The 55,680-nt window shown below is 67.0% G+C and carries 54 protein-coding genes and 1 tRNA gene (2 of these 55 running past the window's edge); 29 read left to right on the top strand and 26 right to left on the bottom strand.

The window, feature by feature from the left end:
* From msrP to ACN0SE_RS13915, 3 genes are all read right to left on the bottom strand, one after another.
* On the bottom strand, positions 1-15 hold the start of the coding sequence (gene msrP / locus ACN0SE_RS13925) for a protein-methionine-sulfoxide reductase catalytic subunit MsrP (protein ID WP_417525132.1). 891 nt of this gene lie to the left of the window's left edge; the window shows 15 of its 906 coding nt (coding positions 1-15); its start codon is at positions 13-15; the stop codon falls past the left edge of the window.
* Positions 16-584: 569 nt separating this feature from the next.
* A complete protein-coding gene (gene pyrF, locus ACN0SE_RS13920; RefSeq protein WP_417525131.1) occupies positions 585-1,289 on the bottom strand; it encodes an orotidine-5'-phosphate decarboxylase in 705 nt (234 codons plus the stop codon).
* 185 nt (positions 1,290-1,474) lie between these two features.
* The gene (locus ACN0SE_RS13915; RefSeq protein WP_417525130.1) at positions 1,475-1,786 is read right to left on the bottom strand and encodes a hypothetical protein; all 312 of its coding nucleotides are present in this window, start codon (positions 1,784-1,786) and stop codon (positions 1,475-1,477) included.
* 308 nt (positions 1,787-2,094) lie between these two features.
* Between ACN0SE_RS13915 and clpB the strand changes: the two genes are divergently transcribed.
* Positions 2,095-4,713 (top strand): ATP-dependent chaperone ClpB, encoded by a 2,619-nt coding sequence (clpB, locus tag ACN0SE_RS13910; RefSeq protein ID WP_417525129.1) that lies wholly within the window; start codon positions 2,095-2,097, stop codon positions 4,711-4,713.
* Between the two features lie 57 nt (positions 4,714-4,770).
* On the opposite strand, the gene ACN0SE_RS13905 is transcribed toward clpB, so the two are convergent.
* Positions 4,771-5,958 carry a calcium-binding protein gene (locus tag ACN0SE_RS13905; RefSeq protein ID WP_417525128.1) on the bottom strand — a complete coding sequence of 396 codons (1,188 nt, stop codon included), beginning with the start codon at positions 5,956-5,958 and terminating at the stop codon, positions 4,771-4,773.
* A gap of 190 nt (positions 5,959-6,148) precedes the next feature.
* Here ACN0SE_RS13905 and ACN0SE_RS13900 point away from each other — a divergent pair, with 190 nt between their 5' ends.
* From ACN0SE_RS13900 to ACN0SE_RS13835, 14 genes are all read left to right on the top strand, one after another.
* Complete coding sequence (locus ACN0SE_RS13900; protein ID WP_417525127.1) at positions 6,149-7,012, top strand: branched-chain amino acid aminotransferase; 864 nt, start codon at positions 6,149-6,151, stop codon at positions 7,010-7,012.
* A 53-nt stretch (positions 7,013-7,065) separates the two neighbouring features.
* Positions 7,066-7,521: a universal stress protein gene (locus ACN0SE_RS13895; protein WP_417525126.1), complete on the top strand. Its 456-nt coding sequence runs from the start codon at positions 7,066-7,068 to the stop codon at positions 7,519-7,521.
* A gap of 11 nt (positions 7,522-7,532) precedes the next feature.
* The gene (locus ACN0SE_RS13890; protein ID WP_417525125.1) at positions 7,533-8,069 is read left to right on the top strand and encodes an alpha/beta fold hydrolase; all 537 of its coding nucleotides are present in this window, start codon (positions 7,533-7,535) and stop codon (positions 8,067-8,069) included.
* The gene (locus tag ACN0SE_RS13885) at positions 8,069-8,290 is read left to right on the top strand and encodes an alpha/beta fold hydrolase (RefSeq protein WP_417525124.1); all 222 of its coding nucleotides are present in this window, start codon (positions 8,069-8,071) and stop codon (positions 8,288-8,290) included. The genes ACN0SE_RS13890 and ACN0SE_RS13885 overlap by 1 nt, the downstream gene beginning before the upstream one ends.
* A 90-nt stretch (positions 8,291-8,380) precedes the next feature.
* Complete coding sequence (locus ACN0SE_RS13880; protein ID WP_417525123.1) at positions 8,381-8,944, top strand: NifU family protein; 564 nt, start codon at positions 8,381-8,383, stop codon at positions 8,942-8,944.
* Positions 8,945-8,966: 22 nt separating this feature from the next.
* Positions 8,967-9,590 (top strand): tRNA (adenosine(37)-N6)-threonylcarbamoyltransferase complex dimerization subunit type 1 TsaB, encoded by a 624-nt coding sequence (gene tsaB / locus ACN0SE_RS13875; RefSeq protein ID WP_417525122.1) that lies wholly within the window; start codon positions 8,967-8,969, stop codon positions 9,588-9,590.
* Positions 9,580-9,993: a ribosomal protein S18-alanine N-acetyltransferase gene (gene rimI, locus ACN0SE_RS13870; protein ID WP_417525121.1), complete on the top strand. Its 414-nt coding sequence runs from the start codon at positions 9,580-9,582 to the stop codon at positions 9,991-9,993. The genes tsaB and rimI overlap by 11 nt, the downstream gene beginning before the upstream one ends.
* A 145-nt stretch (positions 9,994-10,138) precedes the next feature.
* Positions 10,139-11,134: a BMP family lipoprotein gene (locus tag ACN0SE_RS13865; RefSeq protein WP_417525120.1), complete on the top strand. Its 996-nt coding sequence runs from the start codon at positions 10,139-10,141 to the stop codon at positions 11,132-11,134.
* 175 nt (positions 11,135-11,309) lie between these two features.
* Complete coding sequence (locus ACN0SE_RS13860) at positions 11,310-12,911, top strand: ABC transporter ATP-binding protein (RefSeq protein ID WP_417525119.1); 1,602 nt, start codon at positions 11,310-11,312, stop codon at positions 12,909-12,911.
* Between the two features lie 263 nt (positions 12,912-13,174).
* Positions 13,175-14,269, top strand: a complete 1,095-nt coding sequence (locus ACN0SE_RS13855; protein WP_417525118.1) for an ABC transporter permease — start codon at positions 13,175-13,177, stop codon at positions 14,267-14,269.
* Positions 14,270-14,272: 3 nt separating this feature from the next.
* Positions 14,273-15,238: an ABC transporter permease gene (locus ACN0SE_RS13850; RefSeq protein ID WP_417525117.1), complete on the top strand. Its 966-nt coding sequence runs from the start codon at positions 14,273-14,275 to the stop codon at positions 15,236-15,238.
* 272 nt (positions 15,239-15,510) lie between these two features.
* Positions 15,511-16,434: a sulfite exporter TauE/SafE family protein gene (locus ACN0SE_RS13845; protein ID WP_417525116.1), complete on the top strand. Its 924-nt coding sequence runs from the start codon at positions 15,511-15,513 to the stop codon at positions 16,432-16,434.
* Positions 16,434-17,195, top strand: a complete 762-nt coding sequence (locus ACN0SE_RS13840) for a TIGR02186 family protein (RefSeq protein WP_417525115.1) — start codon at positions 16,434-16,436, stop codon at positions 17,193-17,195. Before ACN0SE_RS13845 ends, ACN0SE_RS13840 begins: the two co-directional genes overlap by 1 nt.
* Positions 17,192-17,611 carry an acyl-CoA thioesterase gene (locus ACN0SE_RS13835; RefSeq protein WP_417525114.1) on the top strand — a complete coding sequence of 140 codons (420 nt, stop codon included), beginning with the start codon at positions 17,192-17,194 and terminating at the stop codon, positions 17,609-17,611. Before ACN0SE_RS13840 ends, ACN0SE_RS13835 begins: the two co-directional genes overlap by 4 nt.
* Here ACN0SE_RS13835 and ACN0SE_RS13830 read toward each other — a convergent pair.
* The 4 genes from ACN0SE_RS13830 to ACN0SE_RS13815 all read right to left on the bottom strand — a co-directional run bounded on the left by ACN0SE_RS13830 (position 17,608) and on the right by ACN0SE_RS13815 (position 22,015).
* Positions 17,608-18,018, bottom strand: a complete 411-nt coding sequence (locus tag ACN0SE_RS13830; protein ID WP_417525113.1) for a PaaI family thioesterase — start codon at positions 18,016-18,018, stop codon at positions 17,608-17,610. The two genes, ACN0SE_RS13835 and ACN0SE_RS13830, sit on opposite strands and share 4 nt — an antisense overlap.
* Positions 18,008-19,027 carry a phosphotransferase family protein gene (locus ACN0SE_RS13825; protein WP_417525112.1) on the bottom strand — a complete coding sequence of 340 codons (1,020 nt, stop codon included), beginning with the start codon at positions 19,025-19,027 and terminating at the stop codon, positions 18,008-18,010. Before ACN0SE_RS13825 ends, ACN0SE_RS13830 begins: the two co-directional genes overlap by 11 nt.
* 117 nt (positions 19,028-19,144) lie before the next feature.
* Positions 19,145-20,374 carry an acyl-CoA dehydrogenase family protein gene (locus tag ACN0SE_RS13820; RefSeq protein WP_417525111.1) on the bottom strand — a complete coding sequence of 410 codons (1,230 nt, stop codon included), beginning with the start codon at positions 20,372-20,374 and terminating at the stop codon, positions 19,145-19,147.
* A gap of 3 nt (positions 20,375-20,377) precedes the next feature.
* Positions 20,378-22,015 (bottom strand): long-chain fatty acid--CoA ligase, encoded by a 1,638-nt coding sequence (locus ACN0SE_RS13815; RefSeq protein WP_417525110.1) that lies wholly within the window; start codon positions 22,013-22,015, stop codon positions 20,378-20,380.
* Positions 22,016-22,119: 104 nt separating this feature from the next.
* Here ACN0SE_RS13815 and ACN0SE_RS13810 point away from each other — a divergent pair, with 104 nt between their 5' ends.
* The gene (locus ACN0SE_RS13810; protein ID WP_417525109.1) at positions 22,120-23,043 is read left to right on the top strand and encodes an NADP-dependent oxidoreductase; all 924 of its coding nucleotides are present in this window, start codon (positions 22,120-22,122) and stop codon (positions 23,041-23,043) included.
* Position 23,044: 1 nt separating this feature from the next.
* Here the strand turns inward: ACN0SE_RS13810 and ACN0SE_RS13805 are convergent, their stop codons facing one another.
* The 3 genes from ACN0SE_RS13805 to ACN0SE_RS13795 form a co-directional block, all read right to left on the bottom strand.
* Complete coding sequence (locus ACN0SE_RS13805; RefSeq protein WP_417525108.1) at positions 23,045-25,666, bottom strand: peptidoglycan -binding protein; 2,622 nt, start codon at positions 25,664-25,666, stop codon at positions 23,045-23,047.
* A 3-nt stretch (positions 25,667-25,669) separates the two neighbouring features.
* Positions 25,670-26,917, bottom strand: a complete 1,248-nt coding sequence (locus ACN0SE_RS13800; RefSeq protein WP_417525137.1) for a biopolymer transporter ExbB — start codon at positions 26,915-26,917, stop codon at positions 25,670-25,672.
* 72 nt (positions 26,918-26,989) lie between these two features.
* Positions 26,990-27,520 (bottom strand): gamma-glutamylcyclotransferase, encoded by a 531-nt coding sequence (locus ACN0SE_RS13795; protein WP_417525107.1) that lies wholly within the window; start codon positions 27,518-27,520, stop codon positions 26,990-26,992.
* A gap of 75 nt (positions 27,521-27,595) precedes the next feature.
* On the opposite strand from ACN0SE_RS13795, the gene ACN0SE_RS13790 reads away from it, so the two are divergent.
* Positions 27,596-28,579, top strand: coding sequence for a DUF2125 domain-containing protein (locus tag ACN0SE_RS13790; RefSeq protein ID WP_417525106.1), 984 nt, complete (start codon positions 27,596-27,598; stop codon positions 28,577-28,579).
* Positions 28,580-29,073: 494 nt separating this feature from the next.
* Positions 29,074-30,366: an acetylornithine deacetylase/succinyl-diaminopimelate desuccinylase family protein gene (locus tag ACN0SE_RS13785; RefSeq protein ID WP_417525105.1), complete on the top strand. Its 1,293-nt coding sequence runs from the start codon at positions 29,074-29,076 to the stop codon at positions 30,364-30,366.
* A 78-nt stretch (positions 30,367-30,444) separates the two neighbouring features.
* On the opposite strand, the gene panC is transcribed toward ACN0SE_RS13785, so the two are convergent.
* Positions 30,445-31,299: a pantoate--beta-alanine ligase gene (gene panC / locus ACN0SE_RS13780; RefSeq protein ID WP_417525104.1), complete on the bottom strand. Its 855-nt coding sequence runs from the start codon at positions 31,297-31,299 to the stop codon at positions 30,445-30,447.
* The gene (gene panB / locus ACN0SE_RS13775) at positions 31,296-32,129 is read right to left on the bottom strand and encodes a 3-methyl-2-oxobutanoate hydroxymethyltransferase (RefSeq protein WP_417525103.1); all 834 of its coding nucleotides are present in this window, start codon (positions 32,127-32,129) and stop codon (positions 31,296-31,298) included. Before panB ends, panC begins: the two co-directional genes overlap by 4 nt.
* Before the next feature lie 201 nt (positions 32,130-32,330).
* Between panB and ACN0SE_RS13770 the strand changes: the two genes are divergently transcribed.
* From ACN0SE_RS13770 to gph, 3 genes are all read left to right on the top strand, one after another.
* Positions 32,331-33,326, top strand: coding sequence for a P1 family peptidase (locus ACN0SE_RS13770; RefSeq protein ID WP_417525136.1), 996 nt, complete (start codon positions 32,331-32,333; stop codon positions 33,324-33,326).
* 70 nt (positions 33,327-33,396) lie between these two features.
* Positions 33,397-34,074, top strand: a complete 678-nt coding sequence (rpe, locus tag ACN0SE_RS13765) for a ribulose-phosphate 3-epimerase (RefSeq protein ID WP_417525102.1) — start codon at positions 33,397-33,399, stop codon at positions 34,072-34,074.
* On the top strand, positions 34,071-34,724 hold the full coding sequence (gph, locus tag ACN0SE_RS13760; protein WP_417525101.1) for a phosphoglycolate phosphatase: 654 nt from the start codon (positions 34,071-34,073) through the stop codon (positions 34,722-34,724). The genes rpe and gph overlap by 4 nt, the downstream gene beginning before the upstream one ends.
* 225 nt (positions 34,725-34,949) lie before the next feature.
* On the opposite strand, the gene uvrC is transcribed toward gph, so the two are convergent.
* The 8 genes from uvrC to hemE all read right to left on the bottom strand — a co-directional run bounded on the left by uvrC (position 34,950) and on the right by hemE (position 42,998).
* Entirely contained in the window at positions 34,950-36,824 is a 1,875-nt protein-coding gene (gene uvrC / locus ACN0SE_RS13755; protein WP_417525100.1) for an excinuclease ABC subunit UvrC, read from the bottom strand.
* A gap of 312 nt (positions 36,825-37,136) precedes the next feature.
* Complete coding sequence (locus tag ACN0SE_RS13750) at positions 37,137-37,913, bottom strand: SDR family oxidoreductase (RefSeq protein WP_417525099.1); 777 nt, start codon at positions 37,911-37,913, stop codon at positions 37,137-37,139.
* Between the two features lie 13 nt (positions 37,914-37,926).
* On the bottom strand, positions 37,927-38,880 hold the full coding sequence (locus tag ACN0SE_RS13745) for a calcium/sodium antiporter (RefSeq protein ID WP_417525098.1): 954 nt from the start codon (positions 38,878-38,880) through the stop codon (positions 37,927-37,929).
* Complete coding sequence (locus ACN0SE_RS13740) at positions 38,877-39,068, bottom strand: hypothetical protein (RefSeq protein ID WP_417525097.1); 192 nt, start codon at positions 39,066-39,068, stop codon at positions 38,877-38,879. The genes ACN0SE_RS13745 and ACN0SE_RS13740 overlap by 4 nt, the downstream gene beginning before the upstream one ends.
* Entirely contained in the window at positions 39,049-39,846 is a 798-nt protein-coding gene (locus ACN0SE_RS13735; RefSeq protein WP_417525096.1) for a S49 family peptidase, read from the bottom strand. The genes ACN0SE_RS13740 and ACN0SE_RS13735 overlap by 20 nt, the downstream gene beginning before the upstream one ends.
* Before the next feature lie 171 nt (positions 39,847-40,017).
* A complete protein-coding gene (locus tag ACN0SE_RS13730; RefSeq protein ID WP_417525095.1) occupies positions 40,018-40,779 on the bottom strand; it encodes an ABC transporter permease in 762 nt (253 codons plus the stop codon).
* Entirely contained in the window at positions 40,776-41,714 is a 939-nt protein-coding gene (locus tag ACN0SE_RS13725) for an ABC transporter ATP-binding protein (protein WP_417525094.1), read from the bottom strand. The genes ACN0SE_RS13730 and ACN0SE_RS13725 overlap by 4 nt, the downstream gene beginning before the upstream one ends.
* Positions 41,715-41,960: 246 nt before the next feature.
* Entirely contained in the window at positions 41,961-42,998 is a 1,038-nt protein-coding gene (gene hemE, locus ACN0SE_RS13720) for a uroporphyrinogen decarboxylase (protein ID WP_417525093.1), read from the bottom strand.
* Positions 42,999-43,309: 311 nt separating this feature from the next.
* Here hemE and hemC point away from each other — a divergent pair, with 311 nt between their 5' ends.
* The 5 genes from hemC (at position 43,310) to ACN0SE_RS13695 (ending at position 48,901) form a co-directional block, all read left to right on the top strand.
* A complete protein-coding gene (gene hemC, locus ACN0SE_RS13715) occupies positions 43,310-44,275 on the top strand; it encodes a hydroxymethylbilane synthase (RefSeq protein ID WP_417525092.1) in 966 nt (321 codons plus the stop codon).
* A 151-nt stretch (positions 44,276-44,426) separates the two neighbouring features.
* A complete protein-coding gene (locus ACN0SE_RS13710) occupies positions 44,427-45,185 on the top strand; it encodes an electron transfer flavoprotein subunit beta/FixA family protein (RefSeq protein ID WP_417525091.1) in 759 nt (252 codons plus the stop codon).
* Positions 45,185-46,111 (top strand): electron transfer flavoprotein subunit alpha/FixB family protein, encoded by a 927-nt coding sequence (locus tag ACN0SE_RS13705; protein ID WP_417525090.1) that lies wholly within the window; start codon positions 45,185-45,187, stop codon positions 46,109-46,111. Before ACN0SE_RS13710 ends, ACN0SE_RS13705 begins: the two co-directional genes overlap by 1 nt.
* Positions 46,112-46,310: 199 nt before the next feature.
* A complete protein-coding gene (locus ACN0SE_RS13700; RefSeq protein ID WP_417525089.1) occupies positions 46,311-47,315 on the top strand; it encodes a ligase-associated DNA damage response exonuclease in 1,005 nt (334 codons plus the stop codon).
* The gene (locus ACN0SE_RS13695) at positions 47,312-48,901 is read left to right on the top strand and encodes an ATP-dependent DNA ligase (RefSeq protein ID WP_417525088.1); all 1,590 of its coding nucleotides are present in this window, start codon (positions 47,312-47,314) and stop codon (positions 48,899-48,901) included. Before ACN0SE_RS13700 ends, ACN0SE_RS13695 begins: the two co-directional genes overlap by 4 nt.
* A gap of 404 nt (positions 48,902-49,305) precedes the next feature.
* Here ACN0SE_RS13695 and ACN0SE_RS13690 read toward each other — a convergent pair whose 3' ends face one another.
* Together ACN0SE_RS13690 and ACN0SE_RS13685 are read right to left on the bottom strand one after the other, a co-directional pair.
* Positions 49,306-50,961 carry an FAD/NAD(P)-binding protein gene (locus tag ACN0SE_RS13690; RefSeq protein WP_417525087.1) on the bottom strand — a complete coding sequence of 552 codons (1,656 nt, stop codon included), beginning with the start codon at positions 50,959-50,961 and terminating at the stop codon, positions 49,306-49,308.
* 57 nt (positions 50,962-51,018) lie between these two features.
* The gene (locus ACN0SE_RS13685) at positions 51,019-51,429 is read right to left on the bottom strand and encodes an NUDIX hydrolase (protein ID WP_417525086.1); all 411 of its coding nucleotides are present in this window, start codon (positions 51,427-51,429) and stop codon (positions 51,019-51,021) included.
* A gap of 63 nt (positions 51,430-51,492) precedes the next feature.
* Between ACN0SE_RS13685 and ACN0SE_RS13680 the strand changes: the two genes are divergently transcribed.
* Positions 51,493-52,746, top strand: coding sequence for a DNA polymerase IV (locus ACN0SE_RS13680; protein ID WP_417525085.1), 1,254 nt, complete (start codon positions 51,493-51,495; stop codon positions 52,744-52,746).
* 387 nt (positions 52,747-53,133) lie between these two features.
* Here ACN0SE_RS13680 and ACN0SE_RS13675 read toward each other — a convergent pair whose 3' ends face one another.
* Complete coding sequence (locus ACN0SE_RS13675) at positions 53,134-53,994, bottom strand: N-formylglutamate amidohydrolase (RefSeq protein WP_417525135.1); 861 nt, start codon at positions 53,992-53,994, stop codon at positions 53,134-53,136.
* A 154-nt stretch (positions 53,995-54,148) separates the two neighbouring features.
* Here ACN0SE_RS13675 and ACN0SE_RS13670 point away from each other — a divergent pair.
* A tRNA-Val gene (locus tag ACN0SE_RS13670) sits at positions 54,149-54,223 on the top strand.
* Positions 54,224-54,302: 79 nt separating this feature from the next.
* Positions 54,303-54,428 (top strand): type B 50S ribosomal protein L36, encoded by a 126-nt coding sequence (gene ykgO, locus ACN0SE_RS13665; RefSeq protein WP_008562923.1) that lies wholly within the window; start codon positions 54,303-54,305, stop codon positions 54,426-54,428.
* 73 nt (positions 54,429-54,501) lie between these two features.
* On the opposite strand, the gene ACN0SE_RS13660 is transcribed toward ykgO, so the two are convergent.
* The gene (locus ACN0SE_RS13660) at positions 54,502-55,272 is read right to left on the bottom strand and encodes a CPBP family intramembrane glutamic endopeptidase (protein ID WP_417525084.1); all 771 of its coding nucleotides are present in this window, start codon (positions 55,270-55,272) and stop codon (positions 54,502-54,504) included.
* Positions 55,269-55,680, bottom strand: the 3' portion of a protein-coding gene (locus ACN0SE_RS13655) for a TetR/AcrR family transcriptional regulator (protein ID WP_417525083.1). It continues 200 nt past the right edge of the window; the window shows 412 of its 612 coding nt (coding positions 201-612); the start codon falls outside the window, past its right edge — the gene reads right to left on this strand; the stop codon is at positions 55,269-55,271. The genes ACN0SE_RS13660 and ACN0SE_RS13655 overlap by 4 nt, the downstream gene beginning before the upstream one ends.

The raw sequence follows: 55,680 nt of genomic DNA, 5'->3' as shown, positions 1-55,680 counted from the left end.
CCAGCGATATGCCATGGTGCTTCCCTTCGTGATCGCGCGAGGGATGCGGTGAGGGGCACCCCGGTTGCCCTAGATGTAGCGGCCAAAGGGGTTTGTACAAAGCCACGGTTTCTCAACTCTGCGTGGCCGGATTGTAACTTTTGCGGGTTGCTGCGGGTTTGGGCACGTGGCGCTCCAGGCGCCGAGCTGCGTCATCGTCGGGCCGCGGTGCGGCGATGCACGCTCTGGTCTGCGCACTTTATCCCGTCACTGGCGCGCTTTGATCGAGCGACGTGCTGAGGTCACCCAATCGCCGTGCCGGGGGGGCGGCCCGGCGATGGCGCGGCGGCCTGCGGCCTTGTTCCGCGCCATTGAAGCTCAGAACAAGAGGTCGGCTGGTCTCTCGTGAAAGCCGCGTCATTGTTGGGCCGCGGGCCGGCGATCCGACCTCAGTTCGGCGCACTTTATCCCAGCCACTGGCGCGCTCGGAATGTGCGACACACTCACGTCACCCAATCGCCGGGCCGATAGGGCGGCCCAGCGATGGCGCGGCGGCCTGCGGCCTTGGTTCCGCGCCCGGGGAGCCAGTCAGCCGCCCCGAACAATCACCCGGCCAGTTCGGCCACGATCGCCTGAGCGGCCGCGCGCGGGTCCTCGGCCTGCCAGACCGGGCGCCCGACAACGATATGGTCCGCGCCATTGGCGATCGCCCGGCCCGGCGTGACGATCCGCTTCTGGTCCCCGGCGGCAGAGCCCGTCGGACGAATGCCGGGCGTCACGATCAACCGGCCCTGCGCCTCCGGCAGACCGCGGATCATCGCCGCTTCCTGCGCCGAGGCGATGACCCCGTCGGCCCCGGCCTCAAAGGCCCGGGCCGCGCGGGTGGCAACGATGTCGTGGATGTCGCCGGGCGCGATCAGGCCGTCGTCGAGGTCGGCGCGATCGAGAGAGGTCAGGATGGTCACCGCGAGGATCTTCATCTCCTTGCCGGCGGCGCCCTCCTTGGCGGCGCGTACCACATGGGGATCACCGTGCACGGTCAGGAAATCCAGATCGAACTGCGCCAACCCGCGCACAGCGGCTTCGACGGTGGCGCCGATGTCGAAGAGCTTCATGTCGAGGAAGATGCGCTTGCCCTGCTCGGACTTGAGCTCGTTGGCCAGCGCCAGCCCGCCGCCGGTCAGCATGCCCAGCCCGATCTTGTAGAACGAGACGGCATCGCCCAGTTGCGCGGCCAGTTCTAGCCCGGCAACGGCATTGGGCACGTCAAGGGCAACAATCAGGCGGTCATCGGAAGGGGAAAGGGTCATGGCGCGGCTCCGTTGGGCAAAATCGCGCCTTGGTGACGGAGGGGGCCGCCGAGGTCAAGCCTCGCGCGCCCGCGCGCGGTACCAAATGTAAGGCAAGGGTGCGAAACCTGTGATCAACGCGCGTGCCTCCCGCGCCTGCGCGCTCAGCCGCAGCGGTGTCCCGAGAAATGCAAGCCGCTCGCGCATCAATGCCGCGTCAGGATCTGTTCGAGGTAATTCGGCCGCGCGGCAAGGATGCGCTGAGCGATATCCTCGTGACGGTCGGGCATCGGCAGCGCCACGCGGCGCTTGGTCAGGGTGCATTCCGCCGGGCGGTGCTCACGGCGGGCGCGGGCGATCAGGGCGGCCTGCACCTCGTCGGCGGCGCGGTCGATGGGGGCCGGGCATTCCACTTCGTAGGTGTAGCTCTCGGTGCCGTCGATCAGGGTGACATAGGCCTCGAAACAACCGGTTTCGGCGTTGTGACGGGCGTCGGTAATACGGGTCTTGATCGGCATCTTGGTGCCTCCATCCTGTCTGCTCGCGGGGTGGTACCCCTGCGAGATGAACGTCTTCCGTGCCAAATTTGTTCCCCGCACCCGCCCGGGCCCCCGCGTGCCGCTGTCCCGGACCTGATCCGGGACCTCATGGCCAGCGCTGTCAAAGAGGCCCCGGAGCGGGGTCCGGGGCGCGAGCCACCAAGCCCCCGACACCAGTCTTGAAATGCCCGTCGGCATGCCCATTTTGCATAGCGAAGGCCCACAACGGGATGTGCCGCAATGCCGGGCATCGCCACCACCGGGCGCTTAACACGAAGGAGACAGCCATGGACTTGTCGAAGTTCACGGAACGGTCTCGCGGGTTCATTCAGGCCGCGCAGACCATCGCAATGCGGGAAAGCCACCAGCGGTTGACCCCTGAACACATTCTCAAAGCCCTGCTTGATGACGAGGAAGGCCTTGCCGCCAACCTGATCAAGCGCGCGGGCGGCGCGCCCGAGCGGGTGGTGCAGGCCAACGACCTGGCCCTGTCCAAGATCCCGCAGGTCACCGGCGACGCCGGCCAGATCTACATGGACAGCGCCACCGGCAAGGTGCTCGACGAGGCCGAAAAGGTCGCCAAGAAGGCCGGCGACAGCTTTGTCCCGGTCGAGCGCATCCTGATGGCGCTGGCGCTGGTGCGCTCCGAGGCCAAGAAGGCGCTCGAGGCCGGCGCGGTCAACGCCCAGGCGCTGAACACCGCGATCAACGACATCCGCAAGGGCCGCACCGCCGACAGCGCGAGCGCCGAAGAGGGCTACGAGGCGCTGAAGAAATACAGCCTCGACCTGACCGAGCGCGCCCGTGAAGGCAAGATCGACCCGATCATCGGCCGCGACGAGGAAATTCGCCGCGCCATGCAGGTGCTGTCGCGCCGGACCAAGAACAACCCGGTGCTGATCGGTGAACCCGGCGTCGGTAAAACCGCGATTGCCGAGGGTCTGGCCCTGCGCATCGTCAACGGCGACGTGCCCGAAAGCCTGCGCAACAAGCGGCTGCTGTCGCTCGACATGGGCGCGCTGATTGCCGGGGCGAAATACCGGGGCGAGTTCGAGGAACGGCTCAAGGCCGTGCTGGCCGAGGTCACCGCGGCCGCCGGCGAGATCATCCTCTTCATCGACGAGATGCACACCCTCGTGGGTGCGGGCAAGGCCGATGGCGCGATGGATGCCTCGAACCTGCTGAAACCCGCGCTGGCCCGCGGCGAGTTGCACTGCATCGGCGCCACCACGCTGGATGAATACCGCAAGCACGTCGAAAAGGACGCGGCGCTGGCCCGCCGGTTCCAGCCTCTGCTGGTCGAGGAGCCGACCGAAGAGGACACGATCTCGATCCTGCGCGGCATCAAGGAGAAGTACGAGCTGCACCACGGTGTGCGGATCTCGGACTCGGCGCTGGTGGCGGCGGCGACGCTGTCGCATCGCTACATCACCGACCGCTTCCTGCCGGACAAGGCGATCGACCTGATGGACGAGGCCGCCTCGCGCCTGCGCATGGCGGTGGACAGCAAGCCCGAAGAGCTCGACGCGCTCGACCGCGACATCCTGCAGAAGCAGATCGAGGTCGAGGCCCTGCGGCGCGAGGATGATCAGGCCTCCAGGGACCGGCTGGAAAAGCTCGAAAAGGAACTGGGCGACCTGCAGGACCAATCGGCACAGCTGACCGCCAAGTGGCAGGCCGAGCGCGACAAGCTAGCGTCGGCCCGCGACCTCAAGGAGCAGCTGGACCGCGCCCGCGCCGAGCTCGACATTGCCAAGCGCAATGGCGATCTGGCCAAGGCGGGCGAGCTGTCCTACGGCGTCATCCCGCAGCTGGAAAAGCAGCTGTCAGAGGCCGAAGAGCAGGAGCAGGACGGTGTCATGGTCGAAGAGGCCGTGCGCCCGGATCAGATCGCCTCGGTGGTCGAGCGCTGGACCGGCATTCCCGCCGGCAAGATGCTCGAGGGCGAGCGCGACAAGCTGCTGCGCATGGAAGAAGAGCTGCATGCCCGTGTCGTCGGCCAGAACCAGGCGGTGACCGCGGTGGCCAATGCGGTGCGCCGGGCGCGCGCCGGTCTCAATGACGAAAACCGGCCGCTGGGCTCCTTCCTGTTCCTTGGACCCACCGGCGTCGGCAAGACCGAGCTGACCAAGGCGGTGGCGGATTTCCTGTTCGACGACGACAATGCGATGGTGCGCATCGACATGTCCGAGTTCATGGAGAAACACTCCGTTGCCCGTCTGATCGGCGCGCCTCCGGGTTATGTGGGCTATGACGAAGGCGGTGTGCTGACCGAAGCGGTGCGGCGCCGGCCCTATCAGGTCGTGCTCTTCGACGAGGTCGAAAAGGCGCATCCGGACGTCTTCAACGTGTTGTTGCAGGTGCTCGACGACGGTGTGCTGACCGATGGCAAGGGCCGCCGGGTCGACTTCAAGCAGACGCTGATCGTTCTGACCTCGAACCTCGGGTCTCAGGCGCTATCGCAATTGCCCGATGGCGGAGATTCGTCGCAGGCCAAACGTGACGTGATGGACGCGGTGCGGGCGCATTTCCGCCCCGAGTTCCTCAACCGTCTGGACGAGACGATCATCTTTGACCGGCTCAAGCGCGAGGATATGGCCGGCATCGTCGACATCCAGCTGGCCCGCCTGCTCAAGCGGCTCGCGACCCGCAAGATCGCGCTCGAGCTGGACGATGCGGCGCGCAAGTGGCTCGCTGACGAAGGCTATGACCCGGTGTTCGGTGCCCGGCCGCTGAAGCGGGTGATCCAGCGCGCGCTGCAGGATCCGCTGGCCGAGATGCTGCTGGCCGGTGACGTCGCCGACGGCGATCTGGTGCCGGTGAGCGCCGGGGCCGACGGGCTGATCATCGGCGACCGGGTGGCCGCGACCAACCGGCCAAGGCCCGACGACGCCGTGGTCCACTGATAGTCGAAAACGCGCCGGGGAGACCCGGCGCGTTTTTTCATGCCCGGACCTGTAAGATCAGATCAGGATCGTGTCGGTGTCAAAGGACAGAAGCGTCGCGCCGTCGATCAGCACGCTGTCGCCCTCAGGCGCGGCGATCAGCAGTCCGGCATCCGTCTCGGCAAAGACCAGATCGGCCACGTCGTCGAGCCCCAGCGCTGTCATGTCGATCAGGTCATCACCATTGCCATAGCTCTCGATCGTGTCGGCCCCGAACCCCGGCTGAAAGACAAAGAGATCCGCGCCATAACCGCCGTGCAGCAGATCGTCGCCTGCCCCACCGATCAGCGTATCATCGCCAGAGCCGCCGCGCAGCACGTCGTCTTCGCTGCCGCCGTCCAGCCTGTCATGGCCGCTGCTGCCGTTCAGCGTATCCTGATCCGCCCCGCCGAAAAGCACATCGTTGCCGGTCCCGCCCAACAGCGCATCGCGGCCCGCATCACCCCTCAGCACATCATGCCCGGTGCCGCCTGACAGCCTGTCATTGCCCTCGCCCCCAGCCAATGTGTCATGGCCCGACCCGCCCGACAGCCGGTCGTTGCCGTCGCCGCCATCAACGCTGTCATGACCGCCATTGCCGGAAATCCGGTCTTGGCCCTCGCCGCCCAGCACGGTGTCATTGCCGCTGCCGGCATAGATCGTGTCATGGCCGCCGTCACCGCTGATCAGGTCGGCGCCGCTGCCGCCATAGGCCCGGTCGTTGCCGACACCGCCGGAAATCGTGTCATTGCCGGTGCCGCCATAGGCAATGTCATTCCCCGCCCCGCCGAACATCAGGTCGGCGCCGCTGCCGCCGTAGAACCGGTCGTTGCCGACACCGCCGTCCAGAGTGTCATCGCCGCTGCCACCGTTCAGCGTGTCGGCGCCCTCGCCACCGTCGAGCAGGTCATTGCCGCTGCCGCCGCGCAGGCCATCGGACCCCTCGCCCCCCGAGAGCACATCATTGTCACCGCCGCCGCTCAGCCGGTCGTCGCCTGCACCGCCAAAGATCGTATCGGCGCCCCAGTTGCCGTGAATGTAGTCATTGTCCGCCCCGCCTGAGATCAGGTCGTTGCCATAGCCGCCGCGCAACGTGTCGCTTCCGCCGGCCCCCATGAGGACATCATCGAGGCTGCTGCCCCGCAGGTATTCGCCAATAGGCGTGCCGGTGATCGGCGCAGAGGTAAAGAGGGCCAGGCTTTCGCCGAAGGTCAGGGTCAATGGCAACGTGTCACTCCTTACGCCGCTCGAATTGGAAACAAACCGTTTCTGTCTTCGGATTGTGACGCAATTCGGGCCAATCCCGGGCAATTCCGGATTTCTCGCAAGCCTCTGCCCGGCCCATACGCTGCACTGCCGCAGGGGCTCTGGACCTTGCCGGCGCGCCCGCCTAGTGTCCGCGCCAAGGAGGACATGCATGGCAACCGGCACCGAGATACGCACCTATTTCAACGGCCAATGGCATGACGGCGATCTGGCCGTGATGAAGGCCGCCGATCACGGCAGCTGGCTGGGCACGACCGTGTTCGACGGCGCGCGGATGGTGAACGGGCTGACGCCCGACCTCGACCGGCACTGCGCGCGGGTCAACCGCTCGGCCGAAGCGCTGATGATCACGCCGACGGTCGAGACCGAGGAGATGGTGGCCATCGTCCGCGACGGCCTCGAAGCCTATGCCCCCGACACCGCGGTCTACATCCGGCCGATGTACTGGGCGCTTGACGGCGATAGCCTCGGCATCGTGCCCAAGCCCGGCGCGACCGGCTTTGCCATCTCGCTCGAGGCCATTCCGATGGCGCCCGAAGGGGCCGCCACCACGCTGACCCGCACGCAGTTCCACCGGCCGGTGCTGGCCGATGCAGTGGTCAATGCCAAGGCCGGCTGCCTTTATCCCAACAACGCCCGGATGCTGGCCGAGGCGCGGCGCAAGGGCTTCGGCAATGCGCTGGTGGCCGATGCCTTGGGGAATGTGGCCGAGACCGCCACCGCCAATGTCTTCATGGCGCGCGACGGGGTGGTCTTTACCCCGGTCGCCAACGGCACCTTCCTCGCCGGGATCACCCGCGCCCGCCACATCGCCAACCTGCGCGCCGATGGCGTCGAGGTGACCGAGACGGTGCTGGGCTTTGACGATTTCCATGCCGCCGACGAGGTCTTTCTCTCGGGCAACATGATGAAGGTCACCCCGGTCACGGCCTTCGAGGACACCTCGTACCAGATCGGCCCCCTCACCCGCCGGGCGCGCGCGCTCTATTGGGACTGGGCCGCCTCGCAGCAATAACCAATTGTCCGAAAGGACGAAGGCGGGCATGATCCGCCGCAAGGAGTGGACAGATGCGTAAATTTCTCGTGGTGCTGGATGACAGCCGTGAATGCCTCAACGCGATGCGGTTCGCCGCGATGCGGGCCAGCCATACCGGTGGCGGCGTCGAGATCCTTTCGGTGATCCCGCCGGATGAGTTCAACCACTGGATCGGCGTCGGTGAAGTGATGCGCGAAGAGGCCCGCGAGCGCATTCATGCGCATTTCGAGGTCTTCGCCAAGTGGATGCGCGACCGGCAGAACGTCGACCCCAAGCTGGTGATCCGCGAGGGCCAGCCGGTGGACGAGATCATCGCCCAGGTCAACGAGGACCCCGAGATCGGCGTTCTGGTGCTGGGTGCCGGCACCGACAAGCAGGGCCCCGGCCCGCTGGTTACCCAGCTGACCCGCAACTCCGGCCTCCTGCCGATCCCGATCACCATCGTGCCGGGCGACCTGTCGAAGGAACGGCTGGAAGCCATCACCTAGGAGCCAGTCCAATGCCCGCAGCCACCGCACCGCACGATGTGATCCTTGTTCACTCGAGCGTTGCGGGCGCCGGTCAGTGGCGGGCGATGGTGCCGGAGTTCGACGCCCGGTTTCGGCTGCACACCCCCGATCTGATCGGCTATGGCGCGGTGCCGGCCTGGCGCGGTGACGCCCAGACCCTGGGCGATCAGGCCGACCATCTGGCCAGCGCCCTGCCCGAAAGCGGCCCCCTGTCCGTCGTCGGCCATTCGTTCGGCGGATCGGTCGCGATGGAGCTGGCCGCGCGGCACCCCGACCGAATCGCGCGACTTGTCCTGATCGAGCCCAATCCCTTTGCGCTGCTGGCCGAATCGGGCGCGACATCGCCGAGGCCACGGCGCTGCGCGATTGCATCAAGACCAACGGGGCCGTCGGCACATGGCACGCAGCAGCCGAGGTCTTTGCCGATTACTGGACCGGGCCGGGCAGCTGGAATGCCATGCCCCCCGCCCGGCAGGACAAGTTCGCCGCCGCGCTTGCGCCCAATTTCCAAGAATGGGATGCGGTGATGCTGGACACGACCGGCATTTCCGGCTGGCGGGATCGCCTGCCGATGCCCACCACGCTGATCTGGGCCGAGGATACCGTGCGCTCGACGCGCGAGCTTGCCGAGATATTGCGCGACGCCTGCCCGCAGTGGCGCACCGACGTATTGCCGCGCGGCGGACACATGGCCGCGCTGACCCGACCCGCGGAAATGGCGGCGCGACTGCAGGCTGCTCTGGCATAAGGCCGCCGCGCTCACCTTAGAACCATTCCAAACATTGACATCGCGGGCCCGGAGGGACATATCTGACCCAAGCGATAAGGAATATGTCTCATGTTCATCCAGACCGAATCCACTCCCAACCCGGCGACGCTCAAGTTCCTGCCCGGACAGACCGTGCTCGAGATGGGCACCGCCGATTTCCCCACCGCCGAGGGCGCATCGGCCTCGCCGCTGGCCGAGCGGCTGTTTGCCGTCGACGGGGTGGAAGGCGTGTTCTTCGGTCATGACTTCGTGACCGTGACCAAGGGGGAAGACCGGGACTGGGATCACCTGAAGCCCGCGCTTCTGGGCGCGATCATGGAGCATTTCCAGTCCGGCGCTCCGGTCATGGCCGGCGATGCGGCGGGCCCCTCGGGCCATGCCGAGCACAGCGGCGAGGATGGCGAGATCGTCACCCAGATCAAGGAGCTGCTCGACAGCCGGGTGCGCCCGGCGGTGGCCCAGGATGGCGGCGACATCACCTTCCACGGTTTCGAGCGCGGCGTGGTCTACCTGCACATGCAAGGCGCCTGTGCCGGCTGCCCTTCGTCGACGCTGACGCTGAAGATGGGCATCGAGAACCTGCTGCGCCACTACATCCCCGAGGTCACCGAGGTGCGCCCCGTCGCGGTCTGAGCGGCGGCGCAAGGCAAGCCTGATGACCGAGACCCTGGTTCTGGCATTCGACACATCGGCCGCGCATTGCGCGGCCGCTTTGCTCTGCGGTGACAGGGTTCTGGCCAGCCGTGTCGAAGAGATGGGCCGGGGCCAGGCCGAGCGGCTGTTTCCCCTGCTCGAAGAGGTACTGGCCGAGGGCGGCGTGACCTGGCGCGATCTGACGGCGCTTGGCGTCGGCACCGGGCCCGGCAATTTCACCGGCATCCGCATTTCCGTCGCCGCCGCGCGTGGGCTGGCGTTGTCTCTGGGCATCCCAGCAGTGGGCGTCTCGGCGCTGGAGGCCGCGGCCTTTGGCCTGCCCCTGCCGGTGACCGCCGTGATCGACGCCCGGCGCGAGCGCGCCTATGTTCAGCGCATTCCGGACGGCACACCTGAACTGGTCGAATTGGCAGACTTCCGTCCCGAGACGCCGGTCACCGGCCCCGGCGCAGCGCTGCTCTCTGACGCCCCCCTGCCCCAGACCATGCCCATCGCAGAGGCCACCGCCCGCATTGCCGCGCAGCGTTTTGCCAGCGAGACCCGGCCGCCGGCGCCGTTGTACATCCGACCGGCCGATGCCGCCCCGGCGCGCGATCTGCCGCCGGTGATCCTTGATGACGCCTGAGGCGCTGGCGGCGCTGCATGGCGCGGCCTTTGCCCCCTCGCGCGGCTGGAGCGCCAAGGAATTCGAGGCTTTCATCGCCGATCCCGCCTGCCTGCTCGTCACCCGGCCTGCAGGTTTTGCCCTCGCGCGGGTGACGCTGGACGAGGCCGAGCTTCTGACCATCGCCACCGATCCGGGCCAGCGCCGTCAGGGCACCGCGCGCGCGCTCCTAGCAGAGCTCCTCACGGCCTTGCCCGCACGCGGGGCCGAAACGCTGTTTCTCGAAGTGGCCGAGGACAATGCCGCGGCCCGGGCGCTCTATGACAGCGCAGGCTTTGCCGAGGCCGGCCGCCGCCGCGGCTATTATTCCCGACCCCAAGGGCCTGCCGCCGACGCCCTGATCCTGCGCAGGGCGCTGGGCTAACCCTCCGTTTCCGCTGCGGAACTGCACAAGAATCGGTTGACCCTCCACGCGCAACCCGGCCTTAATTGGCCATGATCCGGGGCAACCCGGGCAACAGACCTTTGCCCGGGGCACAACCCCGAGGCATACCAACGGGAGCAACCAAATGACATTCATGCATAAAATCCTTGCCACCACGGCGGCAATGGCGCTCAGCGCCGGGGCCGCGCTGGCCGAGCCGGCGCTGATTTTCGACCTCGGCGGCAAGTTCGACAAGAGCTTCAACGAGGCCGCCTTTGCCGGCGCGCAGCGTTGGGCCGAAGAAACCGGCGAAAGCTTCCGCGAGATCGAGCTGCAATCCGAAGCCCAGCGCGAGCAGGCGCTGCGCCGCTTTGCCGAGAACGGCAACAACCCGATCGTGATGACCGGTTTCGCCTTCGGCAACGTGCTGTCGGAAGTGGCGCCTGACTATCCGGACACCAAATTCGCCATCATCGACATGGTGGTGGACGAGCCCAACGTCCGCTCGGTGGTCTTCAACGAGCACGAGGGCTCCTACCTCGTGGGCATGATGGCGGCGATGGCCTCTGAATCGGGCACCGTCGGCTTCATCGGCGGCATGGACATCCCGCTGATCCGCAAGTTCGCCTGCGGCTATGCCCAGGGCGCCAAGGCGGTCAACGGTGACATCACCGTTCTGTCGAACATGACCGGCACCACGCCCGCGGCCTGGAACGACCCGGTCAAGGGCTCGGAGCTGACCAAGGCGCAGATCAGCCAGGGCGCCGACGTGATCTATGCTGCCGCCGGCGGCACCGGCGTGGGCGTGCTGCAGACCGCGGCTGACGAGGGCATCCTCTCGGTCGGCGTCGACAGCAACCAGAACTACATGCACCCCGGCAAGGTCCTGACCTCGATGCTCAAGCGGGTCGACAACGCGGTCTATGACGCGATGACTCAGGGCGAGGCGCTGGAGACCGGCATCAATGTCATGGGCGTCGGCAACGGCGGCATCGACTATGCGCTCGACGAGCACAATGCCGAGCTGGTCGCAGACGACATGAAGACCGCGGTCGACGACGCCAAGGCCAAGATCGCCGCCGGCGAGCTGAATGTGCACGATTACACCTCGGACGACAGCTGCCCCGACCTCAGCTTCTGATCCCCGAGATCAGTGACATGTGCGAAGCCGCGCCAGACCCTGGCGCGGCTTCCTTGCTTTTCAGGAGCATGCGAGCGCTGACACCCCGAGCTTCCGTTGCGCCCCGGGCGGCGATTGCCCCTTTGCAAATCCGTCCAGCTTTGCAACTCTGGCCACGATCACGAGGACAGACCGGATGACCCAAGCCCCTGCCATCGAACTCAAAGGCATTTCCAAGGCCTTCGGCCCCGTTCAGGCCAACAAGGACATTTCGATCCGGGTGATGCCGGGGACGATCCATGGCATCATCGGCGAGAACGGCGCCGGGAAATCGACGCTGATGTCGATCCTTTACGGCTTCTACAAGGCCGACGCGGGCGAGATCTTCATCCAGGGGCAGAAGACCACCATTCCCGACAGCCAGGCCGCCATCGCCGCCGGCATCGGCATGGTGTTCCAGCACTTCAAGCTGGTGCCGAACTTCACCGTTCTGGAAAACGTCATCCTCGGGGCCGAGGACGGCGAGCTGCTCAAGCCCTCGCTGGCCAAGGCGCGCAAGGCGCTGACCGAACTGGCGGCGGAATACGAGCTCAAGATCAATCCCGACGCGGTGGTCGAGACGCTGTCGGTCGGGCACCAGCAGCGGGTCGAAATTCTCAAGGCGCTCTATCGGCAGGCCGATATCCTGATCCTGGACGAGCCCACCGGCGTGCTGACCCCGGCCGAGGCCGACCAGCTGTTCCGCATCCTCAACCGGCTGCGCGAAGAGGGCAAGACGATTGTCCTGATCACCCACAAGCTGCGCGAGATCATGGACATCACCGACACCGTGAGCGTGATGCGCCGCGGCGAGATGACCGCCACCGTCAAGACATCGGAGACCAGCCCCGAAGAGCTGGCCGAGCTGATGGTCGGCCGCAAGGTGCTGCTGCGCGTCGACAAGGAACCGGCGCAGCCCGGCAAGCCGATCCTGCAGGTGCACGATCTCAGGGTCGTCGATGACGACGGGGTCGAACGGCTCAAGGGCATCGATCTCGAGGTTCGCGCCGGCGAGATCCTCGGCATCGCCGGTGTGGCCGGCAACGGCCAGTCCGAGCTGCTCGAGGTGCTGGGCGGCTATCGCAAGGCCACCGGCGAGGTGAAGCTGAATGGCGACGTGATCGACCTGACCGGCAAGAAATCCGACGGCCGCTCGCGCCGGGCGCGGGGCATCGCCCATGTGCCCGAAGACCGCCAGCGCGAGGGTCTGATCATGGACTACCACGCCTGGGAAAACGTTGCCTTCGGCTATCACCATGATCCCAAATTCCAGTCCGGCCTGTTGATGAACAACGCCGCGATCAAGGCCGACACCGAGCGCAAGATGGAAAAGTTCGACGTGCGCCCGCCCGATCCGAACCTCGCCGCCAAGAATTTCTCTGGCGGCAACCAGCAGAAGATCGTCGTGGCGCGCGAGATCGAGCGCAATCCCGAGCTGCTGCTGGTGGGCCAGCCGACGCGGGGCGTCGATATCGGCGCGATCGAGTTCATCCACAACCAGATCGTCGCCCTTCGCGACGCGGGCAAGGCGGTGCTGCTGGTGTCGGTCGAACTGGAAGAAATCCTGTCGCTGGCCGACCGGGTGGCGGTGATGTTCGACGGCATGATCATGGGCGAGCGGGTTGCGTCAGAGACCGACGAGAAGGAGCTGGGGCTGTTGATGGCCGGGATCACCGAGATGCCGGACAAGCCGATCATCGAGGCGGTCGAAGAGCAGCTGGCCGCCAAGGAAGCCCGCGAGGCCAGGCAGCATGGATGAGTATGTGGCAATTGCGCTGACAGGCGGCCGCAGTCTGGATTGCACAGCGTCGCCTGCGGTCCTTGCGTGGAATCAAGGCCGCAGCCCGCCGCGCAATCGCCGACCCGCCCCCCGGGGCGGCGATACGGTGAGGACAGCGCCTCGATCCGATCTCCTTCGGATTTGTCACCATAAACTGCCCCGAACCACCGTCGGATCGCCCCCCCGCGGGTCGGCGATTGCGCGGCTTCGTGCCAAGTCACCCAACATCGGAGAGGCCCTCCATGGATAGAATGCCCGGCTGGGCCGATGCGGTCCTCGTCCCGCTGATTTCGCTGTTTCTCGCCGCGGTTCTCTCGGCGCTGGTGATCATCGGCATCGGGGAAGACCCGGTCGCCGCCTTCAACCTTATGGTCGAAGGCGCGCTGATGCGGTCGTCCGGCTGGGGCTACACGCTCTACTACGCCACCAACTTCATCTTCACCGGCCTTGCCGTGGCGGTGGCCTTCCATGCCCGTCTGTTCAACATCGGCGGCGAAGGCCAAGCGACGCTGGGCGGGCTCGGCGTGGCGTTGGTGCTGCTCTACATCCCCTGGCCGCATTGGTCGCTGGCGCTGATCGCCGCGACGCTGGGCGCGGCGGCCTTCGGCGCGGCCTGGGCCTTCATCCCGGCCTGGCTGCAGGCCAAACGCGGCAGCCACATCGTGATCACCACGATCATGTTCAACTTCATCGCCGCGGCCGTGCTGAACTACGTGCTGGTCAACCTGCTGCGGCCGCAGGGCGCGATGGACCCGGCCACGGCGAAATTCCCGGAGCCGACGCATCTTCCGACCTTCTCCGACATGTTCTCGACCGCCCAGACGGCGATGTTCCGCGGCGCGCCGGCCAACGTCACCTTCTTCCTCGCGCTGATCGCCTGTGTCGTGGTCTGGCTGCTGCTCTGGCGCACCCGGCTGGGCTATGAAATTCGCGCCTTCGGCCATTCCGAAAGCGCCGCGAAATATGCCGGCATCTCGCCGGTGCGCATCACCGTCATCGCCATGCTGATTTCCGGCGCGCTGGCGGGGATGATGGCGCTCAACACCACCCAGGGCGAAAGCGAGCGGCTGATCCTCAACGCCACCGAGGGCGCCGGTTTCATCGGCATCGCCGTGGCGCTGATGGGGCGGTCGCATCCCTTCGGCGTCTTCCTCGCCGCGATCCTCTTCGGGTTTCTCTATCAGGGCGGCGCCGAACTGGCGCTCTGGACCAACATCCCGCGCGAGCTGATCGTGGTGATCCAGGCGCTGGTGATCCTGTTTACCGGCGCGCTCGACAACATGGTGCGGATGCCGCTGGAACGCATCTTCATGGCGTTTCGCCGCAAGGAGGGCTGACGCATGGACCTTTTCACCATCCTGCAGGTGCTCGATTCCACCGTCCGCCTCGCCACGCCGCTGCTGCTGGCCTGCCTCGCCGGGCTGTTTTCCGAACGGGCGGGCATCTTCGACATCGGGCTCGAGGGCAAGATGCTGGCCGCGGCCTTCTTTGCCGCGGCGCTGGCGGCGATCACCGGCTCGGTTTGGCTGGGCCTCCTGGCCGGCATTGCCGCTTCGCTGGTGCTCTCGGCGATCCACGGGCTGGCCTCGATCACCTTTCGCGGCAACCAGCTGATTTCGGGCGTGGCAATCAACTTCCTCGCCGCCGGCATGACGGTGCTGATCGCGCAGGACCTGTTCAGCCAGGGCGGGCGCACGCCGTCGCTGATCGGCAAGGGCCGGTTCGAGCCGATCACCCTGCCCTTTGCCAACGAGATCGTCGATATCCCGCTGCTGGGACCGATCTATTACGAGCTGATCTCGGGCCATTCGATCCTGGTCTACGTCGCCTTTCTGATGGTGCCGCTGAGCTGGTGGGTGCTGTTTCGCACCCGCTTCGGCCTGCAGCTGCGCGCGGTGGGCGAAAACCCGGCGGCAGTCGACACCGCCGGCGTCTCGGTCGTGGGCCTGCGCTATGCGGCGGTGGCGATCTGCGGCGTGCTCTGCGGCATTGCCGGGGCCTATCTGGCGACCGGTCTGCAGGCCGGCTTCGTCAAGGACATGACCGCCGGCCGCGGCTTCATCGCCCTGGCGGCACTGATCTTTGCCAAGTGGCGGCCGTGGTATGCGCTTTATGCCTGCCTGCTCTTCGGCCTGCTGCAGGCGGTGGCGCTGCGCTATCAGAACATCGACCTCGGGATCGTGGTGCTGCCGGTGCAGTTCATGGACGCCCTGCCCTATGTGCTGACCGTGGTGATCCTCGCGGGCTTTGTCGGCAAGGCGATCCCGCCCCGCGCCGGCGGCGAGCCCTACGTCAAGGAACGCTAGGCCCTGCGGCCACCCCCCTTTGCAGGCGCAGCATCGATTGCGCCTGCGAATCCTTTTTCGACAGATTCCTGCAAATCCCTCTGCTCCGGAGACATTTTCTCTTCCGTTAGCGCAATCGCGCAACCCTGAGGTGTGTCAGACTGGGTAAGCACCACCCCCAAACCGCTACGATCTGACCCGGCGTCAAAAAAATTGCCGCAATGCGGAAATTCTTGCCGTCAGGGCCCTCTGGCCCGCTTGCCAAGCCTGCGGCGTTGGGTCTAGAGAACCGCATGCAAATATACCTTCCTATAGCCGAGGTATCGGTCAACGCCTTCCTGCTTCTCGGGCTGGGCGGCATGGTGGGCGTACTTTCCGGCATGTTCGGCGTCGGCGGTGGCTTTCTGATGACACCGCTTCTGTTCTTCATCGGCATCCCCCCCGCGGTGGCCGTGGCGACCGAAGCTAACCAGATCGTGGCCTCGTCCTTCTCCGGCCTGCTGGCGCATCTCAAGCGAAAGACCGTCGATCTGAGGATGGGCGTGGTGCTTCTGGTCGGCGGCCTGATCGGCGCGGCGATCGGTGTCTTTGTCTTCAACTATCTGAAATCGCTGGGCCAGGTCGACCTGCTGGTCAAGCTCTGCTACGTGGTCTTCCTCGGCATCATCGGCGCGCTGATGTTCGTCGAGAGCCTTCGGGCGATCCGCAAGCTGCGCAAATCCGGCGGCGTTCCGCCCGCCAAGCGCAAGCACCGCGGCTGGGTCACGGCACTGCCGTTCAAGATGCGCTTCCGCACCTCGGGTCTCTATATCTCGGTGATCCCGCCGCTGATCGTCGGCGTGCTGGTCGGTATCCTGGCGGCGATCATGGGCGTCGGTGGCGGCTTCATCATGGTGCCGGCGATGATCTACATCCTGCACATGCCCACCAAGGTGGTTGTCGGGACCTCGCTGTTCCAGATCATCTTCGTCACCGCCTTCACCACCCTGCTGCATGCCACGACGAACTATACCGTCGACATGGCGCTGGCGGTCCTGCTGCTGATCGGCGGCGTGATCGGGGCGCAGATCGGCACAAGGATCGGCGTCAAGCTCAAGGCCGAGCAGCTGCGCATCCTGCTGGCGATCATGGTGCTGGCGGTCTGCGGCAAGCTGGCGCTCGACCTGCTGCTGCAACCGAGCGAACTGTATTCCATCGGCGCAGTGGAGGGCCATTGATGTTGCGACTGGCCGCCCTGATGCTCTGCCTGCTCACCCCGCTCGGGGTGACGGCGCAGACCGCCCCTGTGGAAGAGGACGTGGTGCTCGGATTGTCGCAGAAGCGCGTCCGCATCACCGCCAACTTCGACGGTTCCGAAATCCTGCTGTTCGGCGCGATCAAGCGCAATGGCCCCCAGCCCGAGGGCGAGCTTGACGTGATCATCGCCATCGCCGGCCCGTCAGAGCCGGTGGTCGTGCGCCGCAAGGAGCGCCGCTTCGGCATCTGGGTCAACACCGAGTCGGTCGACGTCTCGGCCGCGCCCAGCTTCTACGCCGTGTCATCGTCGCGCCCGCTTGAGGAGATCCTCAGCGAGAACGCCAACAACCAGTACCGGATCACCGCCGACCGGGCAATCTGGACGCTGAAATCCGAAGCCGCCTTTGCCGAGGCCGTGCTGCGTATCCGCCGCAACAACGGGCTCTATCAGCGCAACGAAGGCGCGGTCGAAGTGGCCGAACAGGCCCTGTTCCGCAGCAACGTGCAGATGCCGGCGAACCTGACCGAAGGCGCCTATATCGCCCGGGTCTTTCTGCTGCGCGATCAGAAGGTGATCTCGCGCCACGAGACGGTGATCGACGTGCGCAAGGTCGGGCTGGAACGTTTTCTGTTCAACCTGTCGCGCGAACGGCCGCTGATCTATGGCCTGCTGTCGCTGGCCATCGCCATCGCCGCCGGCTGGGGTGCTTCGACTGCCTTCCGCCTGCTCAAGCGGGGATGACCCGCGCCCGCGACGCATATCCCTGGAATACGGCCCTGCCGACGCGCTGGGCCGACAATGACCAATACGGCCATCTCAACAACGCCACCTATTTCTCGCTCTTCGACACGGCGTTGACGCTCTGGCAGATGGAGTGCGGCTTTCTCGGCGAAGGCGCCGGGGCGCCGCGGTTCCTGGTGGTCGAGAACGGCTGCCGCTATTTCGAAGAGCTGCGCTTTCCCGACATGATCCACGCCGGCCTGCGCTGCGGCCGGATCGGCAAAAGCTCTTTCACGCTGGAGCTGGCGCTGTTTCGCGGCGAGGCAAAGGAGGCCGCGACCACCGGGTTCTTTGCCCAGGTGCAGGTCGACGCCCAGAGCCACCGGCCGCTGCCGCTCGATGCCGACAGGCGCGCGCTGCTCGCAGCGATCTCCTAGGCCATCTTGCGATAGCGAAACACGCCGGTGCCGCTGGCGATCAGCATGCCCGCGTCGTCCAGCACCTTGCCCTCGGCAAAGAAGCTCGACCGCCCGCCACCGGTCTTGCGCGCCTCGGCGATCAGCCGGGTGCCCTGTGGCCGCGACAGGTAGTTGACCGAGAGGTTCAGCGTCAGGCAAAGCTGCCGCCGCTCGGGATCGCCGGTGTAGCAGCCGGCAAAGCCCATGGCAGTGTCCAGCATCGTCGCATGCACCCCGCCATGCGGCGCGCCGTGGCGATTGCGGGTGAAATCGGCCAGCGTCAGCTCGACCCGGGCGAAATCCGCCTGCCAGTCGGTGAGCTTCATCCCGATATGGCTGCCCCAGGGCGAAGGGCTTTCCCACAGGGCGGCGTTGTCATCGCGCATCGGCGGCCTCCAGTCCGAGTTCTGCAAAGCGCGGCACGAAGGTGCCGAGCCTGAGCCCCTTTTCGGGGTTCGAGGCATTGCCGTCCAGAGCGCGTTTCTTCACCCCCTGCAGGATCGCCGCCATGCGGAAGAAGGCGAAGGCAAGGTAGAAGCCGAAGCTGGTCGGCGGCGTCAACCCGCGGCGGTCGAAGTAATCAGCGATGAACTCTGCATCCGAGGGCAGCCCCAGCGCCGCACGGTCGAGCCCGGCCAGCCCCCGCCCCTCGTCGCCCGGCGGCAGTTGCCATTGCATGATGACGCCGGCGAGATCGGCATAGGGATGGCCAAGCGTCGACAGTTCCCAATCCAGCACGGCGCGGATTTCGGGGCTGTCCGGCGCAAAGAGCAGGTTGTCGATCCGGTAGTCACCATGCACCAGGCAGCGCTGGCCGTCGTCTTCGGGCAGGTGCCGCTCCAGCCAGACAATCAGCCGGTCCATCTCGGGCACCGCGCCGGTCTCGCTGGCGCGGTACTGCTTGGTCCAGCGCGCCAGTTGCCGGGCGTAGTAGTCGCCAGGCGGGCCATAGTCGGCAAGGCCGGTGGCGGCGAGGTCGACATCGTGGATCGCGGCGAGGATGCGGCTCATCTCGGCAATATGCGCGGCGCGCGCCTCGGGCGTGGCGTTGGGCATTGACGGGTCGAGGATGACCCGGCCGGGCACGTGATCCATGACATAGAACATCGCGCCGATCAGGCTGTCGTCTTCGCAAAGCGCCCGCATCCGGGCCACCGGCACATCGGTGCCGGCCAGCGCCTGCTGCACCCGGAACTCGCGGTCGACCGCATGGGCGGATTTCAGCAGCGTGCCGGGCGGTTTGCGGCGCAGCACGTAGTCGACAGAGGGGGTCGAGAGGCGGAAAGTCGGATTGGACTGGCCGCCGGCGAATTTCTGCACCTCCACCGGGCCGGAGAAGCCGGGGATGGTCTCGGCGAGCCAAGGGGTGAGGCGGGAGAGGTCAAGCGCGCTCATCCCTGCGGCTTTCGTCCGACAGAGGGATGCGACCGCCCGGGGTGGGCGCAGAATGCGCCCGCCTGGGGGGCGGGCGGGCGCATCCCGGATCGCAGGCGATCCGGGGTGAACAGTGCCTCACCCATCGCGATACTTCCGCAGTTCGGCCCGCGCCACCTGGCGCCGGTGCACCGCATCAGGACCATCGGCAAAGCGCAGCGTGCGCACATGGGTCCACATATGCGCCAAGGGCAAGTCCTGCGAGATGCCCTGCGCGCCGTGGATCTGCATCGCGGCATCCAACACGCGGCCGGCCATCAGCGGTGCCACCACCTTGATCTTGGAAATCCACGGCTGCGCCGCGCGCACCCCGGCGCTGTCCATCATCCATGCGGCCTTGAGGCACAACAGCCGCGCCATCTCGATCTCCATCCTTGCGTCGGCGATCATGTCGTAGTTGCCGCCCAGCTCGGCCAGCGGCTTGCCAAAGGCCTCTCGCGACAGGCCCCGCCGACAGATCATCTCCAGGGCCTTTTCCGCCTGGCCGATGGCGCGCATGCAATGGTGGATGCGCCCCGGCCCCAGCCGTCCCTGCGCCACCTCGAAACCGCGCCCCTCGCCCAGGATCACGCTCTCGGCCGGGATGCGCACGTCGGTGAAGCGCAGGTGCATGTGGCCATGCGGCGCATCATCCTGACCAAACACCTGCATCGGCCGCAGCACCTCGATCCCCGGTGTCTGGGCGTCCAGCGCAAACATCGTGTGGCGCTGGTGTTTCGGCGCCTCGGGGTCGGTGCAGGCCATCAGGATATAGACCTTGCAGCGCGGATCGCCGGCGCCGGAAATCCACCATTTCTCGCCGTTCAGCACATAGTCATCGCCCTCGCGCCGCGCCTCGAAGGCCAGCTGCGCAGCGTCTGACGAGGCCACGTCGGGCTCGGTCATCACATAGGCCGAGCGGATCTCGCCCTCGAGCAGTGGGGCCAGCCAGCGCTCCTTCATCCAGGGCGCGCCGTAGCGCTCGAAGACCTCCATGTTGCCGGTGTCGGGCGCATTGCAGTTGAAGACCTCGGCGGCGAGATGCACTTTGCCCATCTCCTCGGCGAGATAGGCATATTCGACAGTGCTCAGCCCCTGCCCCTTGTCGCTGCCGGTCAGCCAAAAGTTCCAAAGGCCCCGCTCGCGCGCCATGGTCTTGAGCCCTTCGAGGATCTCCAGCTGTCGTTCGGTGTGCCGGAAGCGGTCGCCGGACGGGTGCTTGCCCACCTCGGCGTGAAACTCCCGGTCGAGCGGCGCGATCTCGTCCCGGACCATGGCGCGCACGGCCTCGACCAGCGGGCGCACCCGGTCTGTCATGCCAAGATCCATGGCTTATCCCTTTCGCAGGTCGGGGTGGGTGTAATCGGCCAAGCGCGCGCGCAACTGCCGTTTCGAAACCTTGCCGGTCGCGGTCAGAGGCAGATCCTCGGCCAGCACCATATCATCCGGCAATTGCCAATCGGCGAAATGCCGACGCATCAGGTCGTGGATGTCTTTCAACTCCGGCGGGGTGTCCCCCTTGGGGACCACCACCAGAAGCGGCCGCTCGTCCCATTTCGGGTGCGGCACGGCGATCACCGCGCAGGTCGCCACGGCGGGATGCGCCATGGCGCAGTTCTCCAGGTCGATCGAGGAAATCCATTCGCCGCCGGACTTGATCAGGTCCTTGGCCCGGTCTTGGATCGACAGAAAGCCCTGCGGATCGATTGTCGCCACGTCGCCGGTGGCCAGCCAGCCCTCGGCATCAAACGCCGCCGTGCTCGCTTCGTCACTGGCGAAATAGCTCGCGATGATGGTGTTGCCGCGCACATGCAGCTCGCCCACTGCCTTGCCGTCATGCGGCAGGCGCTGGCCCGCCTCGTCGGTGATCTTCATCTCGCAGCCAAAGACCCTGCGGCCCTGCTTGGCTTGCAGGTCGATGCGCTCGTTCAAAGGCAGCGCCTGGGTCGATGCGTTGAGGATGCCATGGGTGCCCACCGGGCTCATCTCGGTCATGCCCCAGGCGTGGCAGACCGACACGCCGGATGTCTCGAAGCCTTCGATCATCGCCCGCGGCGCGGCGGAGCCGCCGACAACCACCTGGCCGAAGCCCTTGGGGTTGCTACCGCGCTTGGCGATCTCGGCCTGCAGCCCCTGCCAGACCGTGGGAACGCCCCAGGCAGAGGTCACCTCTTCGTCGTTCATCAACTCCCACAGCGCATCGCCCGCCAGCCCCGGCCCCGGCATCACCAGCGAGGCGCCTGACAGCGGCGCCGAATAGGGCAGCCCCCAGGCGTTGACGTGGAACATCGGCACCACCGGCAGCACCCGCGCGCCCTCGGTCAGCGAAGAGCGCAAAGCAAGGGTGATGGAAAAGGCGTGCAGCACGGTCGAGCGATGGGAGTAGAGCGCGCCCTTGGGGTGGCCGGTGGTGCCGGAGGTATAGCACAGGCCGATGGCGGCATTCTCGTCGGTTTCGGGCCAGTCGTAGCGCTCGGACTGGCCGTCCAGCAGCTCTTCGTAACAGATCAGGTCAAGCTTGCTCTCGGGCATATGCGCCCGGTCGGTCATGACGATCAGGCGAATGCCTTCGGGCAGTTGCGGCGCCAGTGCCTCGAGGATCGGCACGAAGGTCAGATCGGCACAGATCGCCCGGTCGCCGGCATGGCCGATCACGTAAAGCATCTGCTCGGGCGAGAGCCGCGGGTTGATGGTGTGCACCACCGCGCCCATGCCGGCGGTGGCATAGTAGATCTCGAAATGCCGATGGGTGTTCCACGCCAGTGTCGCCACCCGGTCGCCGGTGCCGATCCCCAGCGAGGCCAGCCCATGCGCCAGCTGCGCGGTGCGCGCCAGGGTCTCGGGATAGCTCTGCCGGTGCCGCCCGCCCTCACACAGCGCCGAGACGATCCCCGCCTCCGGAAACACCTCTGCGCCATAGCGCAAGAGCTCGATCACCTGCAGCGGCCGCTGCATCATCTGACCCATCATCTGACATCCTCCCTTTGGCTTGCTCTCCCGGCAGCCTAGATAGACAGTCTGGCGGCGAAGCGCGCCGCGGCGCAACCGATTTCGAATAAAGGACGGGACGTAAGATGGTCGTAGAACGGGTGGTACTGGCAGCGAGGCCCGAGGGGTCCGCTGGGCTCGAGCATTTCCGGCTGGAGCAGGTCGACCGGCCCGCCCCTGCCGAGGGCGAGGTGCTGGTCGAGGTCAGCCACCTGTCGCTCGATCCCTACATGCGCGGCCGGATGAGCGACGCCAAATCCTATGCCGAGCCGGTGGCGGTGGGCGCGGTGATGACCGGCCAGGGCGTGGGCCGCGTGCTGGAAAGCCGTACCGAGGGCTTTGCCGAGGGCGACCTGGTGACCGGCAGGACCGGCTGGCAGAGCCACGCGGTGCTGCCGGCGACGGAGCTGCGCAAGATCGACCCGTCGCTGCCGCCCTCGTCGGCGCTTGGCGTGCTGGGGATGCCGGGCTTTACCGGCTGGGTCGGACTGAACAAATACGGCCGCCCCAAGACGGGCGAGACACTGGTGGTGGCCGCCGCCACCGGCCCGGTGGGCGCCATGGTCGGCCAACTGGCGAAACGCGCCGGGATGCGCACCGTGGCCATCGCCGGCGGGGCCGAGAAATGCCGCATCGCGCAGGAGACCTTCGGTTTCGACAGTGCCATCGACCACCGCGCCTTTGACAACGTGAAGGACCTGCGCGCGGCGATTGCCGCCGCCGCGCCCGACGGCGTCGACGTTTATTTCGAGAATGTCGGCGGCGATGTGCTGCGCGCGGTGCTGCCCCTGCTCAACACTCACGCCCGGGTGCCGGTGATCGGCACCATCGCCTGGTACGAAGGTGCCAGCAACGACGGCCCGGACACCCTGCCGGCGCTCTGGCGGCAGGTGCTGGTCAAGCGGCTCAGCATCCAGGGGCTGATCATCTTCGACCACTGGAATGACTTCCCGGCCTTCCTCGACATGCTCAAGGGCGGCTACCTCGGCAAGCAGGTGGTTGCGCTCTGAGCTACTTCTCGGTCAGTTTCAGCTCGATCCGGCGATTGCGCGCGCGCGCGGTCTCGGTATTGCCCGGATCGACCGGCTGGAACTGGCCGAACCCGTTGGCCGCCAGCCGTTCCGGCGAAATGCCGAGAAAGTCGATCATGTAGCGCACGACCGAGAGCGCGCGGGCCTGGCTGAGCTCCCAGTTGTCGGCGAATTGCGACGAGCCGACGATCGGCACGTTGTCGGTATGGCCGTCGACGCGGATCACCCAGTCGATCTCGTCGGGGATGTCATCGGCCACCGATTTCAGGATGCGCGCCACCTTGGCGATCTCGCGCTGACCCTCGGCCGAGAGCCTTGCGTCGCCGGAGCCGAAGAGCACCGACGAGGAGAAAACGAAACGGTCGCCTTCGATCCGCACGCCTTCCTGGTTGCCCAGAAGGTCGCGCAGACGGCCGAAGAACTCGGATCGGTATTTCTCGAGGTCCTTCTTCTCCTCTTCCAGCAGCGCGGCATTGCGCGCCTCGGCGTCGGCGCGGCGGCGTTCTTCCAGCGCCTTCTGCGCCAGTGCGACGTTGAGGTCTGAGCCGAGGTTCTCGATCTGGATGTTCTGTGCCGCATCGCGCAGCTTGTAGTCATCGAGCAGCGCCCGCAGTTGGCCCAGCTCGCCCCGCAGCGCGGCGACCTGCTGGTTGAGCAGCGCCGCGCGGCGCTGCGCCTCGGTCGAGACCTGGGTCTGCTGTTCCAGCTCCTGCCGCGCCGCCGCCAGCAGCGCCTCGCGGTTGGCCACCTCCTGCGCCCGCGCCTGCGCTGCCGTCTCAGCCTGCTGGGCAGCCTCTTCGGCGGCAAGCTTCAGCGCCAGCGCCTCTGACAGCTGCTTGCGGATCTCCTCGCGGCTGGTCTCGGCCTTGACGGTGGCCGCCAGCGCCGCCGACAGCTGGTCGCGCAGGCTGGTCTCGCCGGTCTCGGTCTCGTTCAGGGTGGCGCGCAGGTTGGCGAGCTGGCTTTCCAGCGCCGCCACACCCTCTTGCGCCGCTTCCAGTTGCCCGCCCAGCGCCTCGGCGTTTTCCTGAGCGGCGAGCTGCGCCGCCAGCGCCTCGGCCAGTTTGGCCTCGAGCGATTTCGCCTCGCTCTGCGCTTGCGACAGCTGCGCCTCGGTGGTCTCGAGCCGCGCCGCCGCGGCGGCCCGCGCCTGTTCGGCGGCCACCCGTGCGGCCAGCGCCTCGGCCAGATCATCCTCGACCCCGGCTAGGTCGGACTGCGCCGCCAGCGCCCGGGTCAACTCCTCTTCCAGTGTCGCCTGACGTGCTTCGGCGGCCTCGGCGGCCTGACCGGCCTCGCGGGCGCCGCGCTCGGCGGTGATCTTGGCGGCCAGCGCCTCGGCCAGCTGCTGTTCCAGCGCCCCGGTCTCGGCGGCGGTGCTTTCGCGCAGGGCGCTCAGCGCCTGTTCCAGCTCGCCAATGCGGGCGGATTGATCCTGGCTGTCGAGTAGCGCCGTGGCGAGCTGTGCCTCAAGCGAAGTGAGCTTGGACGAGGTGTTCTGGTCGTCGCTGATCGCCGCCTGCAGGTCCTCGCTCAGCGCCGCATTGCGCCGCTCGGCCGCGCGCTGCGCCAGGAGCGCCGCCGCCAGTTGCTGCTTGAGCGCCTCGGTCTCCTCGGCGCTCTGTTCCAGCGTGCTGCCAATCTCGGCAATCCGCGCCTCGGCCGCCTGCTGCGACAGAAGCGCCGCGGCAAGCCGTGAATCAAGGTCCTTCTCCGCCGCCTGCGCCGCGGCCAGCATCGACAGGGTCTCTTCCGCCTCGCGCCGCTGTTCCTCGAGAGCAAGGGTCATCGCCGACAGCTCGGCATCGGCGGTCATCAGCTTTTCGCGCAGCGCCTCGGCGGCGGCGATCTCGGCCAGCCGGCGGGCCTCTTCCTCGCTCAGCCGGTTTTCCAGCTCGCTCACCTGAGCGGCAAATTCCTCGGAGCTTTCCTGCTGCTGCGCCCTCAGATCGGCAATCATCGCTTCCAGCGCATCGGCCTGCGCCGCGGCCAGCCGCGCGGCCTCGACCTCGGCGTCGATCTCGTCACGCGCCTGGGCCAGCGCCAGTTGCAGCGCCTCCTGCTGCGACATCAGCTCGACTTCGCGCCCCTCGAGGTCGTCGATCCGGGCGGTGGCCGCGGCCTGATCGGACAGGAGCCCCGCCACCTGATCCTCGTACGAGGCGATCCGCGCATTGGCCGCGCCCAGCGCGCTCTCGCGGTCGGCCACGGTCTGTTCCAGCGAGGCGATCTGCGCGCTGGCCTGCGACAGCGCCGCGTCGCGCGACTGGACGTCCTGCTGCAGCGACGCGATCAGCACCGCCTGTTCGGTGGCGCGCGCATTGGCATCGACCAGCGTCGAGACAAGGTTGCCGACCTCGTCCTCCAGATTGGCGGTCTTCTCCCGCTCCAGCCCCAGCGCCTGGGCCAGCGCCGCGATCTCGCTCGACAATTCGTTGAGCTCGCTTTCCTGACCGGTGATCGTCTCGCGCAGGGTGAACTGCACCACCATGAAGATGGTCAGCACGAACATCAGGACCAGCAGCAGGCCGGTCATCGCGTCGACGAAGCCGGGCCAGATCGAGCTTTGGAACCGTTGTCCGGTGCGGCGTGACAGGGCCATGGATCAGCCCTCCTGTTCGGGGGTTTCCAGCTTCGGCGGCCTGAGATGACGGGTCGGCCGGGCCGCCGCGGCGCTGGCGGCGCTGACCTGGCGCACCGCCATGTTGAGCGCGCGGGTCAGCTGGGCCAGATCGGTGCGAAGCTCGGCCATGCTCTCCTGCCGGCCAGCGGACATTTCCTCGAGGATGCGCAGCATCTGCACGTCGATCGAGCGCAGGCGCATGCGGCTTTCGGCATCGATGCCGCTGTCGTTATCGCCCTTGCTGCGGGTCTCGAGCGCATCGATCAGCCGCTCCTGCCCCTCGGCCAGCCGGGTCAGCGCCGTGGTCGGCGCCGATTGCCGTTCCAGCAGCTCGGTCATCCGCTCGATGCTGTCGGCAAGGGTGGCAAGCTTGTCATCCACCACCGCCCGGCTTTCGTCGGACTGGGCGAACATCTGCTGCAGATGCTCCATCTGTTCCGACATGTGATCGACCACCGCCACCAACAACTGCTGGTCGCCGCTGCCCTCACCCTCGCCCGAGCCGGCATAACCCAGCCGGGTGATCGACGAGAGCCATTCCTCGAGCTCGCGGTAAAAACGGTTCTGACCATGGCCGGCAAAGAGTTCGAGCAGCCCCACCACCAGCGATCCCGCAAGGCCCAGCAGCGACGAAGCAAAGGCGGTGCCCATACCGCCCAGCTGCGCCTGAAGGCCCTTTTGCAGCCGTTCGAAAATCTGTCCGCCGGTCTCTCCGGGGGCCGGGGTGAGCGAGCGGATGGTATCGACCAGCGCCGGCACGGTGGTGGCCAGGCCGTAGAAGGTGCCCAGAAGCCCCAGAAAGATCAGCAGGCTGACGATATAGCGGGTGATCTCGCGCGCCTCGTCGATCCGCTGCGCCACGCTGTCGAGGATCGAGCGCGACGAGGTGGCCGAGATCTGCATCCGCTTGCCCCGGGTCCGCATCAGCGCGGCGAGCGGTGCCAGGATGCGCGGCGCCTCGGCTCCGGCGTCGTTTTCCGAGACGAAGTTCTCGATCCAGCGGACCGAGCCAATCAGCGTCAGCACCTGCCAGAAGGTCGCCAGCACGCCGATCACGAAGACCAGCACGATGAAGCCGTTCAGATAGGGGTTCGACAGGAACACCGGCAGCACGCGCGGCAGCGCAAGCACCAGCCCCGCAACGACCAGCCCCAGGACGGTGACCATGAAGAACACCTGACGGACGGGCTGGGAAAATCTCGGTGCGGCCTCGCGGTCCGGCTTGTCCACCATGAGGGACGTATCCTGGGCATAGTTCAATCCGCCCGGACTCTAGGGAGGATTACGGGGCAAGCCAAGGCGTTATCGGCAAATGTCACGGACCCGGTCGGCCAACCATTGCAAATCTGCATCCTCGATCCCGAGTTCGCTCAGATGCTGCGCGGTGTTCCACAGGTATTCGGTGTTTGGCCCCCGCCCGCCGACCGCGCGCGCGATGATCCGGGCCTGTTCCTCGAGCGGCAGGTCGCGGCAATATTGCCAGTGATCGCGGTTGATCACATAGGCCAGCGCCTCGACCTTGCGGCCATCTTCCAGCCCCAGCATGACGTGCCGCTCGACATAGGCCGAGGACACCAGTTCGCGGTCGCGCAGATAGGCCAGGGTCGCGTCCTCGGTGCCGGGCTCGGCGCGCAGCGCCACCCCGTCGCAGACCGCCCCCGGCGCCTGATCGAGCGCCAGCACCAGCCCCGGCGCCTCTTCGGTGCCGCGGTGGTGGATCGAATGCATGCAGAAGCTGCGCTGATAGTCCTCGAGCGAGGCAAGGCGGGTTTCCGCCACCTCGAAGCCGGGGTTCCACAAGAGCGAGCCGTATCCGAAGACCCAGAGTGCCATGGTGCTTTTCCTTTATGCCCTGTGCAATTAAAGCATTGCGGCAAGCGGCGAAAGCCCGACTGCGGAGAAAGCCTCATGATGAAACGTCTTGTCCTGCTCATCGTCCTCGCCGCGCTGGCCTGGTCGGGCTACTGGCTCTGGGGGCGACAGACCCTGGTGGCAAGCTACGACGGGTGGTTCGCCGAGCGTCGCGCCGAGGGCTGGCAGGCGGAGTATTCCGACCAGGCGGTGCGCGGCTTTCCCAACCGGCATGACACCACCTGGACCGAGCTGCGCCTTCTCGACTCCGTAAGCGGCTATGGCTGGGAGGCGCCGTTCTTCCAGCTTTTTCTGCTGAGCTACAACCGGCACCACGCCATCACCGCCTGGCCGCGCGAGCAGGTGCTGCTGACGCCCGACGGGCCGGTCAGCGTGACCAGCGACAAGATGCAGGCGAGCCTGGTGACCGAAGGGGCAGACCATGCCCTGGCGCGCGGCAACCTGGTGGCCGATGTGCTGAACATCACCGGCAGCGACGGCGCGACCACGGCAATCTCTCAACTGCGCATCGCCGGCACGCGGGTTGACGAGGCGACCTATGATCTGGCGCTGACCGCCGAGAGTCTCGCCCTGCCCAGCGCCTGGCTTGCCGCCACCGGGGGCGCCTTGCCAGAGACCTTCTCCGAGGCGCGCATCGCCGCGCAGCTGGCGGTCGACGCGCCGTTTGCCCTCGGGACCTCCGCCGAGCCACAGCCGACCCGCCTCACGGTGAGCGAGGCGGCGCTGGAATGGGGCCCGATGGCGCTGCGGCTGAGCGGCGATCTGAAGATCGACGGCAAGGGCCGCCCCACCGGCGAGGTCGAGATCCAGGCCACCAACTGGCAGGAAATGCTCGACGTGGTGCGCGCCTCCGGTCAGCTTCCCGATGGGTTGGCCGACGGGATCGAGGCGGCACTGTCGCTGGTCTCGGGGCTCTCCGGCGGGCGGCGCACACTTGACGTGACCCTGCGGCTGGAGGACGACCGCCTCTGGCTCGGGCCGCTGCCGGTCGGCGAGGCCCCAAGCCTGCGCTTTCCCTGACGTCGGACCAGAGGCCCCGGATCAGGTCCGGGGCGGGTTCGCTCCACGCCGACAGAGCCGCGCAACGCCGGGCCGCGGTGCGGCGCCCCTGCGGAGGTTCGGCAGCGCTTTATGGCAGCCAAATCCGGAAGAGATCGGATCGGCGCGCTTGGGTCAGACCAATCGCCGCGCCGGCGGGGCGGCCCGGCGATGCGCGGCGGCTTGCAGCCGCTGTTAACGCGCAGGGTGCTTTAACGCCAATGCGTCGCGAAGAGCCGTGTATCGTCGGGCCGACGTGTGGCGAACCAAGGCCAATTCAACAACGCTTTATTCAGGCCACTACCGCAAAAGACCTAAGCGACGCGCCTACGTCAGCCAAATCGCCGCGCCGGTGGGCGGCCCGGCGATGCGCGGCGGCCTGCGGCCGCTGTTAACGCGCAGGGGCACTGCTCAATCGCAGAGCATCACACGCCATCCCTCTTGCACCCCGAGACTCCAACGGCAAGACTGCGCAAATGACCGCCATATCGCGACGCCTGAGAGACGAAATCACCGAACGGCGCGATAACCTCATCGCGCTGACACAGGACCTGATCCGCATCCCGACGCTGAACCCGCCGGGCGCAAACTACCGCGAGATCTGCGAATATCTCGCCCGGCGCCTCGCCAAACGCGGCTTCGAGACCCAGCTGATCCGCGCCACAGGCGCCCCCGGCGACAGCGACCGCTACCCACGCTGGAATGTCATCGCCCGGCGCGAGGGCGCTTTTCCCGGGGCCTGCGTGCATTTCAACTCGCACACCGACGTGGTCGAGGTTGGCCAGGGCTGGACCCAAGACCCCTTTGGCGGCGCGGTGAAAGACGGCCGCATCTACGGCCGCGGCGCCTGCGACATGAAGGGCGGGCTGGCGGCCTCGATCATCGCGGCCGAGGTCTTTGTCGACCTCTGCCCGGATTTTGCCGGTGCGATCGAGATCAGCGGCACCGCCGACGAGGAATCCGGCGGCTATGGCGGCGTCGCCTATCTGGCCGAACAGGGGTTCTTCTCGCCCGAGCGGGTGCAGCACGTCATCATCCCCGAGCCGCTCAACAAGGACCGCATCTGCCTCGGCCACCGCGGCGCATGGTGGGCCGAGATAGAGACCCGGGGCGAGATCGCCCATGGCGCCATGCCCTTTCTCGGCGACTGCGCGGTGCGCCACATGGGGGCGGTGATCGAGGCCTTCGAGACCCGGCTCTTCCCCGCCATGGCGGCCCGGCGCACCGAGATGCCGGTGGTGCCGGAAGGTGCGCGGCAATCGACGATGAACATCAACTCGATCCACGGCGGCGAGGCGGAGAAAGCCCGCGACGACACCGGCCTGCCGGCCAATTGCGTGCCGGACAGCTGCCGCATGGTGATCGACCGGCGCTACCTCGCCGAGGAAAGCCACGACAGCGTCTCCGGCGAGGTCCGGGCGCTGCTCGAGGACCTCAAGACCACCCGCGACAGGTTCGACTACCGCCTGCAGGAGCTCAACCACGTCGCACCCTCGATGACCGATCGGGACGCGCCGGTGGTGGTCACCGTGGCCCGCGCCATCGAAACGGTCATGGGCCGTGCCCCGGCCTATGTCGCCTCGCCCGGCACCTATGACCAGAAACACATCGACCGGATCGGACGGTTGAAGAACTGCATCGCCTACGGGCCGGGCGTGCTGGAACTGGCGCACAAGCCCGATGAATGGGTGGGGATCGATGACATGATCGACAGCGCCCAGGTGATGGCCCTGTCATTGGCAGCCTTGTGCCTGGACCTGCCGGAGTGAGGCGTATTTGGGAAAGAGAAGAAGCGAGGATTTTAGTAAAATTGTGCTTCTTCTCTTTTCAAATACGCGGCTCTGTCCTCAACCGATCTGCGGGACGTCGATATTGTCGATCAACCGCACGCCGGCCAGATGCGCCGCGGCCAGAAGCCGGGCCGGCTCGGTCGGGCGGTCGAGCAGAGAAAGCGTGTCGCAGCTGCGCAGCTCGAGATAGTCGACCTTGAGGAAATCGGCGTTTTCCAGGGCCTTGAGCGCCGGCGGCACCAGGGTCTGCATGCTGTCCCCGGCGGCCAGCCCCGTGGCGATGACTTCCATCACCTCGTGCAGGCGTGGGGCCTTGACCCTGGCCCGGTCCGACAACAGCAGGTTGCGCGACGACATCGCCAACCCGTCGATCTCGCGGATGGTCGGACAGCCCACCACCTCGACCCCGAGGTCGAGATCGCGCGACAACCGGCGCACCACCTGCAGCTGCTGGAAATCCTTCTCGCCGAAAAAGGCCAGATCGGCGGCGGTCTGGCGGAAGAGCTTGGTCACCACCGTCGCCACGCCGTCGAAGTGCCCCGGCCGGTGCGCGCCGCAGAGCACATCGGTCAGCCCGGCGACCGAGACATTGGTCGAGAATCCCGGCGGATACATGGTGTCACCGTCAGGCGCCCAGATCGCATCGACCTCGAAGCGCGCTAGCTTGCGGGCGTCATCCTCTTCGGTGCGGGGGTAGTTGGCCAGGTCCTCGGGGTTGTTGAACTGCTTGGGGTTGACGAAGATCGTCACGATCACCCGGTCGGCCCGCGCCTTGGCGGCGGCGACAAGGCTCAGGTGGCCGTCATGCAGCGCCCCCATCGTGGGCACCACGCCGATCACATCGCCGGCGCGGCGCCAGGTGGTGGTCATCTCACGCAGCTGGGCGAGATCGCGGATGATCGGCACGCTCACGCGGATTTCCCCGGGGCTTCGTCGGCAAAGACATGCTCGGCCGCCGGAAACTCGCGCGCCCGCACCTCGGCGGCATAGGCGGCAATCGCCGCCTCACCATCGCTGCCGAGCTGGGCATAGCGCTTGACGAACTTGGGCTTGAAGGCGGTGAACAGCCCGAGCATGTCGTCGACCACGAGGATCTGACCGTCGCAGCCCGCCGAGGCGCCGATGCCGATGGTCGGGATCGGGATCTCGCGGGTGATCCGGTCGGCCAGGGTCTCGGTCACCTTTTCCAGCACCACGGAAAACGCGCCGGCGTCGGACACCGCCTTCGCATCCGCCAGAAGCTGCTGCGCGCCGGCACCGCGGCCCTGCACCTTGTAGCCACCCAGCGTGTGGATCGCCTGCGGCGTCAGCCCGACATGCGCCATCACCGGGATCCCGCGGCGGCTGAGGAAGTGGATCGTCTCGGCCATGGTCTCGCCGCCTTCGAGCTTGATCGCCCCGGCGCCGGTCTCGGCCATCAGACGCGCGGCGTTGCGGAACGCCTGCTCGGGGCTTTCCTCGTAGCTGCGAAACGGCAGGTCGACCACCAGCATCGCGGTCTCGAGCCCGCGGGCCACGGCCTGGCCATGCAGGATCATCATCTCCATCGTCGCCGAGAGGGTCGAGCTGTGGCCATGCTGCACCATCGCCACGCTGTCGCCGACAAGGACAAAGTCGCAATGCGCGTCCATCATCCGGGCCATCGGGGTGGAATAGGCTGTCAGGGAAACGATCGGGGTCCCCCCTTTCATCGCCCGGATCTCGGCGGGCATGGGGGCTTTCTGGCGGGCGGTCGCGCTCATGGCGGGCCTCCGGTTGCTTCAAGTTGCCCCGATGTATCAGCGCGCCGCGGCGGAATCTAGAGACCTCGACCGCCGGCGCGCAAGATCGTGGCGGCGACCGGCCGCGACACGCAAGGATAAATCGCGGCTTGCGCAGGTCGCGCCCGTGGCGGATCGTGGCAACACGCAGAACGGAAGGGTCAGATGACACACGCCGCACAGATGACACCCGGCCCCCGCAACCTGATCACCGATGTCAGAGGGCTGTGCGTCGGCAATGCCCAGGACATGGCGCTGAAATCCGGCACCACGGTGTTGGTGGGCGACACGCCGTTCGTCGCCTCGGTCGCGGTGATGGGCGGCGCCCCCGGCACGCGAGAGACCGACCTCTTGGCACCTGACAAGATGGCCCCCGGGGTCGACGCCTTTGTGCTGTCCGGCGGCTCGGCCTTTGGCCTGGCGGCGGCGCAGGGCGTGATGGATGCGCTGGCAGAACAAGGCCGCGGCTTTGCCGTCGGCCCGGCGCGGGTGCCGATCGTGCCGGCGGCGATCCTCTTCGACCTGCTCAACGGCGGCGACAAGGACTGGGCACCGAACCCCTACCCCGCGCTCGGCCGCAGCGCGCTGGCCTCGGCCTCTGCGGATTTTGCCCTGGGATCGGTCGGCGCCGGCACCGGCGCCACCACCGCGCGGCTCAAGGGCGGGCTGGGCTCGGCCTCGTTGCGGCTGGGCGAGATCACCGTCGGCGCGCTGGTCGCCGCCAACCCGGTGGGCAGCGTCACCACGCCGGGCGACCGCCACTTCTGGGCCGCACCCTTCGAGATCGGCAACGAGTTCGGCCAACGGGGCCCCGACCCGGCCCCTAAACCCGTCGACCTGAGCCACAGCCGCAAGCTCGCCGCGCTCTCCCCCGGTGCCAATACCACCATCGCCATCGTCGCCACCGACGCGGTGCTCACCAAGGCGCAGGCGCAGCGCATGGCCACCGCGGCGCATGACGGCATCGCCCGGGCCATCGTGCCGGCGCATTCGCCGATGGACGGCGACCTGGTCTTTGCCGCCGCCACCGGCGCGGTCGAGATGACCGCAACGGACTGGCAGATGATCGAGATCTGCCACGCCGCCGCCACCTGCCTCAGCCGCGCCATCGCGCGGGCAGTCTTCCTCGCGACACCGGCACCCGGCGATCTCATGCCCTGCTGGGCGGAGCCTGACTGACGCCCGGCCCGTGACGCTGGACCTCGCGCGCCCCGCGGATTAAGAGGCGGCAAACCCGCAGGAGATGCCCATGCCCTTCGACCGTTCCGTCAAGATCGCCCCGTCGATCCTTTCCGCCGACTTCGCCAACTTCGGTGCCGAGATCCGCGCCATCGAGGATCAGGGCGCCGACTGGGTGCATGTCGACGTGATGGACGGGCATTTCGTCCCCAACCTCACCTTCGGCCCGCCCGCCGTCAAAGCCTTTCGCCCGCATGTGAAAACCTTCATGGACGTGCACCTGATGATCTCGCCGGTGGACGCCTATATCGACGCCTATGCCGCGGCCGGCGCCGACATGCTGACCGCCCATGTCGAGGCCGGCCCGCACATCCACCGCACCCTGCAGGCGATCAAGGCCGCCGGCATGCAGGCCGGTGTTGCGCTCAACCCCGGCACCCCGGCGGATGCGGTGCGCGAGGTGCTGGATCTGGCAGACATGGTCTGCGTGATGACGGTGAACCCCGGCTTCGGCGGACAGAAGTTCATCGACATGACCGCCAAGGTCCGCGCCCTGCGCGAGATGATCGGCGACCGCGAGGTGCATATCCAGATCGACGGCGGCGTCGATCCGCGGACCGCGCCGCTGGTGGTCGCGGCCGGCGCCGATGTGCTGGTGGCAGGCTCCGCCGTCTTCAAGGGCGGCTCGGTCGATGCCCCCGAGGTCTACGGTCGCAACATGCAGGCCATCCGTGACAGCCTGACATGAGCCTGACCATTGCCTTCGATCTCGACGGCACGCTGATCGACAGCGTGCCGCAGATCGCCGACTGCGTGAATGCGGCGCTCTCCCATCATGGCATCGCCCCGCTGCCACAACAAAAGGTCCAGGGCTTCGTCGGCCGCGGCCTGCCAGCGCTGGTCAGACAGGTCGTCGCCGAAGTGGGCCTATCCGAAAGCGAAACCACCCCACTGCACGACCGCATCCTCGCGCTCTACTCCGAGGTCGAAACCCCGCTCAGCGCGCTCTATCCCGGTGTCAGCGCCGCCCTCGGCGTGCTGCGCGATCAGGGTCACAGCCTGGCGATCTGCACCAACAAACCGCATGAGGCGACGCTGAAATGCCTCGCCGACACCGGTCTGGCGCTGACCTTCGACCGGGTGATCGGCGGCGACAGTCTGCCCACGCGCAAGCCCGACCCGGCGATGCTGCATGCCGCCCTCGACGGCGCCCCCCGCCCGCTTTACGTCGGTGACAGCGAGACCGACGCCGAAACCGCCCAGGCCGCCGGCGTGCCCTTCCTGCTCTTCACCGAAGGATACCGCAAAAGCCCGGTCGAGGCACTCCCCCACACCGCCAGCTTCCGCAGCTTCGCCGACCTCCCCAGGCTCGTCGCGCTCCAGTCTTCTTCTGTTTGAAAATACCCTCGGGGGTTTGGGGGCAGAGCCCCCAATTTGAAGTTGCGGGTTTGGGGGCAGAGCCCCCAATTCAAAGTTGGGGGTTTGTGGGCAGAGCCCTTAATCAACGCAAACACCCGTGCACACCATCGCCACTTCAGGCCGGGGGTTTGGGGGCCCCGCCCCCAACGCCTCCGTGGCGTGAACGGAACCCCACCCTGCGCGCGCAGCGCCCTGCCGGAAAGCTCAGCCGTTTTCGTGAAAGAAGGCGTAGATCTTCTCCGCCAGCGCCTCGGAGACACCCTCCACCGCCTTGAGATCCACCAGGTTGGCCCGGCTCACCGCCTTGGCCGAGCCGAAGTGCTGCAGCAGCGCCCGCTTGCGTGCCGCGCCGACCCCCGCGATCTCGTCGAGCGGCGTGGCGCCTACCGCTTTTGAGCGTTTCGCCCGGTGGGTGCCGATGGCAAAGCGGTGCGCCTCGTCGCGCAACCGCTGGATGAAATAGAGCACCGGGTCATTGCGGCGCAGCGCCATCACCCGCTGGCCCACCCGGTGAAACTCTTCCTTGCCCTGGTCGCGGTCGATGCCCTTGGCCACACCCACCATCGGGATATCCTCGACGCCGTATTCGCGCATGATCTCCGCCACTGCCGAGACCTGCCCCGCGCCGCCGTCGATCAGCAGCAGGTCGGGCCAGAGCCCTTTCTCACGCTCGGGGTCCTCCTTCAGCAGCCGCTTGAAGCGCCGGGTCAGCACCTCCTTCATCATGCCGAAGTCATCGCCCGGCGTCAGGTCGTCGCCGCGAATGTTGAACTTGCGATAGTGGTTCTTCATGAAGCCTTCGGGCCCCGCCACGATCATCGCCCCCACCGCATGGGCGCCCTGGATGTGGCTGTTGTCATAGACCTCGATCCGCGCGGGAGGCTTGTCGAGTCCGAAGGCCTCGGCCACCCCGCGCAAGAGCTTCGCCTGGGTCGCGGTCTCGGCCATCTTGCGGCCGAGGCTCTCGCGAGCATTGCGCGTGGCGCTCTCGATCAGTTCGGCCTTCTCGCCCCGCTGCGGCACCAGCAGCGAGACCTTGCGCCCTGCCTTCTGGCTCAGCGCCTCGATCATCAGGTCCTCGTTGTCGACCGGATGGCTGAGGATCAGCTGACGCGGCGGCTCCTTGGTGTCGTAGAACTGGCCGATGAAGGCTTCGAGCACCTCCCCCGCCTCGACGTCTTCGCCCACACGCGGATAGAAATCGCGGTTGCCCCAATTCTGACCGGCGCGGATGAAGAACACCTGCACGCAGGCCTGACCATTCTCCAGGTGCAGCGCGATCAGGTCGGCCTCGTCCACCGTGCGCGGGTTGATGCCCTGGGCGGTCTGCACCTGGGTCAGCGCGCGGATCCGGTCGCGCAAGGACGCGGCGCGCTCGAACTCCATCGCCTCCGAGGCCGCCTGCATCTCGCCCGCCAGCTTCTCCTGTATCCTGGTCGACCGGCCCGAAAGAAACCGCTCAGCGTCGCGCACGCTCTCGGCATAGGCCGCTTCCGAGATCTTGCCGACGCAGGGCGCCGAGCACCGCTTGATCTGGTGCAACAGGCAGGCGCGGGTCCGCCCTTCGAACATCGTGTCGGAGCAGTTGCGCAGCTGGAACACCTTCTGCAGCTGGTTCAGCGTCCGGTTCACCGCGCCGGCGCTGGCAAAGGGGCCATAATAGGCCCCCTTCTCCTTCTTGGCGCCGCGGTGCTTGCGGATCATCGGAAAGGCGTGGTCCGTCACCTGGATATTGGGGAAGCTTTTGTCGTCGCGCAGCAGCACGTTGTACTTGGGTTTGAGCTGCTTTATCAGGTTCTGCTCGAGCAGCAGCGCCTCGGTTTCCGTCCGCGTGGTCAGGAACATCATCGAGGCAGTGTCGCGGATCATCCTGGCGATGCGCGGGCTGTGACCGGCGGGGCGGGCATAGTTCGACACCCGGGCGCGCAGGTTGCGCGCCTTGCCGACATAAAGCACCGCATTTTTCGCGTCGAGCATCCGGTAGACACCGGGCGAGCTGTCCAGCGTCTTCAGATAAGCCTGGATGCAGGCGTGGCCGGTCAGGTCTGGGGCTGCCTGCCCCTCTGGCAAATCCGTCATGGCGTTAACTTATGATTCCCGGTCTGGCGCTGCAACGGCATCAGCCTGGCAGCAAGTAAAAACAAATCCACGGTTCGTGTGGATAACTCTGGGGGTTACACCCGAAGAGCCGGGATTATCCGTTTTGCTAAGGCGGGTTGATTAAATCGCCTAATTTTTAGGCACCTTTATAACCCTCTGATATTGCGTGGAATTATTATCCAATAATTGTAACATCATGAAAACTTTATATATTCGTGAGGTTTCCGTGAGGGCACGAGGCGTCGGTGTACAACTCGCCCGACGTATAGGCGAGAGCGTGTCACCGCGGCTCTACTCAACCCCGAGAACATCGGGCGTCTGCCAGCCCAAGTGCTGCCCGCCATCGACGCAGATCAGCTGTCCGGTGACCGCCCGCGCCTCGAGGAGATAGGCCAGCGCCGCGGTGATGTCCGACGGATCGGCGCCGCGGTTCAGCACCGTGCCGGCGCGTTGCCTGGCAAAGTGCTCCTCGCTCTGGCGAGCGCCGCGCAGGGTCGGGCCGGGGCCGATGGCATTGACCCGCACATCCGGTGCCAGCCCCTGTGCCGCCGTCTGCGTCAGCGCCCAGAGCCCCATCTTGGCCAGCGTGTAGGTCGAGAACTCGGGCGTCAACTTGCGCACCCGCTGGTCGATCATGTTGACCACCAGCGCCTGCGCCAGAGGCTCGCCGCCTGCGTCCTCCACCGCCGACCGCGCCTGTGCCGCCAGCGCCTGGGTCAGCACGTAAGGCGCGCGCAGGTTGCTTTCCATGTGCCGGTCCCAGCTGTCGCGGGTCGCGGTCCGGATGGTGTCATATTCAAAGATCGAGGCATTGTTGACCAGCACGGTGATCGGCCCGCCCAGCGCCGCGACCGCGCGCGGCAAGAGCGCCTGTGTCGCCGCCTCGTCCAGCAGATCGGCCTGCAGCGCCACCGCCTTGCGGCCCAGCGCCTCGATCCGCGCCACGGTGTCCTCGGCGCCCTCGGCAGAGCTTGCGTAATGCACCGCCACGTCATGGCCCCGCTCCGCCAGGCAGAGCGCCATGGCCTGTCCCAGCCGCTGGCCGGCTCCTGTCACCAATGCGCGCATTCCGCTCTCCTTCTCAGGCAATCACCACGACCACATAGCCGACATAGAGCGCCGTCAACGCCACGCCCCAGGCCCGCCCCATGTCCCAGCGCAGAAAGACAAAGGGAAAGATCAGCAGCGAGGACGCCAGCATCACCCAGAGATCGAAGGTCAGGAACTGCCGGTCGACCGGGATCGGCTCGATCAGCGCGGCAATGCCGATGATCGCCAGCAGGTTGAACATGTTCGAACCGATGACATTGCCCAGCGCCACGTCCGCCTGCCGCCGCAGCGCCGCCATCACCGTGGTAGCCAGCTCCGGCAGCGAGGTGCCCACCGCCACCAGCGTCAGCCCGATCACCGTGTCGGACACGCCGTAGCGCTTGGCAATGACCGAGGCATTCTCGACCAGCAGATCGGCCCCCACCGGCAGGCCCACCAGTCCCAGCCCCAGGAACATCGCGATCTTGGGCCAGGACATGTCGGGATCGGCGCCTTCGAGATCGTCCAGCGTCTCGACCGCGGCCCTGGCCTCGCGCCGGTGGCGCACCGCGGTGCGCGAGGCGTGAAACAGCATGCCGCCCAGCGCCGCCAGCAGGATCAGCGCCGACCACCAGGCAAAGACGCCAAAGAACGCCAACCCGATGAAAAGCACCGAGGCCAGCAGCATCTGCACATATGTCTTGCGGGTGTCGCAGCCCGAGGTGTGCAGCCCCGAGAGGATCGCAGGAAGGCCCAGCACCAGAAGGATGTTCGCGGTGTTCGAGCCGACGACATTGCCCATGGCAATGCCCGGCGCGCCCTGCATCACCGCCTCGATGGCGATCAGCAGCTCCGGCGCCGAGGTGCCGAAGGCCACGATCGTCAGGCTGACGATCAGCGCCGGGATACCGACCCGCAGCGCCAGGTTGACCGCGCCCTTGACCAGCGCATCGCCGGCCAGCACCAGGATCACCAGCCCCAGGCCACACAGCAGCCAGACCATCATCCCCGACGGTCCCCCTTGTGACCGCAGGCGCAGGGCCCCTTGCCGATCCGGTAGCGGCCGCAACCCGGGCACTTGGCCGAGGTCAGCCGCCTGGGCATCCGCAGCCGGCCGAACATCGCAAGGACGCCCATGCCGATCAGGAAAAGAGTGACAATCTTGACGATCACGTCACAGCCCGAAGCGGGCATAGGCCGCCCGCTCCTCGATCAGCCCCAGGGCATCTTCGGCCAGTGACAGGCCCAGCCGTTGCGCCAGGCTGCGGCCGCGGCCGTAGCGGCGGAATTTCACCTTGGTGCCAAAGCGGGCCTTCATCACCTGGTCGAGATGGCCGATCCCGTCGATCAGACCCACCTGCTGGGCGCGTTCGCCCAGCCAGACCTCGCCGGTAAAGAGGTCCGGATGGTCGGCCAGCTTGGCGCCCCGCCGTTCCTTGACGTGGCTGATGAAGTTCACATGCAGCTGGTCGAGCAGACGGCGCAGCCGCTCGACATCCTCTTCCTTCTCGGGCTGGAACGGATCGAGAAAGCTCTTGGAGGTGCCAGCGGTATGCACCCGCCGGTCGATCCCCTGCCGCGCAAGGAAGATATTGGCGCCGAACCCGGCCGAAATCACCCCGATCGATCCGACGATCGAGGAGTGATCGGCATAGATCTCGTCAGCCGCGCTGGCCAGCCAATAGCCGCCAGAGGCCGCCACATCCTCGACAAAGGCGAAGACCGGAATGTTCTTCTCCTCGGCCAGCCGACGGATCCGCCCGGCAATCAGCGAGGATTGTACCGGCGAGCCGCCGGGTGAATTGATCTCGAGCGCCACCGCATCGGGCTTGCCGCGCTTGAAGACCTTGTCGACCAGCGGCGCCAGAGAGGTGTCGGTCAGCGCCGTACGCCCCCCGGTGCCGATCGCACCATTGAGCCGCAACACGGCCACTGTGGGCCCGGATTTGATGAAGGGAAGCCAGCGTTTCATGACGAGGGATCTAGAAGCCCGCACTACGATAAACAAGGTTCATCTGCACATTCCCTCAAACCCGCACCAAAACCCGCCCATCCAGGCGCCGCCCGAGTGCTTCTTCTCTTTCCAAATACGCCACACGCCGCTTGCCCCAGGCGCAAAGCTCAAAATCCGGGCACCCCGCCCTCAGGACCGGATCCGCCACCCCGTCCGGAAAATCCACCAGACAATCGCCAGGCAGGCCGCCGTGAACCCGGCAATCGCCAGCAGGCTCAGCCCGATCGGCACGTCCGAGGTGCCGAAGAACGCCCAGCGGAAGCCGGAAATCAGGTAGACCACCGGGTTGAAGAACGAGACCCCCTGCCAGAACGGCGGCAGCATCGAGATCGAGTAGAAGGACCCGCCGAGAAACACCAGCGGCGTCACCACCAGCAGCGGGATAAGCTGCAATTGCTCGAAATTCTTCGCCCAGATGCCGATGATGAACCCGAAAAGCGAAAACGAGATGCAGGTCAGGATTAGAAAGGCCAGCATCGCCAGCGGATGCATGATGGTCAGATCGACAAAGAAGGCCGAGGTGGCAAGGATCACCAAACCGATGAACAGCGCCTTGGTGGCCGCCGCCCCGGCAAAGCCCACCACGATCTCGAGAAAGTTGATCGGCGCCGAAAGCAGTTCGTAGAAGGTGCCGATGAACTTCGGGAAATAGATCCCGAACGACGCGTTCGAGATACCTTGCGTCATCACCGTCAGCATGATCAGCCCCGGCACGATGAAGGCGCCGTAGCTGATGCCCTCGACCTGGTCGATGCGGCTGCCGATGGCGGTGCCGAAGACCACGAAGTAAAGCGAGGTGGAAATGACCGGCGAGATGAAGCTCTGCGCCAGGGTGCGGAAGAACCGCGCCATTTCAACCTTGTAGATCGATCCGACCGCGCGCAGGTTCATGCCGCTTCCTCCGAATTGTCAGCCACCAGCCCGACGAAGATCTCCTCGAGGCTGGATTGCCGTGTCTGCAGGTCGCGCATCTGCAACCCTGCCGCCGCGAGGTCCGACAGCAGCTTGGTGATGCCGGTGCGCTCGGCGTTGGTGTCGTAGCTGTAGCGCAGCGCCCCGCCCTTCTGGACGATTTCCAGGTCGTAGCCGGCGAGACTGGCGGGGATGGTGCTGACCGGTTCGGTCAGCTCGATGTCCAGCGTCTTGCGGCCCATCCGCGCCATCAGCGCGGACTTTTCCTCGATCAGCAGCAGTTCGCCCTTGGCGATCACCCCCACCCGGTCGGCAATGGCCTCGGCCTCCTCGATGTAATGGGTGGTCAGGATGATGGTCACGCCAGAGGCCTTGAGCTCGGCCACCACGTTCCACATGTCGCGGCGCAGCTCGACGTCGACCCCGGCGGTGGGTTCGTCGAGAAAGAGCACCCGCGGCTCGTGGCTCAGCGCCTTGGCGATCAGCACCCGGCGCTTCATGCCGCCAGACAGTTCCATGGTCTTGGAATCGCGCTTGTCCCAGAGCGACAGGTCACGCAGCACCTTCTCGATATGGGCGTCATTGCGCTTGCAGCCGAACAGCCCGCGCGAATAGCGCACAGCGCGGTGCACCGTCTCGAAGGGTTCGAGCGAGATTTCCTGCGGCACCAGACCGATCATCGAGCGCGCGGCCCGGAATTCGGTCACGATGTCATGGCCGCCGACGCGCACGCTGCCCGAGGTGGCATTGGTGATGCCGCAGACGGTCGAGATCAGCGTCGTCTTGCCGGCGCCGTTGGGCCCCAGCAGCGCGAGGATCTCGCCCTCCTCGATGTCCAGCGTCACCCCCTTGAGAGCCTCGAAGCCGCCGTCATAGACCTTTCTCAGGTCGTTGATTTCCACGATTGCTGCCATCGGAGCCTCCTTGCTGCGCGCAGGGGCAATCTAATGGCCATGTGCGACGGCGCAATGATCAAATCGCGATGCAGGGCGACCTTCGCTTTGGCGCACAGTGGAACGGCGTGTCACCGCCCCCTCGCGTAGGGTGGGTTTGCAACCCACCACCCCAAACCACAAACACTCTCGCAGGGTGGGTTTGCAACCCACCACCCCAACCGCAAACTCTCCCGCAGGGTGGGTTTGCAACCCACCCCTCCCGTCTCACATCCCGCGCACGGTCCCGATCATCAAGGCCACGTTCTCCGGGTCCGCGTCCGGCGTGATCCCGTGACCGAGGTTGAAGATATGCGGCCCGCCGCGGAAGGCCTCGACGATCGCGCGGGTCTCGTCGACCAGGGCCTGGCCGCCGCTCACCATATGCGACGAGGCGAGGTTGCCCTGAACGCAGCCGTCGACCTGCACATTGGCCGCCGCCCAGGCCGCATCGACCGAATTGTCCAGCGCCACGCAATCGGCGCCGGTGGCCTTGTGGAAGCCCACGTATTTTTCGCCCGCCTCGCGCGGGAAGGCGATGACCGGCACGCCCGGGTGCTTCGCCTTCAGCGCCGCGATAATGCGTTTCGCCGGTTTCAGGGCGTAGTTCTCGAAATCATCGCCCTTGAGCGAGCCGGCCCAGCTGTCGAACAGCTTGACCACCTCGGCGCCGGCCTCGATCTGGCACGACAGATAGTCGATGGTCGCCTCGGTGATCCGCTCGAGCAGCGCCTCGAAGAGCGCCCGGTTCTCGTCCTTCAGCGCATGTGCCGGGCCCTGATCCGGCGTGCCGCGCCCGGCGATCATGTAGGTCGCCACGGTCCAGGGCGCCCCGGCAAAGCCGATCAGCGTGGTCTCTGCGGGCAGTTCCCGCGACAGCAGGCGCACCGTCTCGTAGATCGGCGACAGGGTGTCGTGAATGTCGCTCGCCGGCTTCAGCGCATCGAAATCGCGCTGCGCGGTGATGGTCGAGAGCCGCGGCCCCTCGCCGGTGACAAACCAGAGGTCCGCGCCCAGCGCCTGCGGCACCAGCAGGATGTCGGCGAACAGGATCGCCGCGTCAAAGCCGTAGCGGCGGATGGGCTGCAGCGTCACCTCGGCGGCCAGTTCGGGGTTGTAGCAGAGCGACAGGAAGTCGCCCGCCTGCGCCCGCGTGGCACGGTATTCCGGCAGGTAGCGGCCGGCCTGCCGCATCATCCAGATCGGCGGCACAGGCAGGGTCTCGCCCGCGAGCGCGCGCAGGATGGTCTTTTTTGCTTGGGTCATGCCGGTCTCCGCTTTGGTTGCCGGGTTGGTCCCCCGCCCGCGCGGCGATGTCAAGCCAGCCGCTTGTCACGCCCCGCGCGCGGCCCCCGGTGCTCCACTGCCCCGCAGGTCACGGCTCTCACTGCCGCCCTGCAGGTCACGGCTCTCACTGCCGCCCTGCAGGTCACGGCTCTCACTGCCGCAGCCCCGGACTTGATCCGGGGCCTCCTGACCGGCGTCGAAGTCCTGGCGCACATCGAAGCCCCCAACACACACCCACCCCGCACGCCGCCGCTTGTCACGCCCCTGTGCCACGGCTAGACAGTCGGCCCATGACGCATGCCTTTCCCTCCCCCGACGCCCCGCTCAAGATCGGCACCCGTGGCTCGCCGCTGGCGCTGGCCCAGGCGCATGAGACCCGCGCCCGCATCTGCGCCGCCTTCGACCTGCCGGAGGCCGCCTTTGCCATCGTGGTGATCAAGACCACCGGCGACGACCGCGCGCTGATCGCCACCGACACCCCGCTCAAGGAACTGGGGGGCAAGGGGCTTTTCACCAAGGAGATCGAAGAGGCGCTCCTCTCGGGCGCCATCGATATCGCGGTGCATTCGATGAAGGACATGCCGGTCGCCCAGCCCGAGGGGCTGGTGCTCGACTGCTACCTGCCACGCGAGGATGTGCGCGATGCCTTCATCTCGCCCGGGCTCGGCGGCATCGCTGACTTGCCCGAGGGCGCGGTCGTCGGCACCTCCTCGCTGCGCCGGCGCGCTCAGCTGCTGAACCGCCGGCCCGATCTCGAGGTGGTGCAGTTCCGCGGCAACGTGCAGACCCGGCTGCGCAAGCTCGAGGACGGCGTTGCGTCGTGCACTTTCCTTGCCATGGCCGGGCTGACCCGGCTGGGCATGCTGGGTGACGTCCCGGCCCGCCCGATTGCCACCGACGACATGCTTCCCGCCGTGGCGCAGGGCGCCATCGGCATCGAACGGCGCGAGGGCGACATGGCCACCGCCGCCCTTCTGGACCCCATTCACCACACCGAGACCGCCCAGCGCCTTGCCGCCGAACGCGCCTTTCTGGCGGCGCTCGACGGCTCCTGCGAAACGCCGATTGCCGGTCTGGCCGAGCTCTCGGGCGGCACCCTGCGCCTGCGTGGCGAGATCCTGCGGCCCGACGGCTCTGAGACGCTGACCGATGCGGCCGAGGCACCGATCGCCGATGGCGCGGCGCTGGGCCGTGACATGGGCCGGCGGTTGCTGGAGCGCGCAGGCCCCGGCTTCTTCGATTGGCGCAGCGCATAGGCGTCGGAGTTTCGCGTAAACGCGGCGTCCTTTAGCGCTAGCGTGACGATTTTGACCTGTTGCCCCCGGGATCCAGCCTTTATCAACAACCCCGGACAAGAAGTTCTGACTCGGCCCGCAAGGGGCGAAAACCAATAGGAGAGTTGCGCAGATGAAGGTGCTCGTACCCGTCAAACGCGTGATCGACTACAACGTGAAGGTTCGCGTCAAAGCGGACGGCAGCGGTGTCGATCTGGCCAACGTCAAGATGTCGATGAACCCCTTCGACGAGATTGCCGTCGAAGAGGCGATCCGCCTGAAGGAAGCCGGCAAGGTCGAAGAGATCATCGCCGTCTCCGTCGGCGTCAAGCAGGCGCAGGAAACCCTGCGCACCGCGCTGGCCATGGGCGCCGACCGCGCGATCCTGGTGGTCGCCGCCGATGACGTGCACACCGACATCGAACCGCTGGCCGTGGCCAAGATCCTCGCCAGGATCGTCGAGGAAGAGGCCCCGGGTCTCGTGATCTGCGGCAAGCAGGCCATCGACAACGACATGAACGCCACCGGCCAGATGACCGCCGCCCTGCTGGGCTGGTCGCAGGCGACCTTTGCCTCGGAGGTCGACATCGACGGCGACAGCGCCAAGGTCACCCGCGAGGTCGACGGCGGTCTGCAGACCATCAGCGTCAAGATGCCCGCCGTGGTCACCGTGGACCTGCGCCTCAACGAGCCGCGCTATGCCTCGCTGCCCAACATCATGAAGGCCAAGAAGAAGCCGCTGGATGAAAAGACGCCCGCCGACTACGGCGTCGACGTCTCGCCGCGCCTTCAGGTCATCAAGACCGAAGAGCCGCCGGCGCGCGCTGCCGGTGAAATGGTGGGCTCGGTCGACGAGCTTATCGAGAAACTCAAAGCTGCGGGGGCTGTGTGATGGCTGTACTTCTTCTTGCCGAAGTCAACGACGGTGAACTGGCGCTCGACGCCACCGCCAAGACCGTGGCCGCCGTCACCTCGCTGGGTGACGTGACCGTGCTCTGCGCCGGGGGCTCTGCCGCCGCCGCGGGTAAGGCCGCTGCCAAGATCGCCGGTGTCGCCAAGGTGCTGGTCGCCGAGGATGCCTCACTGGGTCACCGCCTGGCCGAAAGCACCGCGGCGCTGATCGTGTCGCTGGCCGGCGACTATGATCACATCGTGGCACCCGCCACCACCGACGCCAAGAACGTGCTGCCCCGGGTGGCGGCGCTGCTCGACGTCATGGTGATCTCGGATGTCTCCGGCGTCGTCGATGCCGAGACCTTCGAGCGTCCGATCTATGCCGGCAACGCCGTGCAGACGGTGAAAAGCACCGACGCCAAGAAGGTGATCTCGATCCGCACCTCGACCTTCGACGCCGCCGGCGATCAGGCCGCAGCTCCGATCGAAACCGTGGGCGCCGCCGAGGATCCGGGTCTCTCGACCTGGGTCGAGGACAAGCTGGCCGCCAGCGACCGTCCCGAGCTGACCTCGGCCGGCGTCGTCGTCTCCGGTGGACGTGGTGTCGGCTCGGAAGAGGACTTCAAGATCATCGAAGCCCTGGCCGACAAGCTGGGTGCCGCCGTCGGCGCCTCGCGCGCGGCTGTCGACTCGGGCTTTGCGCCGAACGACTGGCAGGTTGGCCAGACCGGCAAGGTGGTCGCCCCCGACCTCTATATCGCCGTGGGCATCTCGGGCGCCATCCAGCACCTTGCCGGCATGAAGGACTCGAAGATCATCGTCGCGATCAACAAGGACGAGGAAGCGCCGATCTTCCAGGTGGCGGATTACGGCCTTGTCGCCGATCTGTTCACCGCCGTGCCGGAGCTGACCGAGAAGCTGTAAGGTTCGGTGGGGTGCAAACCCACCCTACGCATTGCGAAGGCCCGCCGGAGATGGCGGGCCTTTTGCGTTTCGGGGTGGGGTGCGTGAAGGCCCGGGGGACGGTGGGTTGCAAACCCACCCTACGGAACGGCACGGCCCAAATAGCACGACCACGGCAGCCTCACCTTTCCCGCCGGTCCCGCCGCCCTATAACTGGAGGATGGCCGACGTTCTCACCTTCACCGACAGCGGCATCTATTGCCCGGCTGGCGATTTCTACATCGACCCCTGGCGTCCGGTGCCCAGGGCGCTGATCACCCACGGCCATTCCGACCATGCCCGCCCCGACATGGGACGTTACCTCGCCACCAGCGCCACCGCCCCGGTGATGCGCTACCGGCTGGGCGACGAGGCCCGGATCGAGACCATCGACTATGCCGAAACCCGGCAGATCGGCGATGCCAAGGTCTCGTTTCATCCCGCCGGCCACGTGCCCGGCTCGGCGCAGATCCGCGTCGAGGTGAAGGGCGAGGTCTGGGTCGCCTCGGGCGATTACAAGACCGTCGACGACGGGCTGTCAGAGCCCTTCGAGCCGGTGCCCTGCCATGCCTTCATCTCGGAAAGCACCTTCGGCCTGCCGATCTTCAAGTGGACCCCGCAGGAAGAGCTGGCCCGCCAGGTCAACGACTGGTGGGCCGCCAATGCCGCCGAGGGTCGCCCCTCGATCATCGGCGCCTATGCGCTGGGCAAGGCGCAGCGGCTGATGCGCACGGTCGACACCTCGATCGGCCCGCTGCTGGCGGTGACGGCGGTCGAGAACACCAACGAGGTGCTGCGTGCGCAAGGCGTCACCCTGCCGGACACCGTGCGGATCACCGAGGAGGTCTCGGCCATGACCCACCCCGGCGCGCTGATCATCGCCACGCCGGGCAGCACCACCCATGGCTGGGTCAAGCGCTTCCCCAAGGCCGCCAGCGCCTTTGCCTCTGGCTGGATGGCGCTGCGCGGGGTGCGGCGGAGGCGGGGCACCGATCGGGGATTCGTGGTCTCTGACCACGCCGATTGGGAGGGGCTCAACGCGGCGATCAAGGCAACCGGGGCCGAGAAGGTCTTTGTCACCCATGGCTACACCGCCAGTTTCCAGCGCTACCTGACAGAACAGGGCTACGACGCGCATGTGGTCTCGACCGAATACAGTGGTGACGATGGCGAGGAGGCGACATGAAGGAGTTCGCCGCGCTTTTCGCCCGCATCGACGAGACCACCAAGACCAGCGTCAAGGTCGCGGCTCTGGCCGAGTACCTGGGCAGCGCCCCGCCCGAAGACAGACTCTGGACCATCGCGCTCTTTACCGGGCGGCGGCCCCGGCGGGCGGTCACCTCGACCCGGCTGCGGGAATGGGCGGCCGAGGTGGCGGGGCTGCCGACCTGGCTGTTCGAAGACAGCTACCACGTGGTGGGCGATCTGGCGGAGACCATCAGCCTTGTCCTTCCCGAGCCCGGCCAACAGCGCGACCAGAGCCTCAGCCACTGGATCGCCACGGTCAAGGAACTGGCGACGCTGGAGGAAGAGGACCGCAAGGCGCAGGTGATCGCCGCCTGGGACAGCCTTGCGACCCGCGAGCGGTTCCTGTTCAACAAGCTGCTCACCGGCGGCTTTCGCATGGGGGTCAGCGCCAAGCTGATGACCCGGGCGCTGGCCATTTCCACCGGTCAGGACGAGCCAACGCTGACCCACAAGCTGATGGGCAACTGGACGCCGGAGACCACCAGCTGGGAGGCGCTGATCGAGGCCGAGGACCCGACTGCCGACCTGTCGCGGCCTTATCCCTTCTACCTCGCCCATCCGGTGGATGACCCGGCAGAGTTGGGCGATCCCGCCGACTGGCACGCCGAGCGCAAATGGGACGGCATCCGTGGCCAGTTCATCCGCCGCGGCGGCGCGCATCACGTCTGGTCGCGCGGCGAGGAGCTGATGACCGAACGCTTGCCCGAGCTGGCGCAGCTGGCCGATTTCCTGCCCGACGGCACGGTGCTGGACGGCGAGCTGCTGGCCTTTGCCGAGGAGAGGCCTCTGGGCTTCAACGCTTTGCAGAAACGGATCGGGCTGAAGAAGGTGCCGGCCAAGGTGCTGCGCTCTTCGCCGGTGATCTTCATGGCCTATGATCTGCTCGAGGCCGAGGGTGCCGATCTGCGCCAGGTGCCTTTCGCCGAGCGCCGTGCGCAACTGGCGTCGCTGCTGGCCGAGGTGCCGGAGGCGGCGCCGGTGCGGCTCTCGCAGGAGGTGGATTTCGACAGCTGGGAGACCCTGGCCCAGGTGCGCGAGCACTCGCGCGCCGAGAGCGTCGAGGGGCTGATGATCAAGCGCCGCGACAGCGCCTATCTCGCTGGACGCAAGCGCGGCGACTGGTGGAAGTGGAAGGTCGACCCGCTGACCATCGACGCGGTGATGATCTATGCGCAATCGGGCAGCGGGCGGCGCGCAAACCTGTTCACCGATTACACCTTTGCGGTCTGGAACGGTGACGAGCTGACGCCATTCACCAAGGCCTATTCCGGCCTGACCGACGCCGAGTTCCGCGAGATCACCTCGTGGGTGCGGCGCAACACGCTGCAAAAGTTCGGGCCGGTGCGGCAGGTCAAACCGGTGCATGTCTTCGAGATCGCTTTCGAGGGTATCCAGGCCTCGTCGCGGCACAAGTCCGGGGTAGCGCTGCGGTTCCCGCGCATGCTGCGCTGGCGCAAGGACAAGCCGGTATCGGAGGCCAACACCCTGGCCGATCTGAACGAGATGCTGGCGCTTTACGGCTGACGCATGGGCAAGCCGCGCATCGGCGGGCCGCGGTGCGGCGATCCATCGGTGGTTCGGCAGCGCTTTATCCCCGCCAAATCCGAAGAAGACCGGAGCGGCGCGCTCACGCCGGCCAATTCGCCGTGCCGGCGGGCGGCCCGGCGATGCGCGGCGGCTTGCAGCCGCTGTTAACGCGCTGTGTGCCTTATTCGGAGTGAGGTACGGAGCCGCGTGTCGTCGGGCCGCGGCGCGGCGAACCTGCCGGAGTTCGGCAGCGCTTTATCCCGGCCGATCCGGAAAAGATGGGATCGACGCGCTGGTGGCAACAAAATCGCCGTGCCGGCGGGCAGCCCGGCGATGCGCGGCGGCCTCTGGCCGCTGTTAACGCGCTTGGGTCTTTGAACCGGGCTGGGGACTCTGCCGCCTCAGCACACCTCGGCCATCTCCTCGCCCGACACCTGCCTCACGACCCCCTCCGCCCAGCGCCCTGCCGCGGCCCCGAGACAATCGTGCAGCGAATCCGCGGCGATCACGCTGCCCAGCGACAGCCGCCCCAGGAGGTAAAGCCCGGGCTGCGCCGCGCCGTCCACCCCGACCACGCTGCCATCCGGCAGGGTCTGCGCCCCCAGCCCCTCGGCCACAGGCACCAGCCGGCCCTCCTCCAGCATCGACCGGATCAGCGGCGCGGTGACGATCGAGATATCCGCATCCGGCAGCACCGCGTCGATCATCACGTCGACCTGCGCCACCTCGTCGCCGGCGGTCATCTCCCAGCCGTCCTCGGTCAGGTCAAAGGCCGGGTCCGCCGCCAGCCGCATGTCGACCAGACCAGCATCCGCCAATGCCAGCCATTCCCGCGTCGAGCCCACCGGCGCGCCGTAGGAATAGCGCTTGAGCCCCTCGTCGAAGCCGACGATCAGCTCGGCGGTCTCGCCCGGTGGCATCACTGGGTTGAAGCCCGCGCGCAGGTTGTTCTGCCAGCGCCGCCAGACCTGGCCCACGGTGTAGCCGATCGAGGGCACCGCGCGGCCCTCGGCCATGGCGATCCCGTGGCGCAGGGTGTCGACCGGGCCGGTGCTCTCCTGGCTGCCGGGCGCATCCCATTCGCTGTCCAGCCAATCGGCCACCTGCGCCGCCGCCTCTTCTTCGCCGAAGTCGCGCAGGATGCGGGTCACCGGCGCGATCAGCGCGGCATTGATCAGCCGGCGGGCGGTGTAGGGCGTCGACTGGCTGGCCTCGGAAATCGCCGCATCGAAAATCCGCGTCTCCGCCAGCCTGGCGGCAAACTTGCCGTCCAGCGCGCCCGTCTCTGGCTTGGGATACGGCGGGCTGCCGTCGAGCGAGAACGGCAGGATGCGCGTCGGCTCGCGTCCCGAAGGCAGGTACTGCCCGTCGAAGAAGGCCCCGCCCTGCGCCACCGTCAGCGCCCGAAGCACGTCAAAGGCCGAGAGCCCCATGCCGCGGATCGCCACCGTGCGGCCTTGCCAGTGCTGCGCGGCGGCAATCAACTCCTTGGCGGGATAGGCCTGCGCCAGCACCCCCTGCCCGCGCGCCACATGGCCCTGCCAGCGCGCCCATTGCGTGTCGGGCTCGACGGCAGGCTGGCCGGGGGTCAGGAGCACGGCGGCGTACGGCCCGTTCCAGCCGGCATCCCCGCCCAGCTCCCAGCCGGCCTCGCAGGACCGCAGGGCCTCGATCCGCCGGGGCTGCAGGGTCACGTCGAGATGCTCGAGCGCCAGCAGGTCCTCGAACCGGGCCTGCAGGTAGTCGCCGATCTCGGCGCGCGTCGGGAAACTGTCGGGGTCGGCGGGCGGGTCGAGCCGCATCTCGAAGCTGCCCACGCGCGAGAAATCCGGCGGCGGGATGTCGATATCGCGCAGGGGCGTGTTGAGCAGGCAGTGCGGCGTCTCGTCAGGCGAGAAATTCGGGCCGGCGCCGGGATGCGGATCGGGCTCGAAGACATCGACGGCCAGCGGCTGGGCGTCCCTTGGCCAGCGCGTGGCCAGCGCCTCGAGCGCGCCGAGCCCGCGCGGGCCCATCCCGATCAGGGCGATCCGCCTCTGGGAAGTGTCTGACGGCATGCAAGTTCCTCCGATCCGGGCGGGCGCGGTGGCGCGGCCGGTCTCTGCGGCCCGGTGCTAGCGAAAGCCCAGGTATCTGGATATCTGCTCGCGGAAATGCGGCACGGCTTCGGGGTGATTGGCGTATTCCTCGGGGGACATCAGCATCCAGCCCTGCCCCTCGTTGCCAAAGACGATATCGGCGGCCGCATCCGGCGGCACATGGGCGGCAAAGAACACCATCGGCCCGATCGGCCGGTCATAGGCGATTTCGTAGACCAGCTGTTGCGGATCGAGCCGCAGCCCCACCTCTTCGCGGGTCTCGCGCAGCACGCAATCGGCGGCGGATTCCCCGTCCTCGCGCCCGCCACCCGGCAGGTCCAGGTGATTGGGCCAGGGGATGTCCGGTCTGTCGTCGCGCCGGATGACCAGAAGCTTGCCGCCGATGAACAGCGCAAGCTTGGTGCCGGCAAACTCGGAATTCTCCATACTGCCTCTCGCTCTGAAGGACCGGGTCCCGTATATATAGTGCGCCTTCTCCACGAGTCCCGCATGCCAGCACTTTGTCGCGATTGCCTTCACGAATTCGACAGCGGCGCCGCCTGTCCGGCCTGCCGGTCGCGGCGCGTCGTGGCCAATGACGAGCTGATGGAGCTGTCGATCGCGCATATGGACTGCGATGCCTTCTATGCCAGCGTCGAAAAGCGCGACGACCCTTCGCTGGCGCACAAGCCGGTGATCATCGGCGGCGGCCGGCGCGGCGTGGTCTCGACCGCCTGTTACGTGGCGCGAATCCGTGGCGTGCGCTCGGCGATGCCGATGTTCAAGGCGATCAAGCTCTGCCCCGACGCGGTGGTGATCAAGCCGCGGATGAGCGCCTATGTCGAGGTGTCGCGCGCCATCCGCGCGATGATGGACGAGCTGACGCCGGTGGTGGAGCCGCTGTCGCTCGACGAGGCCTTTCTCGACCTGACCGGCACCGCGCGGCTGCATGGCCATCCGCCGGCGGTGATGCTGGCCCGGCTGGTGCGGCGGATGCGCAACGAGCTTGGGGTGACCGGCTCGATCGGGCTGTCGCACAACAAGTTCCTCGCCAAGATCGCCAGCGATCTCGACAAGCCGCACGGCTTTTCGGTGATCGGCCAGCGCGAGACCGAGGCGTTTCTTGCCGGCAAGCCGGTGCGGATGATCTGGGGTGTGGGCCAGGCGACACAGGAGTCGCTGGAGCGCGCCGGCATCCGCAGCTTCGACGACCTGCGGCGCTGGGACGAGCGCGATCTGACCGCGCGGTTCGGCTCGATGGGCACACGGCTCTGGCATCTGGCGCGGGGGCAGGACCGGCGGCGGGTTTCGGCCAATGCGCCGGTCAAGTCGATCTCGAACGAGACGACATTCGGCGAGGATACCTCGGATCCCGATCTCTTGGACGGGCATCTCTGGCGCATGGCCGAGAAGGTGGCCGACCGCGCCAAGGCCAGAGACATGGCGGGCCAGGTGGTGACGCTGAAGCTGAAACAGGCGAATTTCCAGACCCTGTCGCGGCGGCAGTCTTTGCGGGATGCGACGCAGATGGCCGACACGATCTACCGCTGCGCCCGCGGCATGTTCGACGCGGTAGGCGACAAGGGGCCGTACCGGCTGGTGGGCTGCGGGATCTCGCACCTGGTGCCGGCGGCCGAGGCCGACCGGTCGGCCGATCTGCTCGACCCCGATGCGGCGCGGCGGGCCGGAGCCGAGCGCGCCACGGACGCGATTCGCGCGCGCTTCGGGCCGGATGCGATCCTGAAGGGCCGGGCGTTGCGGTAGCCGGGCCAGCGGCTGCCCGCGGGGTGCCGCTGCTCCCTCGGTTCGGCAGCGCTTTATTTTGGCCAAATCCGGAAAAGATCAGAGCAGTGCGCCTACGTCGATAAAGCGGCAGCCCGATGGGGCGGGCAGCCGCTGGCCCGGCGGCCTGCGGCCTTGATCCCGGGCCTGTGGGGCTCTGATCCTGGGTATCGCCTGAGGTGAGCCGGGCCAGCGGCTGCCCGCGGGGTGCCGCTGCAGCCTCAGTTCGGCGGCGCTTTATCCCGGCCAAATCCGGAAAAGATCAGACCGGCGCGCCTACGCCGACAAAGCGGCAGCCCGGGGGGCGGGCGGCCGCTGGCCCGGCGGGCTTACGCCCTTGCTCCGGGCCCGCGCACTACCCGAACGTGGCTATTCCGCCGCCATCGGCATTTCCTGGCCGCCGATCGAGGCGATCTCGGCCACCACCCCGCGCAGCACCCTGCGGAAGGCCTGGAAGTTCGCATTCGGACGAATCGCATGTTCGTTCATGTAGATCGACCGGTCGATCTCGATCTGCACCGCGTGCTGGCGCCGCGACGGGCGGCCGTAGTGCTGGGTGATATAGGCCCCGGCAAAAGGCGCATTGCGCACCACGCAGAGCCCGGCATTCAGAAAGGCGGTCTCGATCCGGTCGACCACGGCCTCGCTGGCAGACGCGCCAAACCGATCCCCGATCACAACCTCGGGTCTGCGCGCGCCTGACCGGGCAATCGGATCCAGCGCCTCATGCGGCATCGAGTGGCAATCGACGAGAATCGCTTCGCCGAAGATGTCATGCGCCTCGGTCAGAAGCTGCTGCAGCTGGCTGTGATACGGCCGCCAGTACTTTTCGATTCGCGTCTCGGCCTCGGCCAGCGACAGCTTGCCGCGATAGATCGACCGCCCACCGGCCACCACGCGCGGAATCACCCCGAGGCCCGAGGTCACCCGCGGATTGTGACCGGGCTTGCGCGCGCCTTCGATCAGCGCCGGATCAAGCTCGTCGGCGGAGCGGTTGAGATCGATGAAGGCGCGCGGCGCGCCGGCCTTGAGAAAGGCCGCACCAAACTGCGGCGCGCATTCGAAAAGCCTGTCTACATAGGCATCTTCCGAGGTCCGGATCACATGTTCGTCGAGCACGGTGCGCCGCAGGAACGACCAGGGATAGTCCCGGCCGGAGTGCGGTGACGCAAAGACCACCGGCGTGGCAGGACGCTCAGGCCGGGTCAGGTGAAAGGCGAATTTCGGCACGAAGCCCTCCTTCGAATATGAAAGGATCATAGTCTGTTTCTTTTCCGGTGCAAAAGCCCTTGATCCCCCCGACATTCGCTTTTATAGACACCGCCACTGGCGCGGGGTTCCGCGCCCCATTCATTTTGGGGCTCCTGGCCGGTTCGGGTTTTCCGGGCGATTAGCTCAGCGGTAGAGCACTTCGTTGACATCGAAGGGGTCACTGGTTCGATCCCAGTATCGCCCACCATTTCACCGCCTGTCCCTCCGGGGAGGGGCAGACCGCAACCAAGGCGCACGCCACGCGCCGCGTAGAAGGAGAGACGGACATGAAAGTCAAGAACTCGCTCCGTTCGCTCAAGAATCGCCACCGCGATTGCCGCGTTGTGCGCCGCAAGGGCCGCGTCTATGTGATCAACAAGACGCAGCGTCGGTTCAAGGCCCGCCAGGGCTGAGCGCAGACAGCGACCAGTTTCAAGGACCGTGCAGGCAACTGCGCGGTCCTTTTTCTTTGTGCTGTGCTCCCGGTCACAGCGACAGCCAGCGCAGCCCGCTCTCACCTGTCCGGGCATAGACCAGCACAATCGACGCCAGGGCCAGAAGACCGTAGGGCGCAAGGCTCGCCCAGAACCAGGCATCGGGATTGCGAAACCCGGCAAAGACCGCCAGATTGGCCGCGAGATTGAAGCTCAGGTGCAACAGGATCGCCGGCAGGAGCGACCCGCCCGACAGGGTATGCGCCGCGCCGATGATAACCGAATAGAGCATCACGTGACCGGCAAAGAGCGGCAGGCTGATCGCCGCATGCGGCGACTCGATCGTCCAGAGCGGCAGGTGCCAGGCCGCCCAGATCACGCCCGTCAGCAAGGCCGCCTCGAGCCAACCCATCTGCGCGCCCAGCCGGGTCTGCAGCACGCCGCGCCAGCCCAGTTCCTCGCCCAGCGGCCCGAGGATCAGGTTGAAGGCCACCATCAGCGCCACTGCCCCCACGCCAAGCGGCAGCGCACCGCCGGGCGCAAAGGGTCTCAGCAGCAGGATCAGGACCATGGGCGCCAGGACCAGCCCCCAGACCGACAGCGGCACGCTGGAAACCCGGATCATCCGGCCCAGCAGATCGGCAAGCTGCCCGTCCCGCAGGCTGAGGAGAATCGCCGCCAGCGACGGCCCCCAGACCATGAGCAGCCAGAACGGCAGACCGGTCAGGCTCTCCGGGCTGCGCGCGGCGGGGATCAGGTAGATGCAGGCAAACCCGGCCAGCGAAATGGCGAAGGTCAGCGCCAGGAACGGCGGGATGGTCATGCGCCCTCTCCCTGTGACTTGAGCGCGGCGATCAGAGGCTCCAATGCCTCCGGCGTCTTGAGCATCGGCGCCAGGGCCGCCAGCGCGGTGGCGGCAAATCCGGCGGACTGCGCCGCTGACCAGGTTCCGAGGATTTCGCGGCGGTTGATATGCGCGGTGACGGTCAGGAACAGCTCGGCCAGATGCGCGGGGTCGGTGCCGTCGCGCACATGCGGCGCCAACGCCTCGCGCAGGGGCGCGCTCAGGATCGTGTCATGCGCCTGTTCGAGGCTCGAGAGATAGGCGCGGCGCTCGGCCCCGCTGCGCATCCCGGCAAGCACCCCCGGTGCCTGGCCCAGGTGGGTCGAACCTTCGGTGATCAGCGTCAGGATCGGCAGCGCCTCGCTTTCGCGCAGCGCCTCGGCCAGC

This window comes from Marinovum sp., assembly GCF_048263515.1.
Classification (GTDB): domain Bacteria; phylum Pseudomonadota; class Alphaproteobacteria; order Rhodobacterales; family Rhodobacteraceae; genus Marinovum.
This window is presented reverse-complemented; position numbering and strand designations above follow the sequence as displayed.

Coding starts and splice junctions, on each gene's coding strand:
- rpe (WP_417525102.1), top strand. CDS start 33,397: ATGCCCTTCGACCGTTCCGTCAAGATCGCCCCGTCGATCCTTTCCGCC.
- ACN0SE_RS13700 (WP_417525089.1), top strand. CDS start 46,311: ATGGCCGACGTTCTCACCTTCACCGACAGCGGCATCTATTGCCCGGCT.
- ACN0SE_RS13815 (WP_417525110.1), bottom strand. CDS start 22,015: ATGATGGGTCAGATGATGCAGCGGCCGCTGCAGGTGATCGAGCTCTTG.
- ACN0SE_RS13830 (WP_417525113.1), bottom strand. CDS start 18,018: ATGCGCGATGACAACGCCGCCCTGTGGGAAAGCCCTTCGCCCTGGGGC.
- ACN0SE_RS13825 (WP_417525112.1), bottom strand. CDS start 19,027: ATGAGCGCGCTTGACCTCTCCCGCCTCACCCCTTGGCTCGCCGAGACC.
- tsaB (WP_417525122.1), top strand. CDS start 8,967: ATGACCGAGACCCTGGTTCTGGCATTCGACACATCGGCCGCGCATTGC.
- ACN0SE_RS13745 (WP_417525098.1), bottom strand. CDS start 38,880: ATGATGGTCTGGCTGCTGTGTGGCCTGGGGCTGGTGATCCTGGTGCTG.
- ACN0SE_RS13915 (WP_417525130.1), bottom strand. CDS start 1,786: ATGCCGATCAAGACCCGTATTACCGACGCCCGTCACAACGCCGAAACC.
- ACN0SE_RS13705 (WP_417525090.1), top strand. CDS start 45,185: ATGGCTGTACTTCTTCTTGCCGAAGTCAACGACGGTGAACTGGCGCTC.
- ACN0SE_RS13730 (WP_417525095.1), bottom strand. CDS start 40,779: ATGAACCTGCGCGCGGTCGGATCGATCTACAAGGTTGAAATGGCGCGG.
- ACN0SE_RS13855 (WP_417525118.1), top strand. CDS start 13,175: ATGGATAGAATGCCCGGCTGGGCCGATGCGGTCCTCGTCCCGCTGATT.
- ACN0SE_RS13835 (WP_417525114.1), top strand. CDS start 17,192: ATGACCCGCGCCCGCGACGCATATCCCTGGAATACGGCCCTGCCGACG.
- ACN0SE_RS13880 (WP_417525123.1), top strand. CDS start 8,381: ATGTTCATCCAGACCGAATCCACTCCCAACCCGGCGACGCTCAAGTTC.
- hemC (WP_417525092.1), top strand. CDS start 43,310: ATGACGCATGCCTTTCCCTCCCCCGACGCCCCGCTCAAGATCGGCACC.
- ACN0SE_RS13735 (WP_417525096.1), bottom strand. CDS start 39,846: ATGAAACGCTGGCTTCCCTTCATCAAATCCGGGCCCACAGTGGCCGTG.
- uvrC (WP_417525100.1), bottom strand. CDS start 36,824: ATGACGGATTTGCCAGAGGGGCAGGCAGCCCCAGACCTGACCGGCCAC.
- ACN0SE_RS13840 (WP_417525115.1), top strand. CDS start 16,434: ATGTTGCGACTGGCCGCCCTGATGCTCTGCCTGCTCACCCCGCTCGGG.
- ACN0SE_RS13725 (WP_417525094.1), bottom strand. CDS start 41,714: ATGGCAGCAATCGTGGAAATCAACGACCTGAGAAAGGTCTATGACGGC.
- ACN0SE_RS13885 (WP_417525124.1), top strand. CDS start 8,069: ATGCTGGACACGACCGGCATTTCCGGCTGGCGGGATCGCCTGCCGATG.
- ACN0SE_RS13750 (WP_417525099.1), bottom strand. CDS start 37,913: ATGCGCGCATTGGTGACAGGAGCCGGCCAGCGGCTGGGACAGGCCATG.
- ykgO (WP_008562923.1), top strand. CDS start 54,303: ATGAAAGTCAAGAACTCGCTCCGTTCGCTCAAGAATCGCCACCGCGAT.
- ACN0SE_RS13860 (WP_417525119.1), top strand. CDS start 11,310: ATGACCCAAGCCCCTGCCATCGAACTCAAAGGCATTTCCAAGGCCTTC.
- ACN0SE_RS13895 (WP_417525126.1), top strand. CDS start 7,066: ATGCGTAAATTTCTCGTGGTGCTGGATGACAGCCGTGAATGCCTCAAC.
- clpB (WP_417525129.1), top strand. CDS start 2,095: ATGGACTTGTCGAAGTTCACGGAACGGTCTCGCGGGTTCATTCAGGCC.
- ACN0SE_RS13810 (WP_417525109.1), top strand. CDS start 22,120: ATGGTCGTAGAACGGGTGGTACTGGCAGCGAGGCCCGAGGGGTCCGCT.
- ACN0SE_RS13770 (WP_417525136.1), top strand. CDS start 32,331: ATGACACCCGGCCCCCGCAACCTGATCACCGATGTCAGAGGGCTGTGC.
- ACN0SE_RS13785 (WP_417525105.1), top strand. CDS start 29,074: ATGACCGCCATATCGCGACGCCTGAGAGACGAAATCACCGAACGGCGC.
- ACN0SE_RS13710 (WP_417525091.1), top strand. CDS start 44,427: ATGAAGGTGCTCGTACCCGTCAAACGCGTGATCGACTACAACGTGAAG.
- ACN0SE_RS13660 (WP_417525084.1), bottom strand. CDS start 55,272: ATGACCATCCCGCCGTTCCTGGCGCTGACCTTCGCCATTTCGCTGGCC.
- rimI (WP_417525121.1), top strand. CDS start 9,580: ATGACGCCTGAGGCGCTGGCGGCGCTGCATGGCGCGGCCTTTGCCCCC.
- ACN0SE_RS13690 (WP_417525087.1), bottom strand. CDS start 50,961: ATGCCGTCAGACACTTCCCAGAGGCGGATCGCCCTGATCGGGATGGGC.
- ACN0SE_RS13820 (WP_417525111.1), bottom strand. CDS start 20,374: ATGGATCTTGGCATGACAGACCGGGTGCGCCCGCTGGTCGAGGCCGTG.
- pyrF (WP_417525131.1), bottom strand. CDS start 1,289: ATGACCCTTTCCCCTTCCGATGACCGCCTGATTGTTGCCCTTGACGTG.
- gph (WP_417525101.1), top strand. CDS start 34,071: ATGAGCCTGACCATTGCCTTCGATCTCGACGGCACGCTGATCGACAGC.
- ACN0SE_RS13850 (WP_417525117.1), top strand. CDS start 14,273: ATGGACCTTTTCACCATCCTGCAGGTGCTCGATTCCACCGTCCGCCTC.
- ACN0SE_RS13900 (WP_417525127.1), top strand. CDS start 6,149: ATGGCAACCGGCACCGAGATACGCACCTATTTCAACGGCCAATGGCAT.
- ACN0SE_RS13805 (WP_417525108.1), bottom strand. CDS start 25,666: ATGGCCCTGTCACGCCGCACCGGACAACGGTTCCAAAGCTCGATCTGG.
- ACN0SE_RS13790 (WP_417525106.1), top strand. CDS start 27,596: ATGATGAAACGTCTTGTCCTGCTCATCGTCCTCGCCGCGCTGGCCTGG.
- ACN0SE_RS13740 (WP_417525097.1), bottom strand. CDS start 39,068: ATGCCCGCTTCGGGCTGTGACGTGATCGTCAAGATTGTCACTCTTTTC.
- hemE (WP_417525093.1), bottom strand. CDS start 42,998: ATGACCCAAGCAAAAAAGACCATCCTGCGCGCGCTCGCGGGCGAGACC.
- ACN0SE_RS13695 (WP_417525088.1), top strand. CDS start 47,312: ATGAAGGAGTTCGCCGCGCTTTTCGCCCGCATCGACGAGACCACCAAG.
- ACN0SE_RS13680 (WP_417525085.1), top strand. CDS start 51,493: ATGCCAGCACTTTGTCGCGATTGCCTTCACGAATTCGACAGCGGCGCC.
- ACN0SE_RS13865 (WP_417525120.1), top strand. CDS start 10,139: ATGACATTCATGCATAAAATCCTTGCCACCACGGCGGCAATGGCGCTC.
- ACN0SE_RS13795 (WP_417525107.1), bottom strand. CDS start 27,520: ATGGCACTCTGGGTCTTCGGATACGGCTCGCTCTTGTGGAACCCCGGC.
- ACN0SE_RS13845 (WP_417525116.1), top strand. CDS start 15,511: ATGCAAATATACCTTCCTATAGCCGAGGTATCGGTCAACGCCTTCCTG.
- ACN0SE_RS13890 (WP_417525125.1), top strand. CDS start 7,533: ATGCCCGCAGCCACCGCACCGCACGATGTGATCCTTGTTCACTCGAGC.
- ACN0SE_RS13685 (WP_417525086.1), bottom strand. CDS start 51,429: ATGGAGAATTCCGAGTTTGCCGGCACCAAGCTTGCGCTGTTCATCGGC.
- panB (WP_417525103.1), bottom strand. CDS start 32,129: ATGAGCGCGACCGCCCGCCAGAAAGCCCCCATGCCCGCCGAGATCCGG.